The organism is Methylosinus sp. DMC45 (assembly GCF_056313885.1).
The window spans coordinates 112,652-167,189 of the sequence record NZ_JBQUZK010000038.1; the positions used below are offsets into that span (position 1 = coordinate 112,652).

Annotated in this window: 60 protein-coding genes and 1 pseudogene (1 of these 61 only partly in view); 20 read left to right on the plus strand and 41 right to left on the minus strand. The window is 66.2% G+C overall.

Annotated elements, in window-relative coordinates; genetic code table 11:
* The 25 genes from ACT53T_RS11225 to ACT53T_RS11345 form a co-directional block, all read right to left on the minus strand.
* Positions 1–812: the 5' portion of a sensor histidine kinase gene (locus ACT53T_RS11225; protein WP_476161254.1), read on the minus strand. It extends 571 nt beyond the left edge of the window; the window shows 812 of its 1,383 coding nt (coding positions 1–812); the start codon lies at positions 810–812; its stop codon lies beyond the left edge, outside the window.
* A 7-nt stretch (positions 813–819) separates the two neighbouring features.
* On the minus strand, positions 820–1,494 hold the full coding sequence (locus ACT53T_RS11230; RefSeq protein ID WP_400766278.1) for a response regulator transcription factor: 675 nt from the start codon (positions 1,492–1,494) through the stop codon (positions 820–822).
* A gap of 33 nt (positions 1,495–1,527) precedes the next feature.
* Positions 1,528–1,854, minus strand: coding sequence for a PepSY domain-containing protein (locus tag ACT53T_RS11235; protein WP_018264312.1), 327 nt, complete (start codon positions 1,852–1,854; stop codon positions 1,528–1,530).
* Positions 1,855–1,968: 114 nt separating this feature from the next.
* The gene (locus ACT53T_RS11240; protein WP_018264311.1) at positions 1,969–2,166 is read right to left on the minus strand and encodes a hypothetical protein; all 198 of its coding nucleotides are present in this window, start codon (positions 2,164–2,166) and stop codon (positions 1,969–1,971) included.
* A 59-nt stretch (positions 2,167–2,225) separates the two neighbouring features.
* Entirely contained in the window at positions 2,226–2,684 is a 459-nt protein-coding gene (locus ACT53T_RS11245) for a M15 family metallopeptidase (protein ID WP_400766276.1), read from the minus strand.
* A gap of 42 nt (positions 2,685–2,726) precedes the next feature.
* Positions 2,727–3,251, minus strand: coding sequence for a DUF4376 domain-containing protein (locus ACT53T_RS11250; protein WP_476161255.1), 525 nt, complete (start codon positions 3,249–3,251; stop codon positions 2,727–2,729).
* A gap of 16 nt (positions 3,252–3,267) precedes the next feature.
* Positions 3,268–4,677, minus strand: coding sequence for a DUF2793 domain-containing protein (locus ACT53T_RS11255; protein ID WP_476161256.1), 1,410 nt, complete (start codon positions 4,675–4,677; stop codon positions 3,268–3,270).
* Between the two features lie 6 nt (positions 4,678–4,683).
* Entirely contained in the window at positions 4,684–8,550 is a 3,867-nt protein-coding gene (locus tag ACT53T_RS11260; protein ID WP_476161257.1) for a baseplate multidomain protein megatron, read from the minus strand.
* A 15-nt stretch (positions 8,551–8,565) separates the two neighbouring features.
* A complete protein-coding gene (locus tag ACT53T_RS11265; RefSeq protein WP_476161258.1) occupies positions 8,566–9,003 on the minus strand; it encodes an NlpC/P60 family protein in 438 nt (145 codons plus the stop codon).
* Entirely contained in the window at positions 9,000–9,890 is an 891-nt protein-coding gene (locus ACT53T_RS11270; protein WP_476161259.1) for a DUF2163 domain-containing protein, read from the minus strand. Before ACT53T_RS11270 ends, ACT53T_RS11265 begins: the two co-directional genes overlap by 4 nt.
* A gap of 15 nt (positions 9,891–9,905) precedes the next feature.
* The gene (locus ACT53T_RS11275; RefSeq protein ID WP_476161260.1) at positions 9,906–10,544 is read right to left on the minus strand and encodes a phage distal tail protein, Rcc01695 family; all 639 of its coding nucleotides are present in this window, start codon (positions 10,542–10,544) and stop codon (positions 9,906–9,908) included.
* A gap of 10 nt (positions 10,545–10,554) precedes the next feature.
* The gene (locus ACT53T_RS11280; protein ID WP_400766262.1) at positions 10,555–11,139 is read right to left on the minus strand and encodes a phage tail tape measure protein; all 585 of its coding nucleotides are present in this window, start codon (positions 11,137–11,139) and stop codon (positions 10,555–10,557) included.
* The gene (locus ACT53T_RS11285; protein ID WP_476161261.1) at positions 11,136–11,339 is read right to left on the minus strand and encodes a rcc01693 family protein; all 204 of its coding nucleotides are present in this window, start codon (positions 11,337–11,339) and stop codon (positions 11,136–11,138) included. Before ACT53T_RS11285 ends, ACT53T_RS11280 begins: the two co-directional genes overlap by 4 nt.
* Positions 11,336–11,680, minus strand: a complete 345-nt coding sequence (locus ACT53T_RS11290; RefSeq protein WP_476161262.1) for a gene transfer agent family protein — start codon at positions 11,678–11,680, stop codon at positions 11,336–11,338. The genes ACT53T_RS11285 and ACT53T_RS11290 overlap by 4 nt, the downstream gene beginning before the upstream one ends.
* 10 nt (positions 11,681–11,690) lie before the next feature.
* Positions 11,691–12,101, minus strand: a complete 411-nt coding sequence (locus tag ACT53T_RS11295; protein ID WP_400766257.1) for a phage major tail protein, TP901-1 family — start codon at positions 12,099–12,101, stop codon at positions 11,691–11,693.
* Between the two features lie 25 nt (positions 12,102–12,126).
* Entirely contained in the window at positions 12,127–12,537 is a 411-nt protein-coding gene (locus tag ACT53T_RS11300) for a DUF3168 domain-containing protein (protein ID WP_476161263.1), read from the minus strand.
* A 10-nt stretch (positions 12,538–12,547) separates the two neighbouring features.
* The gene (locus ACT53T_RS11305) at positions 12,548–12,874 is read right to left on the minus strand and encodes a phage head closure protein (protein ID WP_476161264.1); all 327 of its coding nucleotides are present in this window, start codon (positions 12,872–12,874) and stop codon (positions 12,548–12,550) included.
* Positions 12,871–13,452, minus strand: a complete 582-nt coding sequence (locus ACT53T_RS11310) for a head-tail connector protein (protein ID WP_476161265.1) — start codon at positions 13,450–13,452, stop codon at positions 12,871–12,873. Before ACT53T_RS11310 ends, ACT53T_RS11305 begins: the two co-directional genes overlap by 4 nt.
* Before the next feature lie 84 nt (positions 13,453–13,536).
* The gene (locus ACT53T_RS11315; protein ID WP_476161266.1) at positions 13,537–14,766 is read right to left on the minus strand and encodes a phage major capsid protein; all 1,230 of its coding nucleotides are present in this window, start codon (positions 14,764–14,766) and stop codon (positions 13,537–13,539) included.
* A gap of 124 nt (positions 14,767–14,890) precedes the next feature.
* Positions 14,891–15,493, minus strand: a complete 603-nt coding sequence (locus ACT53T_RS11320) for an HK97 family phage prohead protease (RefSeq protein WP_476161267.1) — start codon at positions 15,491–15,493, stop codon at positions 14,891–14,893.
* Positions 15,493–15,663, minus strand: coding sequence for a hypothetical protein (locus ACT53T_RS11325; protein WP_476161268.1), 171 nt, complete (start codon positions 15,661–15,663; stop codon positions 15,493–15,495). Before ACT53T_RS11325 ends, ACT53T_RS11320 begins: the two co-directional genes overlap by 1 nt.
* Positions 15,664–15,849 carry a hypothetical protein gene (locus tag ACT53T_RS11330; RefSeq protein WP_018264293.1) on the minus strand — a complete coding sequence of 62 codons (186 nt, stop codon included), beginning with the start codon at positions 15,847–15,849 and terminating at the stop codon, positions 15,664–15,666.
* 61 nt (positions 15,850–15,910) lie between these two features.
* A complete protein-coding gene (locus tag ACT53T_RS11335; RefSeq protein WP_476161269.1) occupies positions 15,911–17,077 on the minus strand; it encodes a phage portal protein in 1,167 nt (388 codons plus the stop codon).
* Between the two features lie 68 nt (positions 17,078–17,145).
* Positions 17,146–18,444 (minus strand): DNA-packaging protein, encoded by a 1,299-nt coding sequence (locus ACT53T_RS11340; RefSeq protein ID WP_476161270.1) that lies wholly within the window; start codon positions 18,442–18,444, stop codon positions 17,146–17,148.
* Entirely contained in the window at positions 18,428–18,973 is a 546-nt protein-coding gene (locus ACT53T_RS11345) for a hypothetical protein (RefSeq protein ID WP_476161271.1), read from the minus strand. The genes ACT53T_RS11340 and ACT53T_RS11345 overlap by 17 nt, the downstream gene beginning before the upstream one ends.
* Positions 18,974–19,231: 258 nt before the next feature.
* On the opposite strand from ACT53T_RS11345, the gene ACT53T_RS11350 reads away from it, so the two are divergent.
* Positions 19,232–19,762, plus strand: coding sequence for an REP-associated tyrosine transposase (locus ACT53T_RS11350; protein WP_476161272.1), 531 nt, complete (start codon positions 19,232–19,234; stop codon positions 19,760–19,762).
* Between the two features lie 231 nt (positions 19,763–19,993).
* Here ACT53T_RS11350 and ACT53T_RS11355 read toward each other — a convergent pair whose 3' ends face one another.
* Positions 19,994–20,491 (minus strand): YcgN family cysteine cluster protein, encoded by a 498-nt coding sequence (locus ACT53T_RS11355; RefSeq protein ID WP_476161273.1) that lies wholly within the window; start codon positions 20,489–20,491, stop codon positions 19,994–19,996.
* A 154-nt stretch (positions 20,492–20,645) separates the two neighbouring features.
* Between ACT53T_RS11355 and ACT53T_RS11360 the strand changes: the two genes are divergently transcribed.
* Genes ACT53T_RS11360 through ACT53T_RS11370 form a run of 3 tightly spaced genes read left to right on the plus strand, consistent with a single transcriptional unit; the run spans position 20,646 to position 24,011 of the window.
* On the plus strand, positions 20,646–22,838 hold the full coding sequence (locus tag ACT53T_RS11360; RefSeq protein ID WP_476161274.1) for a transglycosylase domain-containing protein: 2,193 nt from the start codon (positions 20,646–20,648) through the stop codon (positions 22,836–22,838).
* 10 nt (positions 22,839–22,848) lie between these two features.
* Positions 22,849–23,421 carry a DUF1214 domain-containing protein gene (locus ACT53T_RS11365; RefSeq protein ID WP_476161275.1) on the plus strand — a complete coding sequence of 191 codons (573 nt, stop codon included), beginning with the start codon at positions 22,849–22,851 and terminating at the stop codon, positions 23,419–23,421.
* A complete protein-coding gene (locus ACT53T_RS11370; protein WP_476161276.1) occupies positions 23,418–24,011 on the plus strand; it encodes a DUF1254 domain-containing protein in 594 nt (197 codons plus the stop codon). The genes ACT53T_RS11365 and ACT53T_RS11370 overlap by 4 nt, the downstream gene beginning before the upstream one ends.
* A gap of 63 nt (positions 24,012–24,074) precedes the next feature.
* On the opposite strand, the gene ACT53T_RS11375 is transcribed toward ACT53T_RS11370, so the two are convergent.
* Positions 24,075–26,324, minus strand: a complete 2,250-nt coding sequence (locus ACT53T_RS11375) for a TonB-dependent siderophore receptor (RefSeq protein WP_476161277.1) — start codon at positions 26,322–26,324, stop codon at positions 24,075–24,077.
* Between the two features lie 397 nt (positions 26,325–26,721).
* On the opposite strand from ACT53T_RS11375, the gene ACT53T_RS11380 reads away from it, so the two are divergent.
* Entirely contained in the window at positions 26,722–27,015 is a 294-nt protein-coding gene (locus ACT53T_RS11380; protein ID WP_476161278.1) for a hypothetical protein, read from the plus strand.
* 52 nt (positions 27,016–27,067) lie between these two features.
* Here the strand turns inward: ACT53T_RS11380 and ACT53T_RS11385 are convergent.
* Positions 27,068–28,149: pseudogene (locus ACT53T_RS11385) on the minus strand (alkene reductase).
* Positions 28,150–28,270: 121 nt separating this feature from the next.
* Between ACT53T_RS11385 and ACT53T_RS11390 the strand changes: the two are divergent.
* The 3 genes from ACT53T_RS11390 to ACT53T_RS11400 are packed head-to-tail and all read left to right on the plus strand — an operon-like array spanning position 28,271 to position 30,248.
* Positions 28,271–29,212, plus strand: coding sequence for a polyprenyl synthetase family protein (locus ACT53T_RS11390; RefSeq protein ID WP_476161279.1), 942 nt, complete (start codon positions 28,271–28,273; stop codon positions 29,210–29,212).
* An 8-nt stretch (positions 29,213–29,220) separates the two neighbouring features.
* Positions 29,221–29,928 carry a DUF1345 domain-containing protein gene (locus tag ACT53T_RS11395; RefSeq protein WP_476161280.1) on the plus strand — a complete coding sequence of 236 codons (708 nt, stop codon included), beginning with the start codon at positions 29,221–29,223 and terminating at the stop codon, positions 29,926–29,928.
* Complete coding sequence (locus tag ACT53T_RS11400) at positions 29,925–30,248, plus strand: plastocyanin/azurin family copper-binding protein (protein WP_476161281.1); 324 nt, start codon at positions 29,925–29,927, stop codon at positions 30,246–30,248. The genes ACT53T_RS11395 and ACT53T_RS11400 overlap by 4 nt, the downstream gene beginning before the upstream one ends.
* Before the next feature lie 18 nt (positions 30,249–30,266).
* On the opposite strand, the gene ACT53T_RS11405 is transcribed toward ACT53T_RS11400, so the two are convergent.
* The 7 genes from ACT53T_RS11405 to ACT53T_RS11435 are packed head-to-tail and all read right to left on the minus strand — an operon-like array spanning position 30,267 to position 36,556.
* Positions 30,267–31,484 carry a BatD family protein gene (locus ACT53T_RS11405; RefSeq protein WP_476161282.1) on the minus strand — a complete coding sequence of 406 codons (1,218 nt, stop codon included), beginning with the start codon at positions 31,482–31,484 and terminating at the stop codon, positions 30,267–30,269.
* Complete coding sequence (locus tag ACT53T_RS11410) at positions 31,484–32,359, minus strand: tetratricopeptide repeat protein (protein ID WP_476161283.1); 876 nt, start codon at positions 32,357–32,359, stop codon at positions 31,484–31,486. The genes ACT53T_RS11405 and ACT53T_RS11410 overlap by 1 nt, the downstream gene beginning before the upstream one ends.
* Entirely contained in the window at positions 32,356–33,264 is a 909-nt protein-coding gene (locus ACT53T_RS11415; protein WP_476161284.1) for a VWA domain-containing protein, read from the minus strand. Before ACT53T_RS11415 ends, ACT53T_RS11410 begins: the two co-directional genes overlap by 4 nt.
* Positions 33,261–34,220 (minus strand): VWA domain-containing protein, encoded by a 960-nt coding sequence (locus tag ACT53T_RS11420; protein WP_476161285.1) that lies wholly within the window; start codon positions 34,218–34,220, stop codon positions 33,261–33,263. Before ACT53T_RS11420 ends, ACT53T_RS11415 begins: the two co-directional genes overlap by 4 nt.
* The gene (locus ACT53T_RS11425) at positions 34,217–34,666 is read right to left on the minus strand and encodes a DUF4381 family protein (protein ID WP_476161286.1); all 450 of its coding nucleotides are present in this window, start codon (positions 34,664–34,666) and stop codon (positions 34,217–34,219) included. Before ACT53T_RS11425 ends, ACT53T_RS11420 begins: the two co-directional genes overlap by 4 nt.
* The gene (locus tag ACT53T_RS11430; protein WP_476161287.1) at positions 34,650–35,567 is read right to left on the minus strand and encodes a DUF58 domain-containing protein; all 918 of its coding nucleotides are present in this window, start codon (positions 35,565–35,567) and stop codon (positions 34,650–34,652) included. Before ACT53T_RS11430 ends, ACT53T_RS11425 begins: the two co-directional genes overlap by 17 nt.
* The gene (locus ACT53T_RS11435; protein WP_476161348.1) at positions 35,564–36,556 is read right to left on the minus strand and encodes an AAA family ATPase; all 993 of its coding nucleotides are present in this window, start codon (positions 36,554–36,556) and stop codon (positions 35,564–35,566) included. The genes ACT53T_RS11430 and ACT53T_RS11435 overlap by 4 nt, the downstream gene beginning before the upstream one ends.
* 367 nt (positions 36,557–36,923) lie before the next feature.
* Between ACT53T_RS11435 and ACT53T_RS11440 the strand changes: the two genes are divergently transcribed.
* The 3 genes from ACT53T_RS11440 to ACT53T_RS11450 are packed head-to-tail and all read left to right on the plus strand — an operon-like array spanning position 36,924 to position 42,771.
* Complete coding sequence (locus tag ACT53T_RS11440; protein WP_476161288.1) at positions 36,924–40,337, plus strand: response regulator; 3,414 nt, start codon at positions 36,924–36,926, stop codon at positions 40,335–40,337.
* The gene (locus ACT53T_RS11445; protein WP_476161289.1) at positions 40,334–41,164 is read left to right on the plus strand and encodes a CheR family methyltransferase; all 831 of its coding nucleotides are present in this window, start codon (positions 40,334–40,336) and stop codon (positions 41,162–41,164) included. The genes ACT53T_RS11440 and ACT53T_RS11445 overlap by 4 nt, the downstream gene beginning before the upstream one ends.
* Positions 41,161–42,771: a hybrid sensor histidine kinase/response regulator gene (locus ACT53T_RS11450; RefSeq protein WP_476161290.1), complete on the plus strand. Its 1,611-nt coding sequence runs from the start codon at positions 41,161–41,163 to the stop codon at positions 42,769–42,771. Before ACT53T_RS11445 ends, ACT53T_RS11450 begins: the two co-directional genes overlap by 4 nt.
* Positions 42,772–42,787: 16 nt before the next feature.
* Here the strand turns inward: ACT53T_RS11450 and ACT53T_RS11455 are convergent, their stop codons facing one another.
* Positions 42,788–43,768, minus strand: coding sequence for an LLM class flavin-dependent oxidoreductase (locus ACT53T_RS11455; protein WP_476161291.1), 981 nt, complete (start codon positions 43,766–43,768; stop codon positions 42,788–42,790).
* Between the two features lie 153 nt (positions 43,769–43,921).
* Here ACT53T_RS11455 and ACT53T_RS11460 point away from each other — a divergent pair, with 153 nt between their 5' ends.
* On the plus strand, positions 43,922–44,518 hold the full coding sequence (locus tag ACT53T_RS11460) for a nucleotidyltransferase family protein (RefSeq protein WP_476161292.1): 597 nt from the start codon (positions 43,922–43,924) through the stop codon (positions 44,516–44,518).
* 95 nt (positions 44,519–44,613) lie between these two features.
* On the plus strand, positions 44,614–45,525 hold the full coding sequence (locus ACT53T_RS11465) for a hypothetical protein (protein ID WP_476161293.1): 912 nt from the start codon (positions 44,614–44,616) through the stop codon (positions 45,523–45,525).
* On the opposite strand, the gene ACT53T_RS11470 is transcribed toward ACT53T_RS11465, so the two are convergent.
* Positions 45,475–46,566 (minus strand): glycosyltransferase family 4 protein, encoded by a 1,092-nt coding sequence (locus ACT53T_RS11470; RefSeq protein ID WP_476161294.1) that lies wholly within the window; start codon positions 46,564–46,566, stop codon positions 45,475–45,477. The two genes, ACT53T_RS11465 and ACT53T_RS11470, sit on opposite strands and share 51 nt — an antisense overlap.
* Entirely contained in the window at positions 46,566–47,411 is an 846-nt protein-coding gene (locus tag ACT53T_RS11475) for a UDP-2,3-diacylglucosamine diphosphatase (RefSeq protein ID WP_400766206.1), read from the minus strand. Before ACT53T_RS11475 ends, ACT53T_RS11470 begins: the two co-directional genes overlap by 1 nt.
* A 165-nt stretch (positions 47,412–47,576) precedes the next feature.
* On the opposite strand from ACT53T_RS11475, the gene ACT53T_RS11480 reads away from it, so the two are divergent.
* Positions 47,577–48,194 (plus strand): helix-turn-helix domain-containing protein, encoded by a 618-nt coding sequence (locus ACT53T_RS11480; RefSeq protein ID WP_020493697.1) that lies wholly within the window; start codon positions 47,577–47,579, stop codon positions 48,192–48,194.
* A gap of 4 nt (positions 48,195–48,198) precedes the next feature.
* Entirely contained in the window at positions 48,199–49,449 is a 1,251-nt protein-coding gene (locus ACT53T_RS11485) for an MFS transporter (RefSeq protein ID WP_476161295.1), read from the plus strand.
* A gap of 72 nt (positions 49,450–49,521) precedes the next feature.
* Here ACT53T_RS11485 and bfr read toward each other — a convergent pair whose 3' ends face one another.
* Together bfr and ACT53T_RS11495 are read right to left on the minus strand one after the other, a co-directional pair.
* Positions 49,522–49,998: a bacterioferritin gene (gene bfr / locus ACT53T_RS11490; RefSeq protein ID WP_476161296.1), complete on the minus strand. Its 477-nt coding sequence runs from the start codon at positions 49,996–49,998 to the stop codon at positions 49,522–49,524.
* Positions 49,999–50,032: 34 nt separating this feature from the next.
* Positions 50,033–50,269, minus strand: a complete 237-nt coding sequence (locus ACT53T_RS11495) for a (2Fe-2S)-binding protein (protein WP_018264260.1) — start codon at positions 50,267–50,269, stop codon at positions 50,033–50,035.
* Positions 50,270–50,558: 289 nt separating this feature from the next.
* Here ACT53T_RS11495 and ACT53T_RS11500 point away from each other — a divergent pair, with 289 nt between their 5' ends.
* Both ACT53T_RS11500 and ACT53T_RS11505 read left to right on the plus strand, forming a co-directional pair.
* Positions 50,559–51,443, plus strand: coding sequence for an alpha/beta fold hydrolase (locus tag ACT53T_RS11500; protein WP_476161297.1), 885 nt, complete (start codon positions 50,559–50,561; stop codon positions 51,441–51,443).
* Positions 51,440–52,297, plus strand: a complete 858-nt coding sequence (locus ACT53T_RS11505; protein ID WP_476161298.1) for a patatin-like phospholipase family protein — start codon at positions 51,440–51,442, stop codon at positions 52,295–52,297. The genes ACT53T_RS11500 and ACT53T_RS11505 overlap by 4 nt, the downstream gene beginning before the upstream one ends.
* On the opposite strand, the gene ACT53T_RS11510 is transcribed toward ACT53T_RS11505, so the two are convergent.
* Complete coding sequence (locus ACT53T_RS11510) at positions 52,282–52,722, minus strand: nucleoside deaminase (RefSeq protein WP_476161299.1); 441 nt, start codon at positions 52,720–52,722, stop codon at positions 52,282–52,284. The genes ACT53T_RS11505 and ACT53T_RS11510 overlap by 16 nt on opposite strands.
* Positions 52,723–52,900: 178 nt before the next feature.
* Here ACT53T_RS11510 and ACT53T_RS11515 point away from each other — a divergent pair, with 178 nt between their 5' ends.
* From ACT53T_RS11515 to ACT53T_RS11525, 3 genes are all read left to right on the plus strand, one after another.
* Positions 52,901–53,287 (plus strand): type II toxin-antitoxin system RelE/ParE family toxin, encoded by a 387-nt coding sequence (locus tag ACT53T_RS11515; RefSeq protein WP_400766194.1) that lies wholly within the window; start codon positions 52,901–52,903, stop codon positions 53,285–53,287.
* On the plus strand, positions 53,265–53,606 hold the full coding sequence (locus tag ACT53T_RS11520; protein ID WP_400766193.1) for a helix-turn-helix domain-containing protein: 342 nt from the start codon (positions 53,265–53,267) through the stop codon (positions 53,604–53,606). The genes ACT53T_RS11515 and ACT53T_RS11520 overlap by 23 nt, the downstream gene beginning before the upstream one ends.
* Positions 53,607–53,740: 134 nt before the next feature.
* Positions 53,741–54,520 carry a hypothetical protein gene (locus ACT53T_RS11525; RefSeq protein WP_476161300.1) on the plus strand — a complete coding sequence of 260 codons (780 nt, stop codon included), beginning with the start codon at positions 53,741–53,743 and terminating at the stop codon, positions 54,518–54,520.
* The last annotated feature ends 18 nt before the right edge of the window (positions 54,521–54,538 follow it).

Consider the following 54,538-nt stretch of genomic DNA (forward strand, 5'->3'; position numbering starts at 1 on the left):
TCATTGACGATGACGCTGAGCGGCGTCTTCAGAGCATGGGCGAGATTGCCGACCTGCGTGCGCGAGCGCTCCACAATGTCGCGATTGGCGGAGATCATCAGATTGAGCTCCTCGGCGAGCGGCGCCACCTCGGTCGGATAGGCGCTCTCTATGCGTCCGCGCTCGCCGCGGCGAATGAGCGACAATTCCCGCTGCAGCAGCTTCAGCGGCCGCAGGCCCACGCTCACCTGGACCGCGGTGGCGAGCGCCAGCGCAATGGCGAGCAGCGAGAAGGCGACGATGAGCGACCAGCGAAAGCGCGCGATCTGATTCTCGGTCTCCTCCGTCGTCGCCGCCACTTGCACGAGATAGACGCCCGTGTCGCCGACGTCGATGACGCGCTCGACGATGCGCAGCCAGCGCCCGTCCGGCCCCAGAGCGACGCCGCGCCTGACGCCGCCGGTCTCCGCCGGCACATGCAGATCGGAGAGCTTCGGCAATTTCGCGGCGAAGAGCGAGCGCGAGGCTTTTATCTCATGCGCCTCATCGTCGAGGCGGGTGATCTGCCAATACCAGCCGGAGCGCGCCAGCTCGAATTGCGGATCGCCGAGCTGCCCCGGCCCGCTGCGTCCATCCTCGCCCGACTCCGAAACATCGGCGACAATGGCGCGCAGATAGACGCCGAGCCGCTGCTCGAACACATCTTCCGCCGTGCGTCGATAATATTCAGTGAGGGCGAGGCCGGCGATCATCAGCACGACGGAGCTGAGCGCCGCGGCGGCGAAGAACAGCCGCGCCGCGATCGATCGCCCCGGAAAGCCCAATCGCCGCATCGCGTCTTCAGCGCTTCGCCGGCTCGGGCGGCGCCGCCATATAGCCGAGCCCGCGCACCGTCTGGATGAGATCGACGCCGAGCTTCTTGCGCAGCCGACCGACGAACACCTCGATCGTGTTGGAGTCGCGATCGAAGTCCTGATCGTAGAGATGCTCGACAATCTCGCCGCGCGACACGACGCGCCCGGAATGATGCATCAAATAAGCGAGCAGCCGATATTCATGCGAGGTGAGCTTCACAGCCGCGCCATCGACGACGACGCGTCCGGCCTTGGTGTCGAGCCGAACGGGGCCGCAGACGATCTCGCTGGTGGCGTGGCCGGCCGCCCGGCGCAGCAACGCGCGCAGCCGCGCGAGCAGCTCCTCCATATGGAAAGGCTTGGCCACATAATCATCGGCGCCGGCGTCGAAGCCCTGCACCTTGTCGCTCCAGCGGTCACGCGCGGTGAGAATCAAGACCGGCATGATCCGCCCGGCGGCGCGCCACTCCTCGAGCACAGTGACGCCGTCCTTTTTCGGCAGGCCGATATCGAGGACGACAGCGTCATAGGGCTCGGTGTCGCCGAGAAAATGTCCCTCCTCGCCATCATAGGCGCGATCGACCGCATAGCCCGCCTGCTCCAGCGCGGCGACGAGCTGCCGGTTCAAATCCTTGTCATCCTCCACGACCAGCAGCCGCAAGCCCCGCCTCCGTCACCCAGACGAATCGTCTTTTCAATGCTCTTTATGGCCAGCATGGGGCTGGCCGGTCGCCGCGTCGAGATAAATCCGCACCACTCGTCCATCGCGGCGCAGCAGGCTGATCTCATAGACCAGCTCCTCATGCTCACGGCAGAGCTTGGCGTTGATCGGCTCCGCATGGGCGGCGACGCTCGCGGCCTGCATCAGCGCGAAAGGATCGCCGAGCCGCCGATCCGAGATGAGCTGGCGAGTCTCGGCGATCGGCAGGCATTGCAGCGCCGGCCGATCCGCGGCCATCGCAGATGCGGCCTGCGGCGCGGCGACGATGAGAGCCAGCAATTTCGACACGATTCGACGCATTCTCGCTTTTCCCCGCGAACTCTATGCGATGCGCCGGCTGAACGCCAAGTGAACGCCAAGTGAACGCCCCAACGAGGGGCGGCGCCGAATTCGGCTCCGGCGCTGCCCACGGCCTCAGTCCGCAGCCTTTTCCGGCGCGACGATCGCGATCAGCCCGCCGAGCGCGGCGCCCGCCGCCAGCACGCCATCGCCCAGCGCGCCCGGCGCGACCGAATGCACGATCGCAGCCACCACGCCGGTCCCGGCCCAGGTCGACGGCTCCTCGACCCGCGCCAGCAACCACGCATAAGCGGAAGAAAGCGAAAGACCCATAGTCGTCATCCTTTCGTTTCGCCGGGAAACCGCCCGGCGCGGAAATCGATGCGCCGCCGTCACGGATAGAGCGCCCATGGCAGCTGATAGTGCGGGCCATCCCTCAGCGCGCGCCAATCGCCGCCCCATTCGATCGTCACATGCTCCGCCTGCGCCGCCGCCTTCATCGCGCGCGCAATCGGATAGATCTGCGGCCACGACCATTGCGGCCGCCCATCGACGAGCGGAACGAGATCGACCGCATGTCCGACGAGCCCATGCCGCGGGTCCAGCGTCGGCACATGCCGGCAGCGGAAGGGATTCTTCAGCGCCGACGCGCCGCGGGCGATGAGCGAGCGCTCGCGCGCGATTGTCCGCACGCCTTCGAACACCACGAATTTCTGCTCGCAGCGCGCGGCGGCCGCCCGCACCACGCGCACGAGATCGGGATGCACGCCGACGAGCTTCGCCTCGCAGCCTTCGCCCAGCACAAAGCCCGCGCGCGGCGCGGAGCGCGCCGGCGCTTTCATATCGATCATGTCGAAGTCCTTTCGCTCGTGAAAAAGGCGCGGCGCGCCGCCTCAGCCCGGCCAGGCCGAGTCTATGTCGATCGACGCGAGCGCTGCGCTGTCCTGCGCCGCGAGGATGACGGCGGCGAGCTGCGCCTCGCGATCGAAGCAGCTCTGCACATGCGCCCGCACGCCCTGCGCGACGGCGATCAAGGCCGCATGATCCAACATGACGAATCCGCCATCCGCCAGCTTCCAGTTCACCGCGTAATTATTATCGAGCACGCTGGCCACGACCGCGGCGGTGAGCTTCGCTTGCGTCGTCTCATCGGTGGAAAGGCGCATGCCATTCACCGAGGTTCCCGCCCTCTCCGCGCGCCACCGACGCGCGGCGAGAGCAGCGAGCCGCTTGCTCCTGATTTCCGCGAGAGTGGGAATCGGCAAAGGCGTCGGCGCATTCCCGGCGCCGAGCCACTCACGATAAGCGAGGCTGTCGGCGGTCTGCGCATCGATCGGGACGCTCGCGCCATCGGCGTCGCGCCGCACCAGATCGGGCAGCGGCTCCCCACTGAGATCGCAAATGATCGAATAGGCCATGTCGCGAATCTCCCTCTCAAATTTCCGCCGAAGCGGTGAATGCGCGATTATAGGCTTCGACCGATCCTGCCGCGGTCGACGCCATGAAATATCGGACGGCCCCCTTGCCCATCGTATTGAGGCCGTCCATCAGAACATTGGTCTGCACGCCGCCGGACAGCGCCGACAAGGTCGGCGTTCCGAACATCGTCGCGGGCAGCGTCATGACCGAGCCTCCGAACTGCGTGCCCGCATTTGCGGTGAAGAGATGCGAGACCAGCAAGGCCTGAAAATAGCGCTGGCACATCGACAGCTCCACGCCCGGCGGTCGTCGCTCGAAGCTCGTCGCATAGACGCCGGGCTCGAATTGCGGCCGCAGGACAGAGCCGCCGGAGAATTCGACATTGGTCTGCGCATTCGTCGTGAGCCCAAAGACGAGAAGCGGCGCGCTTCGAGAAGCCGTCGCATACGAGCCGGAGCCGGAGTAGCCCGCGCCCTGCCATACGCGCGCCTGCGCGCTTCCGTCATGCGCGAGCGCATAGGATCCTCCCTCCATCAGCTGCGCCTCGATCGGCAGGATCAAGGAGCCGGCGGAAATGGAGAGCGTCGTATCGACGCCGCTCGTCGTGAATGTATAGCTCGCGCCAGAAGCGCCGGCCTTCACGCCGTCATGGCCGTATTGACCGGCCGCGAGCGACACTGTTCCCGAAACAGCGCGCTGATTGATCGCGAAAGCCACATTGCGCAGGCGATTGCGAAACGCGACAGAAGCGCCGTCGCCCATGCCGTTCGGAAAAGCGACCCGCCCCGTCGAACGATCGACGATAAGCGCCTCGCGCCAAATCGTCCCGTCGGCGGACACTTTCACATGGAAATCATCGTCGCCGAGAAGTCCCGTCTCGGCTCGCCCGGACCAATTGGACTGATAGAGCTGTGACGCCGTGTTGGCGGCAGTCTCCTTCTCGAGCTTGACGCGAAAATCGCCGGCCCCGCCCTCCGCGATCGTGCGCGCGGCGAACAGCGCCGCGCTCGCCTTCACCGAGAGGGGATTGGCGGCGTCCGCCGTCGTCCCCACGCCGAGCAGCGACAGAGCCGCGAGCTCTCGCAGCACGCGCCCCGCATCGATCCACGCGGAGCCATCGCAGAGCAGCATGCTCTGCTCGGCCTCAACAAAGGCGAGCCAGCCCGCTTTCGGCGCGAGAAACGCCCAAGCGCCGCCGAGACGGACCGCGACCTTCTGCTCCTTCCCGGCGAAAGCTCCCGCCGCCGCGGCGACGACGAGATATCGATCGCCATCGACGGGAGAAGAAGGCGGCGAGGCGCGTCGATCGATTACGGAAAGCTGCGTGACTGCGTCGAGCAGCTGCAACGCCTCATTATGGGTGACATGCTTCTGCGCCTGCGCCGCATCGATGCAGGGCAGAGCCAAATGAATCGTATCGGTCATCGAAGCTCACTCTATGGGCAGCGTCGCGACGAGCGGAAAGCCGCGACCCGCGCGGGCGCTGATTTGAAATATCCGCACGGCCAAGCTCGTTTGCGGCGCGCCGAAATCGGCGAGCTCGTCGCTCGCCGGATAGAGCGCCGAAGCGCTCGCCACGCTCAACGTGCGCGCGCCGCCGCCGGGAAGCGCGATGACGACGTCATAGGCTTCGCTCTCCTCGCCGAGCGGAATATCGACCGGCTCCCAGGAATCGGCGTCGATCCGCCCGCGCCGGATGAAAGAAATGACGACGCCATCGGCCATGCGTCGCGCATGCGCATGAGTCGGCGAATAGGGAAGCAACGACTTGCGCGTCGCGGCAACCTCCAGCTCGACATGGGTCGGATCGTCATAGTCGCGATCCGCCGGACCTATTCGATAGACGCTCGCGGAATCGATCTCCGCGGCGTTTCTCGCGAACGCGATGATCGCATCGTCGAGCAGCACGACCGTCGCTCCCGCCGCCACTGTGCGAGCGGCCAGCGCATCCTCGCCGCCGATCCCGCGCAGCAGCCGCGACAGACGATAAGTGTTCGTCGCGACCAGCTCCGCACGCGTGAAGGCGAATATCTCCCAGGCGCCGTCATCCCCGCGTATCGCCATCGACGAGCGCAGCGCGAAAGCGCTTCCATCGTCCACCGAAGCGAGCGCGCCCGACGCGAGCTTCACCGTCACGCTCGCGCGGCGATCGAAACGCCCGAGCGGTCCGGGCGGGAACGCATCCAAAGTTTCGCCGATGATCGCACGCTTCTCGATCAGCCCGACAGATTCGAAGGATGCGCCGAGCTTCCGCCGAATCGCCAATGCGCCCGGCCAGGGGTCGGCGAAAGCGGCGACATGCGACAAGGCCGTCTCTCCATCCTTCGCGATCGCGAGATCGAGAACGACCACGCGCGGCGGCCCGATAACGCCCGGAGACGCCAAAGCGCGCCGGGCGAGGGAGCGCGCGCAAACATCATAGACGCTCGCATCGACCGCGCGCGCCTCGATCTCGCGCGCCGCGCCATCGGTGATCTGCGTGATCTGCCATTTGCGTCCCGCCACGCGCGCCAATGAGACCACATCGCCCGCTTCCAGAGTCGCGAGCCCCGGCCGCACAGAAAATCGCGCCGTCTCGCGCCCCGCCCAAATATCCTGCAGCCATACATCGGCCAAACGCTGCGCATTGGAGCGCGCCATCATCACCGCCGTCTCCGCTTCGCTCCGCCTCGAGGAATAGCCCTCGAGCCGACGCGACAGCACACGGCCCGTGCGATAATCGAACTCCGAATCGCCGAAGGACAAAGCGATCTCATGCGGAAGCTCGCTCTCCTGCGCACGCCGCAGCTCGATCAGCGACCCATCCTTGCGCGGAACGAGATCATCGTCGTCGATCTGGCGCACGCTTTTCGTCCCACGCGAGACGAAACGCAGAGCGCCGCCGGACGCCACCGCGTCGAAGCCGAACAAAGACGCGAGCGGATCGATGGCCTCGCGCGGCGACATTGCGCTGTCGAGCACATAGCCATCGACGAAGCCCTCGATCGCGGGCCGCTGGCCGACGAGATCATTCGCCCCGATCGCCGATGCGAGCGTCGCAACGAGGCGATCGAGCGGCGTCCCCTCGAGCCGTCCATTGAGCCAATGCCCCGTCTCCCAATTCGCCGCATCCGCCCAGACATCCGAACAGCCGGGAAACGCGGGAAACAGCCGCGCATCCCAACACCAGACATGAATGCGCGCCACATCGACCATTCGCCCGCCATAGGAAGCCGACAATGGATTGCGCAAATCGCCGCCCGCCGCCGTCGGATCGAAATAGCCGAGCATGGCCTCGAGACAGCGCGCCTGCATCAGATCATCGCGTCCGCCGCGCGAAAAATAGGGAAGTCCCCCTTCCGACGAATGCGCGTCGGCGAACACATTGGGCGCATTGGCGCCGCGATCGACCGCCGCACATCCCGTCTCGACGATCCAGATCGGCTTGCTCTGCGGCGTCCAATCCGTCGATGCGCCGAGCTCGACGCCGCCGACGCGCTCATGATGGGCACTCGACCACCAGCCGAGGAGATCCTTGACACGATACACCCACGGCTTGCCGAGGGAATCCATGATCGGCGTGCGCGTCTGCGTGAGCCGATCCGCCTCGCTCCCGTAGAACCAATCGAATCCTTCGCCTGAGCCGACGCGCGACGTCAGATAATCGAGATCATAAACATTCGCCGCGCTCTGCGCATCGAGATGCTCCGAGCCGTCGCGCCAATCGGAAAGCGGCCAATAGACATCGATTCCGACGAAATCGATCGACGACGCGCCCCATAGAGGATCGAGCGGAAAGCGAAGCTCGCCCGCCGCCGGCACATGCGCGCCATATTCCGTCCAATCGGCGGAATAGCCGACCTTGGTTCCGCTGCGCAGAACGCTCTTCACATCCTCGGCGAGCGCGGCCAGCGCCGCGACAGCCGGATAGACGCCCGGCGCCGAGCGAATGCGCGTGAGCGCCGCCAGCTCCGAGCCGATGAGGAAAGCGTCGACGCCGCCCGCCTCCTCGCACAAGCCGGCGTAGTGAAGAATAAAGGCGCGATACTGCGCGAAGAAAGCCCCGATTTGCGTCGCCGCCGCGCTCGTTCCATCCACCGTATCCGCACGCCCTGGCGCAGGATCGCAGGTGATGCGGCCACGCCAAGGAAAGGCGGGCCGCCCGATCTCACCGCTGCGCGGATCGGGCAGGACATTGTCCGGCGGCACATCCATCATCACAAAAGGGTAGAACAGGACGGAAAGACCGCGGGCGCGCAGATCGGCGATAGCAGCGCGCACCGATGCATCGCTCGGCGTGCCGCCGAAAGCGGAGCGGCCGTCGATCTGCGAGACCAGCCGCGCTGTCGCGCGCATCAGCCCCGCGACAGACCAATCCGCCGGCCAGAAAGGCCCATACACATAGTCGAACTCGCCGATCGTCTTGAATCTCGCATCCACGCGCGGCGCGATGGTGCAATGACCCGCGCGCAGATCGTCGCCGAACCAGGCCACGACCAGCGCCACGCTCTCGAGATTGGGACAGAGCGCCTGCAATGCGTCGATCGACGCCGTCCAATCGCTCGCCGCCGTCAGCTGGTGACGATTCTCCGCGCTGGTCTGGCCCGGCGAGAAGAAGTTCAGCTGTAGCGACGGCTGATAGCCGGCCTCCGTCGCGCCCGGAATAATGTCGACAGCGCGAATCTTCGCGCCGAGCCCCGCCACCGGCCGCGTCACCTCGAAGGTGAATTGCGGAATGCGATTGCCGAAGGGCGCGAGCGCCAATTGCTCGAACACGATATAGGCGAGCCCGCGATAGGCCGGCGCATTCTCCGCCCCCTCCTTGGCGACGATCAACGCATCGGGGAGCTGCTCGTCATCGCCCTTATAGATGCGGATCGGAAGGCTCGTCATGTCGAGCTCATTGCCGTCCGCGAATATGCGTCGCACGAAGGCGATCGGGCCTTCACAGAGACCGATCGCGAAATTCGCATAATAGGAATACGATACGCTCACCGTCTGCGCCGCGCCGCCGCCGCCCTTGCCGCGATTGCTGGAGCCGCCATCCAGCGACACATTCGTCTGCTCGAGAAAGCGCGTCGCCCAGATCATCTGGCCGCCGATGCGCGCGCGCCCATAGACGCGCGGAATCGCCGCTCCTTCCGTGGAGGCGACGCCGTCCATGGCCTTCAGCCGCGGCCCGACCTCGTAGCGCGTCCCCGCGCGGGGCTGCAGCGCCGCATCGACGAGCGCGCCGCCAACCGCGCCGGCGATATTGCCGATGACCGAGCCGATCGGCGTGATCGCCGCGCCCGCCGTCTGCAAAAGAAGAGTGGCCATCTCGCCTCCAAAGCCTCAATCAATCACGCCGGGGAAGGCGAACGCCCCCGCCAATTTCTTGCGCCATAGGCCGATCGGCGCCTCTGCGACGCAGGCGCCGCCATGCGCATGCACCATATGCGTCGCGCTGGCGGCGATCCCGAGATGCTTGGCCGGCGAATGATCGCGAAAGCGAAACAAAAGCACATCGCCGGCGCGAAACGAGTCCATCGCGACGACATCGAAATGGCGATGCGCGGCGAGCGCCAAAGTCTCCTCGCCCTGCGCCTCCGCCCAATCCGGCGAATAGGGCGGCGCCGTTTCCGGCTCCGGCCCCACGACAGCGCGCCACACGCCGCGCACGAGACCGAGACAATCGCAGCCGACATGAATGAGCGACGCCTGATGCCGATAAGGCGTGCCGATCCACAGCCGCGCCTCACGGAGGATCGCCGCACGCGTGACGTCGCTCATCGAAAGAAGCTCCCGCCGTCCATCGTCGGCGCGAGCGAGCTCGGATAGGAGATGACGAGATCATTGCCCGGCATATGCGGAAAGCCTCTGAAATTGACGATATTGGAAAATTTCGATCGGCAGCTCGCCGCGCTCTTGTCGCAGCCGGCGACGAGCGTGAAGCCATCGCCGGCAACCATCCCGTCCGCGAGCTGCGACCATAATGCGAGACGCGCATTCTCGCCGAAGCGACGGTGCGATTTGATCGCGCCGCCGGCGCCTGCTTCGGCGCCGCTCGTGACGGTCAATGAGCCGCCGGTGAAAAATTCATCGTCGAAAGCCTCCGCGAGCGCCGCGACGATCGCGCCTCGCGTCGCCGCCAGCACGACGCCCGTCGTATGATAGGAGGAGGCGGAGAGATCGACCTTGCACCGCGCATCGCCGAGATCTGCGGAGCAGCCTTTCTGATAGCTGTCGCCGCGCGTCTCATCGAAGAAATCCGCCAGCGAGCGCAGCTCCGCCCGAAACGCGAATTCGCTGCGCGTCACCTCGCCGATCGTCGTCGCATCGATGAGCAGACGATTCTCGACATTGCTCCAATCGACGAGCCATATTTCGACGCCGGCGCCGTCATAGCGCCCGGTGGCGAGATCGCTCTCGACGAGCCCGTCCGATTGCAACGCCCCGATCACCTCGCCGCCGCCCGCCGCCAGACCGACGCTTCCCTCTATCTGCGTCGCGACCAGCCCGGTCGCGGCGCGATAGGTCACGCCGCCGAAGACGAGATCGCGATCATGATCGGTGAACCCCATCACTTGGCCATCCTTGCGGGCGAGGCGCCAGCAGTTGCACAAGGTCGACGCCGAAGCGTCGAGCGATTCTCGCATCGCCGATGAAGCCTTACGCATTGATGCGCCTCTCTCTCAAAGAACGAGCTCGATGATCGGAATTTTCGGGATGGCGCCGGCCTCGAAGGAAGAGACGTCGATCTCGAGATAATCCGTGTCGAAGCGCGCCGGCACATCGAAGAGAAAACCTGCAGTGACCGCGGCGCCGGCCCCTGGAACGGCCGAGAGCGAGAAGCGGACGATTCCACTCGTCGCATCGACGTCGAAATCGACGCCTCTCGTCTTTTCGACGCCGGCGACCGCGACGCGCACGCTTTCCGCCACAGGCTTGGCTATCGGCCGCGCATAGGGCGCGAAGCTCCCGCCATAGGTCTTGCGCAGCTGAAATTGCGCCTGCGCGCCATCGCCGGCGCCGAGACTCTGGTCGAGGGGCGAAATCGGCCCCGTATGCGCAGAGGAAAAGTCCCCGCGATCACGCCAGCGAAAGCCGAACAGCCGCCCGCGCCGCTCCTCGAAAAATTCGACGACTGCGGCGAGCTGCGCGAGCGATTTGACGCCATAGCCCGCCTCATAGCGTCGACGCGACTCCGCCCATCGCGCATTGCGCGCCTCGCGATTGGAGCCGAGCGTGACGATATCGGTGCGTCGCTCCGGCCCGCCGCGCCCATTCAACGACACGTCGAGCGGAAAGCGCGTCTCGTGAAAATCGCCCATCGCGCTTTCCTCAAATATTGCGCCGGCCGCGCGCCACCGCACGGGCCAAGGCCGCAGTGATCTGGCCTTCGGAACGTCGGAAGCTGTCGACATCCTGCGCCGCGATATTGACCGTCACCGTCACCGGATCTCCGGCGCCCTGCATCGCGACGCCCAGTCGACCATCCGGCCCGCGCGCGAGCGGCATGATCGCCTCGGCGCCGCGCTCGCCCATGAGGCCCACAGCGCCATTCGCGGCGAAGAATGTGGGGCTGGCGACGACGCCGCCATCCGCGAACGGCGCCACAGAACCGCCGCCGCCCAATGCGCCGGAGATCAGCGCGCTCAATCCGCTCGTCGCGCCCTGCGTCAGCGCCTGCGCGCCGGCGTTGACGCCGAGCTTGGCCAAGGAGCGCGCGATCGAGGCGAGAGTGGAATCGAAGCTCTTGCCATTCACGGCCGCGCTCGCCAGCCCGCTCGACAAGGTCTTCGTCGCCGAAGCGGCGACCGAATTTATGTCCTCGAGCAGCGTCCTGGTCGTCTTCAGATCGAGCGCCTGAAAGGGCTGATCGAACGATGATTGCGCGCCGCTGTCGGTCGTCGTCGCATCGCTCATGTTTCGTCTCCGTCAGGAAATGCGCGCATCAGCTCCGCCAGAGCGTCGCGTGACGGCGCTATCGCCGCGCGGCCATAGAGGCCTTCCGCGGCGCAAGCCAATTCGCGCGGCGTCATCGACCAGAAGTCGCGCGGCGGAAGACGTAGCGCGCCGAGGCCGAACGCCATTGCTCGGCCCCATGGAAAGGGCTGCGGCGTCACCCGCTCGCGCTCCCCGGCGGCGGAGGGTTTGCGCTTTCGCCGAATGTCGCGGACAGCAGATCGGCCGCGATCCTCACATAATCGCCGAGGCCTCCCGCGACGGTCATGCGCGCGACCTCCTCGTCGCACATCTCATTTCCGCCGCCGCGCAATCCACATCCGATGATGCGGATGAGATCGCGCGCCGAGAGCCGGCGTCCTTCGAAGCGCTCCGCGAGCGCGACGAGATCGCCCACGCCATGCGCGCTCTCGAGCTCGGCGAGCGCGCCGAGCGTGAGGCAGAGCCGATAGCGCTCGCCATCGAGAATCGCCTCGATTTCTCCCCGCTTATGATTGGCCATGACGATCGCCTCACGCCGCAGTGAACGAAACCGCGCTCGCCGATTCGAGCGCTATGTCGAAAGTCATCTCGGCGTTGTGCTCGCCGCGATAGTCGAGGCTGGAGATCTGAAACATGCCGGCTATGATCCCGAAGGAAGGGACCATGATCCGCCATTCTCGCAGCACGCCGTCGAAGAACAGCTGACGAATGAGCGCATCCGACGCCTGATCCTTGAAGATTCCCGTTCCCGCCAGGCTCGCGCGCTTCACGCCGGCGCCGTCCAGAAGCTCGCGCCATCGTCCCGCAGATTCGGCGTCGGTCACGTCGACCGTCTCGGCGTTGAGGGACAGGCGGCGCGTGCGCAAGCCGGCGACGGAGACGAAGGCTCCACTCCCGTCGTCGAGCTTCAGCAACAAATCTTTTCCCTTTTGTGCGGACATTTGAAGCCTTTCGAATTCGATGTCGTCATTGCGCTTCCGTGGTCGCGCGAAAGCGGAGATCGACACGCACGAAGCGGCCATTGTGCTCGCGCCGAGTCTCTGCGCTCTGATGGCGCAGATCGATGAGGAGATGTCCCTCGAGAGCGAGCGGCGCTTCGTCGAGAAGATCGACGATCCTCTGGCCGAGCGTGAGCGCTTCCGCGGCTCCGCGCTCGATCGAGACGATCGAGATCACGAAGATCTGTTCCGCGCCGCGACTGTCGGACGTGGACCAATCGCGCAGCTTCGCATCGGAGAGCAGCACGTAAGGCGCGGCCGCGCCGCGCGGAGCCTCGTCATATATTTTCGCCGCGCCGAGCGCGGCCACGAGGGCGGAATCCGCCGACAGACGCGCGCGGATCGCCTTGCGCAGCGAGACGACTGGCGAGATTGTCATTTGCGACGCCTCATGCGATCTCCTCACAATGGCAGAGCAGAAAGCGGCGCCTGCCGTCCGGGTCGTAGGCGGAAGCGATGCGAAGCTTGCGCGAGCCATCGACGAGACGCATCTCGCTCGTCACATCGCCGCGCCATCGCGCATGCGCGATCCATTGGATCGCCATCTCCTGCCGTTCCTCGACGAAGCGCGCCTCGGCGGACAGCGGGGTGAGCTTCACCCAAATGGCGCCGAGCGCGACATAGCTTCGCGTCATCGCGCCGCTGTCGTCCGCCGTGTCCAGGGGCGTCTCGAGGCTCATGCGCAAGCGCATCTCGCCGATCTTCGGCGCGTTCATGTCAGACGCTCGCGTCGAAACGGCTTCGCCAAAGCCATTGCGATGGTCGGCAAAGGCGCGGAGGCGTCGCCCGCGTCGCCACGATTCTCGTGCCAATGACCGACGAGCGCGAGAATGGCGCGACGCAGAGGCTCCGGCGTATCGGCGGCGCTGTCGCCATAGCCTGCGACGAGATCGATCTCGATTCCGTCGAAGGGCCGGCCCGGCCGCGGCGGCGGCGAGAGAAAGACGACGCGCCCGGCGTCGCGCGCCGGCGCCGCGCGAAAGGAGGCGCTGTCGAGCGTCCTGGCGACATCGCCGGACTCATAGACGCGAATGGCGGAAAGGCTACGAAAGGGCGCGAAAGGTATGGCGAGCGCGCCGCGTCGCAATGTCTGCGCGGGCCAGGCGTCGAGCCGCATGCGCCAGCTCTGCGTGACGAAGAAGCGGCGCGTGTAGGCTTCGAGCGTGAGGCGCGCCGAGACGATCAAAGCCGCCAGCAACGGATCCTCAACCGTGGAATCGATCCTCAGCCAGGCCTTCGCCTCGTCGAGCGAGACCGGCTCCAGCGCCGGCGCCGTCAGGAGATTGGGAATCATTCGGCTGTCCATTCGTGAATGACGAGCGATTTTCGCGAATGCGAGCGGCGCAGTCGCGCGCCGCTCGAATTTCTGCCTGCTCGATCATGCGACGCCGAATTTCAGCAGCTTGATCGCCTCGAAATCCTGCACGCCGCCGCCGACGCGTTTGGTGGTGTAGAAGAGCACGTAAGGCTTGGCGGAATAAGGATCGCGCAGCACGCGCACGCCGAGCCGATCGACCACGAGATAGCCGCGCGTGAAATCGCCGAAGGCGACGGAGAGGCTGTCGGCGCCCATGTTGGGCATGTCTTCGGCTTCGACCACGGGGAAGTTCAGCAGCGACGCCGGCTGATCGAGGCTCGCGGGCGGGGCCCATAGATATTCGCCGGTCGTCGATTTGAATTTGCGAATGGCCGATTGCGTCTGCCGGTTGAGCACGAATTTGCCGTTCTGGCGATAGCCGGCGCGCAGCGCATAGACGAGATTGAAGAGAGCGTCGGAAGGATTGCTCGCCGCAAATCCGCCGGAGACGCCGGTCGCGACATAGCCGATATTGCCCCAGCTCCAGCTCGCGTCCGCGACCGTGGCGTAAGCGAGGAAGCCCTTCGGCTTGTCGCTTCCATTGCCGTTCACGAAGGCGGCGCCTTCCTGCTCGGCGAAGACGGTCTGCACCTCTTCAGCGATCCATTTCTCCACATCGATCGCGGAATCGTCGAGCAGCGTCTGCGTCGCCGCCGGCATGGCGTAGAGCTCCATCGCCGGAAAATTGAGGTCGACGATCTGCTGGCTGCCGGTTTGCGTTCGCGGATCGGTTTCCGCCGCCCATCCCGACGCCGGCCCCTGCGTGGAATAGGCTTTGCGCAGCGAATGCGTCGAGATTTCACGCACGCTCGCGATGGCGCGAATAGGCGACAAATGCGCGAGCCGATGCAATATCTCCTGCTCCGCAGGAGTCGGCACGAGATATCCGCCGTCCGGGCCGGAGCCGGCGGACAGCGCCTTGGATTCGAGCGCCTTGAGGCCGGAGGCTTCGCCGCTGCGCATATAGAGAGAAAACGCCGATTTGTGCTCGCGCGCAGGCGCATCGCCGTTCGTCGTCGACGCGAGTCGGGGCCGTGCGAGATCGAGCGCGACGCGATCGACGCGACGCTTGGTCTCGTCGATGGCGCGGTCGATGCGCTGCAGCTTCTCCTCGGTGAGCGTGTCGACGCCCAATCGCGTCTCTATCTGCGCGAGGCGCTCCTCATTCGCATCCTTGAACGCCGTGAAGGCGCGATGAAGATCGGCGAGCGCCTCCTCGCCGGAGAGCGTCTTGGTTTCGAGAGACGACATTGGCGACAACCTCTTTCTTTCGACGTGAAGGCGCGCGAAAGCGCCGCGGTGAATTCGCGGACGTTCGGACGCCAGGGGGATTGGAGATGCGATCTTCACGCGCGGCACGAACCGCGAGCGCGCATTACTCTGCGGCGAGCCGCTGCAGCGTCGCCTCGAAGCGTCTCGTGGCGAACTGCATGCGCATCGTCGCCAGCTTTTGCGCGAGCTGCGCGGCCGCATGACCCGGCGCCGTCGCCAAAGCGGGACTGACGGCGATGCGCGCCTGCGGCAGCGCAGGAAAGGTGACGATCGATATTTCGATGAGATCGATCTCGAGCAATCGCCGCGCGCCGCTCTCGGCGTCGCTGGCGGCGCGAAGCGTGCGAAAGCCGATCGACAGGCCGTCGAGCGCGCCCGCGCGGATCAGCGACAAGGCCTCGCGCGCCCGCACGACCGAAAGATCGAGCCGACCGCGCACTTTCAATCCGCGCGCGTCTTCGGCGATCTCCGTCCATACGCCGATCGGCTCCTCGCCGCGATGCTGCCACAGCATTTTGACGCTCGCGGCGCCGCGTCGCCGCAAGCTCGCGGCGAAGGCGCCGCGCTCGACGATATCGCCGCAAGCGTCGCGCACGCCGAAGAGGCTCGCATAGCCGTCGAAGGCGCCGTCGGCGCCGATCGCCGCGGGAAGCGGCGCGCGCTTCGTCTCCAGCGGCGGCTTCGCAATGTGGATATCTCGCGCCATCAGGCCGTCTCCCGCGTCGCGCCGATCGCAGCGGGGCCGCCGCCGCGCTGCGGCTCACGCAGGCGCTGCAAGGCGCGCACAAAAGTCTTGAACACGACTTCGGGCTCGAGGCGCAGCGGCTTGCGCGCGCGGCGCTTCACGAAGCGGAGAGGCGACACGGACTGGCTCATTCATTCGCTCCCATAACGGCGGTTGAAGCGCGCGAGCTCGCGGACGAAGGCGTCGAGCCGCCGCGTCGCGGCGCCCAGCTCGCGCAAGGCGCGCAGCGCAAAGGCGGTCGCGGCGCTCGCCCAGAGAAACAGCGCGAGATGGGCGAGATCGCCGCGCTCGATAATGGAGGTGACGATCTCGGACATTGGACGCCTTTCAGAGGCGATTGCGCGCAGGGATTCGTTCGATGCTTTGCCGATCCGGCGACTATTTCGCGGGCTTACCCATCGGGCCATAGCCCGCGGCCTCGCGCTGCTCGTCGACGGTGAGAAAGGCGGCGCCGCCGATACGGCTCCACTCCAACGCGCGCTCTTGCGCCAGCGCGTCGATGCGGTCGGCGTCATAGTCCAAGCGGAAGGGCCCGAAGCCCGGCTGCGCCCAGGCGTGAAACGCCTTCTGCAAGCGCCGCACGAGCGGAATGATCGTCTGGCGCCAGAAGGCGCGATTGGCCTCCTCGTAATTGCGAAACGTATTGTCGCCCGGCAGGCCGATCAGCAATGGCGGCACGCCGAAAGCGAGCGCGATCTCCCGCGCGGCGGAGGCTTTCGTCTCGGAAAAATCCATGTCTTTCGGCGAGAGCGACAGCGCCTTCCAATCCAGCCCGCCCTCCAGCAACAGCGGCCGGCCGGCGTTGAAGGCGCCGGAGAAATTCTCCTCCAATTCCTGCTTCAAGCGCTCGAACTGCTCATCGGTGAGATGTCCGCCCTCCGGCCCGGCATAGACGAGCGCGCCGGAAGGCCGCGCGCTATTGTCGAGCAGCGCCTTGTTCCAGAAGCTCGCGGCGTTATGCGTGTCGACCGCCGTCTGCGCGGCGGCGAGCGGCGCGAAGCCATAGATATCGTCGAGCGGATTGAACAGGCGAATATGCAGGATCGGCTCTATGCCGCGCCCCTGAATGTCATAGCGCACGCTGTCTCCCGCCACGGAATAGACATAGGCCGAGGGCCAGCCATTGCGTCCCGCGACGACGCTCATCCGATCGGGACGCAGGCAATAGGCCTCGCGCAAGAGCCCATCGACGAAAGCGCCTTCCACATAGGCGTCGCCATAGAGCAGCAGATTGGAGATCAGCGCCTCGAGAAAGGAGACGCTCGTGTCGGAAGGATTGGGGCGCTCGATCAGGCGCAGCAACGGATGCTCGGGAGTCTCCGCGCGACCTTCATAAGCGAGCCAGGGCACGGAGGCGGCGCCTTCCGCCACCATGCGCACGGCGCGATAGCAGACGGCGTTGCGCTCATAGCCGGCGCGGGTGAGCGCGACATTATTGCGCGCGGTCCATTGCGGCGCGGCCATGGACTGCAGCGAGAGCATGGCGCGCGAGGATTTGCGCTCCGGCGCGCGCGCGCCGAGGAGACGGGAGAAAAAAGAGGGCATGAGATGTCCGTTGGAAAGGCAAGAAGCGAATAGCGAATAGCGAATAGAGGCCGGAGGCTCTCTGCTCGCTACAATCGTCGCATGCGCGGCTCGCTCGCGCGCGGCGCCAGCGCCAGCGAATGGATCGCCCAGACCAGCGCATCGAGGCGATCCGGGCTTCTCCCCGACGACAAGCCGTCGATGGCGAAATCGCACATCTCGTCTTCGAGCGCCGGAAAAGCGCCGACATGGCGCACGCGTCCTTGCTCGTAGAGCTGCGCCGCCGGGGCCGCGCGCAAATATTTGCCGCGCGTCGCGCGCACGTCTCGCACGGCGACGCTGGGGTCGGCCTCGTGAATGACGGCGCGCACCATCTCGCCGCCCTGATTGACCTCGGCGATCAGCGCATCCGCCTCGAGCCGGTGATAGAGCGCGACGGCGGCGCGCGCCCATTGCGCCGGACGCGCCGCGGCGAGCGTCGCATCCTGCAGCACGAAGACGATTCCATTCGCCACTCCTGCGGCGATCACGCCGCAACGATCGGCGCGCCTGCCGGAGGAGGCTGGCGGATCGATGGCGACCACGATGCGCTCGAGCGCCGGCGCCTCCGCCACGCGCGCGGTCTCCAGCATATCGCGGGTCCAGAGGGCGTCGGCGCGCTCCTCGACGATCTCGCCGTCGAGCTCCTGGCGCCCCAATCGTGTGCCGGCATATTGCGCGACGACGCTCTCGAGAAAAGATGGCGCGAGATGCGCCGCATTCTGTCGCGTGGTCGCGTGCGTCGTCGCGACTCCGGGCTCGCTCATCAGACGCTTCAGCTGAGGAATCGCGCGCGGCGTGGTGGTGACGATCTGGCGCGGCCAATCCCCCAAGCGCAGCCCGAATTGCAGCATGTCCCAGCTCTCCTGCGCATAACGCCATTTCGCCAGCTCATCGCACCAGGCGGCGGAAAATTGCGGGCCGCGCAGGCTCTCTGGATCCTCCGCCGAGAAGGCCTGCGCGACGACGCCATTGTCGAAAGTGAGGCGCTTGCGCGACGGCTCCCACAAAGGCCGCTCGTGGCGCGGATGCACGGCGAGAATTCCAGAGACGCCTTCGATCATCACATCGCGCACATGCGCCGCGCTCTCGCCGACGAGCGCGATCGGCGACAAGGGGCGCGTCGCGAATTGCGGTCGGCCGCGCGCTATGGCGCGCACCCATTCGGCGCCGGCGCGCGTCTTGCCGGCGCCGCGGCCGCCCAAAATCAGCCATACGCGCCAAGGCGCGCCATTCGGCGCGAGCATGGGCGGCCATTGATCCTCGCGCGCGCAAAACTCCCAATCCGCGAGCAATGTCTCGAGCTCGCGCGGGGAAAATCCGTCGATCAGCTCATTCAAGCGGCCCATCGCCGCACATGCGCTCGAGCCGGCGAGCAAGCTCCTCGCGGAGCTCGGCCAATTGGCGGGGAGGCTCGTCGTCGAAAACGTCTCGGACACGCAAGCCCTCCTCTCGCGTCGAACCGACGTCGCGATTCATGCGCTTCAATTCCGCGAGGCTGCGCACCAGGCTCGCGAGCACGCGGGCGCTCGTCTCCATCGTCTTCGGCGCCGCCTTTGCCCCGCATGTCGCGAGGGCCGCTTCGGCGCGAAGAAACTCGCGCTCCACCGCCTCTTCGAGCCGGGCGATGAGGCTGCGCGAGTCCTTCTGCGTCGGCGGCGCGCCCTGCCGCTCCGACGTAGCGGGCGTTTCGGCGCTCTTGCGCTTGATCGGCGACGGCCGCATGGGCCATCCCTCGTTTTCGCGAAAGCGGTGGAAGGCGCGCTCGCTCATGCCGAGCATCGCCCGCACCTCGGCGAGCGGCGTCACACCTGCGTCATAGAGCAGCTTCGCCTGCGATAGGATGTCGCGCGAGCGCGCGTCGGACTTTGGCGCCATGCATCGGCCTCCATTGGACGAAAGCGCCGGACCGCGAGCCTTCAGGCTCGCTTTCGACGATCTACGAAATGTTCCGACGGACGCTCTTTGACGCTCGCCAAGCCGGCGCGCGCCGTGGCTGGAAAGAGCGAGCCTGAAGGCTCGCGGTCCAATTCTCGCTAGCGTTTGCGCCGACCGATATCTATCGCTATCGCGCGCGGCCGATGCGCCGGACCGCGAGCCTTCGGGCTCGCAACTCCACACGAGAGCTATATGCAAATGAGCCGTTCATCTCCGAAAGGCTGGCATTCACGCGGCTATCTGCCTCACTTCGATTCGCCGGAACGGATTCAGCATGTCGTCTTCAGGACAGCGGGCCGTTTGCCGAAGTCTGCGCTGGGCGCCGACATAGACGCACATCTCGATCGTTGCGAAGATGAGCGGCCTCTAGCCAACCCCATAGTGGCGCAGATCGTGGAAGATACGATCCGCCATTTCGACCGTGCGCGGTTTCGTCTCTTCGCCTGGGTGATCATGCCAAATCACGCGCATGTCGTCGTCGAGCCTTTGGCGAATTTTTCACTCGGGGCGACGGTCCGAAGCTGGAAGGCGTTCAGCGCCGCGAAAATCAACGAGAGAACCGGCGCTCGCGGCTCTTTTTGGGCGCGCGACTATTTCGATCGCTACATGCGCGACGAAAGCGATCTCCAGCAAACGATCGCCTATGTCGAAAGCAATCCCGTGCGGGCCGGCCTCGCGGTCGAGCCCCGAGATTGGCGTTGGTCGTCGGCGCGATTGCGAGACGACTGAGACGGCTCGCGGTCGATTGCGACGCTAGCGCAACATGGACCGCGAGCCTTCAGGCTCGCTTTAGGGAGGGCTCGACGCTCGCCGATGCACGCGCGATGCCCCAGAAAGAGCGAGCCTGAAGGCTCGCGGTCCCGTCCGCCGCAGTCCCTCGCCCCAAGCGCAATTCTGGAGCATGGGACTTGTCTATAGGACCAGCGTCCCGCTGTCAAGGAATAAAATCACAACCCCGCCTCACGCCGCCCGCCCCTTCTTGCGCCGCGGCCAGCGCTTGGGCCATAGCACGATGAAATTGGGGAGATCGTCGGTCTCCACCTCCTGCTCATGGGCCGCCACGCGGCCGCGCACGGAGACGCCGGCCGTGTGGACGCTGGACGGGTCGCCGGTCAGAAGCGGGTGCCAATCGGGGAGCGGCTTGTCTTCCGCGCGCAGGCGATAGGCGCAGGTCGGCGGCAGCCAGGGGATGCCGGCGAGCGCCTTCACGGTCAGCCGAACGCAGTCGGGCACCTTGGTCTGGCGGCCGGCATAGTCGCGGCAGCGCCCGGTCTCCCCGTCCAAAAGGTCGCAGCCGACGCTCGTATGATAGATTTCCCCACTATCTTCGTCCTCGAGCTTGACCAGGCAGCAGCGCCCGCAGCTGTCGCAGAGCTTTTCCCATTGCGCCCGCGTCAATTCGCTCAAGGGCCTCATCCAGAACGGTTCGCCCGCTTCTTTTTCGCCATTCCTCGCCATGCTCTGTCTTCGGCCCTCGTCCTTCGCGCCGCGCGCGCTTTATTCATCCTGCCGGCGATCCTGCGGGCCGGCCATCGTCAAGGCGGCTCGAGGAGTGCTATCATCCGCCTCCTGGTTCGCATAATCACCCGGATGGGCCAAGGGAGCGGCGCAATTGCTCGAACCTATTCGATCCTCGCGCTTATACAAGCGGGCCGCAAGGCTTCTGCTGGCGCTCGACGCCTATATCGACTCGAGCCTCTTCGACTCGAGCCGCGGCGCGCGCGAGGCCTATGAGAATTTCTCGGCCTTCATGAACCGCTTCCAGGTGCGCGGCCTGCGCCGGGTCGCGGTGGAGATCGGCTGCGAATCGCTGACGCTGGCGCTCGCCGGCGGCATGGCCGCGCTCGCGCTGTCGGTCTCCGCCATGCGCATGACCAGCGACGATTGGCTGAAGAAGCAGGATCTCTCGATCACTTTTCTCGATCGCTATGGCGCCGTCGCCGGACAGCGCGGCATCAAGCATGACGACGCCGTGCCGCTCGACCAATATCCAGATTATGTCATCAAGGCGGTGCTGGCGACCGAGGATCGGCGCTTCTACGAGCATTTCGGCATAGACATCATCGGCACCGGACGCGCGCTGACGGTGAATGCGCGCTCCTCCGGCGTGGTGCAGGGCGGCTCCTCCATCACGCAGCAGCTCGCCAAAAACGTGTTCCTCTCCAATGAGCGCACCCTCACGCGCAAGATCAACGAGGCCTTTCTCGCGCTCTGGCTGGAGGAGCGTCTCACCAAGCAGGAGATTTTGAAGCTCTATCTCGACCGCGTCTATATGGGCGGCGGCGCCTTCGGCATTCAGGCGGCGGCGGAATTCTATTTCGGCAAATCGGTGCGCGACGTCTCGCTGTCCGAGGCCGCCATGCTCGCCGGCCTGTTCAAGGCGCCGACCAAATACGCCCCGCATGTCAATCTCCCCGCCGCGCGCGCGCGCGCCAATGACGTGCTCGACAATCTCGTCGACGCCGGCTTCATGACGCAGAGTCAGATCGTCGCCGCGCAGCGCAATCCGGCGACGCCGGTCGAGCGCAAGCGCGACCAGAGCCCGGATTGGTATCTCGACTTCGCCTTCAAGGAGGCGCAGCGCCTCGCCGAGGCCGGCAAGTTCGGCGACGATCGCGTGCTCGTCATTCGCACCGCGCTCGATCCCAATGTGCAGAAACGCGCCGACGAGGTGGTGGAGGAGAATCTGCGCGAGAGCGGGCGCTCCTATCACGCCAAGCAGAGCGCGTCGGCCTTCATGGATCTCGACGGCGCCGTGCGCGCGCTGGTCGGCGGGCGCGATTATGGCGCGAGCCAGTTCAATCGCGCGACGGAGGCGGCGCGTCAGCCGGGCTCCTCCTTCAAGCCCTATGTCTATCTCACCGCGCTGATGAGCAATAAGTTCAAGCCGACGACGGTGGTGACGGATCGCCCGACCTGCATCGGCAATTATTGCGTCCACAATTACAGCGGCGGCTACGCCGGCTCGCTGCCGCTCTCGCTCGCGCTCGCCAAATCGCTCAACACAATCGCCATTCAATTGTCGATCGCCATCGGCAATGGCGATTCACATGCGGGGCGCGCCAAGATCATCGAGACATGCCGCAAGCTCGGCATCACCACGCCGCTCGAGGACACGCCCTCTCTGCCGGTCGGACAGAGCGACGTCATCCTCATCGAGCACGCCGCCGGCTACGCCGCTTTCGCCAATGGCGGCAAGAAGACGACGCCCTACGCAGCCACGGAGGTGCGCAACAGCCGCGGCGACATTCTCTACCAGCATGATCGCGATGCGCCGCCGCAGGAGCAGGTTCTGCCTTTCGAGAAGGTCGCCGAGCTCGACACGATGATGAAGCGCGTGATCGACGAAGGCACCGGCGGCCGCGCCAATCTCGGCCCGGGAATCGACGTGATCGGCAAGACCGGCACCACCAATGGTTATAAGGACGCTTGGTTCTGCGGCTACACCGGCAATATGGGCGGCTGCGTATGGTATGGAAACGACGACAATGAGGGCATGTCCAACATGACCGGCGGCACCTTGCCGGCGAAGACATGGCACGACATCATGGCCTATGCGCATCAAGGAATCGCCATCAAGCCGATCCGCGGACTCGCCACGCCCGCCACGCTCGCAGCGGCGGCCGCCGCTCAGCCCAAGACGCTGGAGCTCGGCGCGCCGGCGCGTCCCGCGGCGCTCTCGCGCGGCGCCGTGGAGGCGCTCGGACAAATCGAGTCGAAGATGAAGCTCGACGGTCCCAAGCGCCCCGCCGCCGGTTCGCCGCCGCAGACGCGTTCCACCGACAAGCGCGCCGATCGGCGCTGACGGATTTCGCATGACCAATTATCTGAGGGCTTTCGTCGTGATGATCGCGGGCCTGCTGCTGGGCTTTGCGATGACCGCCGTCTCGCTCGGGCTCGGCCGCGGCTTCGGCGCGCTGCATGTCGGGCCATGGACCGCCTGGCCGCGCCATGGCGGCGCGGAAATCGACCCTTATGCGCGCGCCGTGCTCGCGCGCTCGGGCGAGGCGCCGCTCGGGCGCGATCAGGGCCTCGCCTTTTTCGCGCATACGGATTCGAGCGGCGCGCCGCTCGATGGACGCTGCGACTATCGCGTCTTTGACACCACTCCCGCGGCGCGCTTCTGGACGCTCGGCGCGACCAGCGTCGCCGGCCGCCTCATCGACAATCCCGCCGATCGCCACGCTTTCACGTCCAGCGAGATCGCGCGGCGCGAGGGCGGCGCCTTCGAGATCGACATTGGCGCGCAGGCGCGGCCCGGCAATTGGCTGCCGGTGTCGAAAGAGCCTTTCGTGCTGACGCTGCGCCTCTATGACACGCCGCTCGACCTCGAATCCGCGCCCGACCCTCAGACATTTCCGAAGATCGTGAAGCTGCATTGCGCATGAAGATTTCTCGCGACTATCTCGACTGGCTGCCCTGGGCGCTCGCGACCCTCTGCGTCGCGGGCTCCGTTCACATCGTCTCCGTGCTGCTGATGCCGGAGGTCGCGCCGCGCAACGCCTATGCGCGCCTCGCCGCGGCGGCGCAGAGCGCCGAGACGACCGCGAATGGCGTCGCTCTGCTGCCGCGCGCCGCGCCCGGCGCCGAGGTCACGCCTTTCGAAGATTCGGCTTTCGTCGAAGGCGTCTGCCTCTTCGATCTCTCCAAAGGCCTGCTGCGCGTGCGCGCCGACGCCGATCCCGAGGATCTGCTGGCGCTCTCCTTTCATGCGCGAACGGGCCGCATCTTTCATTCCGCCACGGATCGCTCGGCGATCAAGGGCAAGATCGACGTTCTGGTCGGCGATGCGCGCCAAATAGAAGCCGTCGAAGGCGAGGATGAGGAAGCGCCGCCGAGCCAAGTCCATGTGACGGCGCCGTCGATGCGCGGCTTCGTGCTGCTGCGCTCGCTGGCCAAGCGCGCCAGTGATCGCGAGCGCGCCGAGCAGCGCCTGCGCGCGGTCTCCTGCGAGACCGTCGCCGAGCCGGAGAGCTGAGGCGCCTCACGCAAACGAAGCGATCCAACGGCTCGCCATGGATCGCTTCGTCTTAGGCGCCGATCAGAATGTCACTTCGAGCCGCAAGGTCGCATTGAGCGGCTCGGAGGGAAACAGCCATGCGGAGCTGGGGCTCGCCTCCCGGTAATGCGCGTCGAAGAGATTGCGCACATTCACGCTGAGCTTGGCGTTCTCGTATTTGTAATAGGCGAGCGCGTCGAAGGTCGCATAGGCGCCGAGCGTCGCGACGAGATTGGGCGTCGTCTGCGAGATGAGATTGGTGGTGCGCGAGCCTACGAATCTCATGCCGCCGCCGAAGCCGAGCCCAGCGAAGTCGCCGGACTGCACCTCGTAGACGCTCCACAGACGCAGCGTATCCTGCGGCACGAAAGGCGTGCGCGAGCCGACGACATAGGTCGAATCGGCGACGACGCGCACATCTGTATGGCCATAGGCGAGCAGGAAATTCCAGCCCGGCGCGATCTTATAGCTCGCGTCGATCTCGACGCCGCGGCTACGCTGCTTGCCGGTCTGCACCTTGTAGCCATTGGTCGCGCGAGTCGGATCGGGGTCGGCCGTCGTCACATTGTCGAGCTCGATCTGATATATCGAGGCCGTGCCGCTGAGCTTGTCATTGAGATCGGCCTTCACGCCGATCTCGATTTGATCGCCCTTCAGCGGATCGAAAGTCTGTATCGTCCCGTCATTCGTCGTGTTCGGATATTGCGGCTTGAATGTGGTCGAGTAGCCCGAATAGGCGGTGAAGCCCGGCAGAAAGTCATAGAGCAGGCCGACGCGCCACCCGATTCCAGAACCACGCGACTTGGAGCTGGACATTTTCAGCGGATTCATGCCCGATTCCGAGAAAGAGCGATATTGCGTCAGATTTGCGCCGGCGGAGACGCGCAGCTGGTCGGTGATGGAGACGACGTCGTTGAGATATTCGTTGAACTGATGCGTGTCGGAATCGCCGAACATATACTGATAAACATTCAGCGCCGGCACGCCCCAATTGGGATAGCTCGGATCGTTGAAATAAAAGCTCGAGAAGCCGTTGGTCGGCTTGCGCATGTCCATCTTGTACCATTGGTCGGCAAAGCGTCCGCCGAGCACGAGGTCATGCGAGAGTCCGAAGGTCGAGAAACGGCCATGCAGCATCTGGTCCGTATCCACGGCATAGACAGGCCCCATGCGAATCTCGGAATAGGATTGCGTGAATTTCTCCGCCCCGCTGGAAAGCAGGCTCGGCGTCGCGGTGATCGACACCGTATCGCGCGATGTCAGCGTGTATTGCGCCGATGATTTGATCGACCAGTCTTCGTCGAACTTATGCTCGTAGACGGCGCGCAAAGCGTCGCTGCGATAACGATAGGTGGAACGCGGATCATAGAGATTCGTGTCGCGCGAGGTCGGCGCGAGCGGCGCGAGAATCGCCGAGACTCCGCTGCCCATTGTGACAAAGCCCGGCTGGCCGCTGTAAGGATGCGTGTTCTGCCAGCGATATTCGGCTTCGAGGGTTATGGCGTCCTGCGATGTCAGCTGTCCCTGGAGCATGCCGGAGATGTGACGCTTCTCGAAGAATGTGTCGTCGGCGAAAAGCCTGTGGCCGCCCTCGTGCATGTTGAGCCGCACGAGCCAATCCTTGTTGTCGGCGAGCGGCGTCGAGAGGTCGGCGGAAACCGCATGCGTTCCATAGGTGTCGAACTCCGAGGAGATCGTCGCATGCGGATCGGAAAGCGGCTTCTTCGTCACGAGATTGAGCGCGCCGCCGACATCGCCGGAATAGGCGCCGTAGAGCAGAGCGGACGGCCCCTTGAGAACCTCGACGCGCTCGAGATTGCCGATCCAGGCGTTGCCGAATGGCGTCGGGTCCCAAAGACCGTCGCGCAAGGTCGTGCTCACTTGAAAGCCGCGGATATAGAGGCTGGTGAGCTGATCGAGCGGATAATAGCTCGGATAAGGGCTGCTGACGCCGGAGACATTCTGCAACGCTTCCGTGATGGTGCGCGGGGCCTGCTCCTCGATGATCTTGTGCGGGATGGTCGTCACATGCTGCGGAACGAAAGAGTTCGGCAGCTCGGCCTTGCTGCCCGTCGAGCTGCGCGTGATGAGATAATCCTTACGGCCTTCCGGCCGGCCTTCGCCGATCATCGACTGCGCGGCCGATGGCGCGGAGACATCGATCGGCGGCAGCTCCACTGGTTGAGCGTGAGCCCGCGCCGGAAGCAGCAGAGCGCAGCCGCCGAGCAGCAGCGCACGCTCACTGGAGCGCAGAGTCGGACGAGCGAATCGAAAGCGTGGAGTAGACGGCATAGGAGAGCCCCGCGTGTTGAAGTTCGGTCCCGGATCGGACCGGCCGTCGTCGCGCCTCACCGCCTCGAGGCCCGCCATGCGGCGGGATCGCTATATAACTGTACTATATTTATACGAATAGGCCGGGCTCGGCCAAATGCGCCAGCTTGTCGTAAATATGAGCCGAATGCCAATCCATCGGTCAATCGAGACACCGGAGAGAAATGAACTGATCGAGAAACGAGCGCTGATTCCATAATATAGCGCAGGAATCACTTGATATAGCGCAGGATTCGCTTCGCAATCTCGATGCGCGCCGGCAGCGCGCTATGTCGGGGTCGGACATGTCGCCGCATTGCATTCGCGCCTGCCGGCGACCACTTCCTATGGAGATGCCGGCGATAGCGAGGGCGATGCGATGAAAAAAATCATTCCCACACTGGCGGCCGCTCTTCTGGCGGCGACGATCGCGCCGGCGCTCGCCGAAACCACTGTCGAGACCAAGCCGACAGCGCCGCAGGAGGAGCATGGCGACCATGGCGGCGGATGCTGCAAGATGATGCAAGAGATGCGTCAAATGCATCAGATGCATGATCAGATGATGATGGATCACATGAAATCCATGCATCAGGGCCATGGCGCGGGCCATGATGGCGGACATGAGAGCGGCCATGACGGCCATGCGCCGGACGCGGCGCCCAAGGCGGAATAGCGCGTCGGCGGGCTCGTTTCCCGCGAGAAGAAACGAGCCCTGCCCTTTCGGCTCACGCCGTCAGCGTCGGATAATCCGTATAGCCTTTCGCGCCCGCTCCATAGACGGTCTCGAAATCGACATCGGCGAGCGGCGCGCGGCGACGCAGGCGCTCGACGAGATCGGGATTGGAGATGAAGGGCCGGCCGAAGGCGATGAGATCGGCGCGCCCGCTCGCGAGCGTTTCCTGCGCGAGCTCCAGAGTATAGGCGTTATTGGCGATATAGGCGCCGGGGAAGCTCTCGCGCAGAGCGAGATAATCGAAAGGCGCGACATCGCGCGGGCCTTGCGTCGCGCCTTCTATGACATGGAGAAAGCCGAGCTTCCTCTCCGCCAGCCGCTCCACGAAATAGCCGAAGACGCTCTGCGGATCGCTGTCCGACATGTCGTATACCGGGCTCACCGGCGATATGCGCACGCCGACGCGGGACGCGTCCCATTCCGCCAGCACGGCGTCCACGACCTCGAGGCCGAAGCGCGCGCGATTTTGCGGCGCGCCGCCATAGGCGTCCTCGCGCTTGTTGGAGCCATCGCGCAAGAACTCGTCGATCAGATAGCCATTGGCGCAATGCACCTCGACGCCGTCGAAGCCGGCCTCTTTCGCATTGCGCGCGGCCTTGCGATAATCGGCGATCAGCCCCGGATCTCGCCGAGCTCCAGGGCCCTCGGCGCGGAGCAATCGGCGGCGCCGCTCTCGATCGCCACCTGCTTCGTCGTGGCGATGGCGGAAGGCGCGACCGGCGCCCCGCCGCCGGGCTGCAGCGAGACATGCGAGACGCGCCCGACATGCCAGAGCTGCAGGACGATACGCCCGCCCGCCGCATGCACGGCCTCCGTCACCTGGCGCCAGCCCGCGACCTGCTCGGGCGAATAAATCCCCGGCGTGTAGGCGTAGCCCTGCCCCTGCTGGGAAATCTGCGAGGCCTCGGCGATGATGAGCCCGGCCGAGGCGCGCTGGCGATAATACTCGGCCATCAGCGCATTGGCGGCGTTGGTCTCATGGGTGGCGCGACGGCGCGTCAGCGGCGCCATGACGATGCGATTGGCGAGCGTGAGATCGCCCAGCCGAAAGGGTTCGAACAAAGAAACGGTCATGGTCTCGGATTTTCCTCTCGGGCCGCGCCCCTGCGCGCCCCCTTCCCCTCGCCACTTGGGGATTGATCGCAAATTTGTTAGGTCCGAGCCAGATGGAATGATTTTCTCGGGAAAGGGTCCCATGACCGGCGACGCAGCCAAGACCACCGACGACGTTTTCCGCCGCCGCCTCGACGAGGCCGCCAGCGCGACCGAGGCGACGCTGGGCGCCCTGCTCGGCGCGGAACCGCTTTCGGGCGAGATCGCCCGGCCGGCGCGGCTGCTGGAGGCGATGCGCTATGTGGCGCTGGGCGGCGGCAAGCGGCTGCGGCCGTTTCTGGCGCTCGAATCCGCCCGCCTCTTCGGCGTCGAGGGCGAGAGCGCGCGGCGCGCCGCCGCGGCGATCGAGATGATCCATTGCTATTCGCTGGCCCATGACGATCTCCCGGCCATGGACGACGACGATCTGCGCCGCGGCCGCCCCACCGCCCACAAGGCCTTCGACGAGGCCACCGCCATTCTCGCCGGCGACGGGCTGCTGACCTATGCGTTCGACGTTCTGGCCGATCCGGCGACCCATGCCGACGCGCAAATCCGCGCCCGTCTCGTGCTGGCGCTGGCCCGCGCCTCCGGGCTCGGCGGCATGGTCGGCGGGCAGGCGCTGGACCTCGAGGCCGAAAAGGCGACCAGCCCGCTCTCGCAGGAGGAGACGCTCCGCCTCCAGGCCATGAAGACCGGCGCGCTCTTGCGCGTCTCGGTCGATTTCGGCGCCATTCTCGGCGGCGCCTCGGCTCCCGTGGCGGCCGCGCTCGGCCGCTATGGCGACGCGCTCGGCGCCGCTTTCCAGATCGCCGACGATATTTTGGACGCAGAGGGCGACGAGGCCGCGCTCGGCAAGCGCGCCGGCAAGGACGCCGAGCGCAACAAGGCCACATTGATCGGCCTGCTCGGCTTGGACAAGGCGCGCGAGCGGCGCGACGCGCTGGTCGAGGCGGCCATAGCCGCGCTCGCCGAGACGGGCCTCGGCGCGGCGACGGACGTGCTCGCGCAGGCGGCGCGCTTCGTCGCATTGCGCAGCAATTGAGCGCGCCGATGAGCCACCCCGCCGAGACTCACGCGCGCCACCGGCGCCCGCTGCTGTGGCGCATCGCCAGGGCGCGGGCGCGGCTGCTGTTCTGCCTGCTCGCGGGCGTGGCCGCGGGCCTGCTGCTGCCCGCGAGCTGGCGCGAGGTGACGCGCGCGCTCGTCGGCTGGGACGTCTTCGTGACGCTCTATCTCGCGCTCTCGGCGGAGATGATGGCGCGCTCGACGCCGAGCTCCATGCGCCGCCGCGCGCAATTGCAGGACGAAGGCCGGCTCGTCATTCTCGTGATGACCATCGCCACCGCCTGCGCCTCCATCGGCGCGATCGTCGCCGAGCTCGGGCCGGTCAAAAATCTCGAGGGATTTTCCAAGCACGCGCATATTTCCCTCGCCGTGCTGACCGTCGTGCTCTCCTGGCTGTTCGTGCATCTCACCTTCGCGCTGCATTACGCGCATGAATATTATCTCGAGCGCGGCGCCGCGCCGGACCGCCCCGCCGAGCAGCGCGGCGGGCTGATCTTTCCGGGCGCGCAGCAGCCCGGCTACATGGATTTTCTCTACTTCGCCTATGTGATCGGCGTCGCCTCGCAGACGGCGGACGTCTCCACCGCCTCCACGACGATGCGCGCGGTCGCGCTCGCGCAAGGCGTGCTGGCCTTCTTCTTCAACACCGCGATACTGGCGCTCACCGTCAATATCGCCGCGGGCTTCGTATGAGACGACGCGCTTTCGCGGCCTTACTTCTCGCAATGTCGCTCTCGCTCGGCCCCGGCCTCGCGGCCGAAGTGCGCATAGAGAATTTCGCCTTCGCGCCGGTCCATCTCACCGTGCGCGCAGGCGAGACCGTCGTTTTCGTCAATCACGATCAGGCGCCGCATTCCATCATCGGCGCGATGGGCAAGGACGAAATCTTCCACTCTCCCGAGCATGTCGACGAGGACGAGAGCTTCGACGTCACGCTGACGCGTCCGGGCGAGGTGGCCTTTCGCTGCGGGCTGCATTCTCACATGAGCGGGACGATCACCGTCGTCCCGTGAGGCGGCGGCTCTCGCCGGCTATTCGCCGCCGCTCGGCGCCCAGGCGGCGGCGATGGCGCGCGCCAGCGGCGCGAGCGGCGGAGCGGCCTGCGGCTCGCGCCCATAGAGCGAAGCGTCCAGCGCGGCCAACGGCGCGCCTATGTCCTCGCGCGCGACGATCCTCGCCCAGGCTTTGCGGTCAGCCTCCGCCAATCGGCGCGCGGCATGGCGAAAGGCGACGGCGTCCGCGGCGCGAGCGGCGCGCTTCAGAGCGGCGAGCGCCGCCGGCCGCCGCGCGCCGATCCGCCCCCGCATGGCGACGATGAGACAGACGAGAGCGGCGGTGGCTGCGAAGCTCGCCAGCGCGGCGATGATCGGCTGCGGCGCCGCGAGGCCCGGACTCTCGCGCAGCCGCGCGGCCGCATGCTCGCGCGGCGCGTCGCCGAAAGCGATGCGCCGCTCGGGCGCGACGGCCTCGCGCATCCGCCGCGTCGCGACATCGAACCAAGCGATGCGGATCGCCGGCGCATAGGCCGAGACCGCCGACACGGGCCGCACATTCCAGCGATAGACCGCGTGAGCGACCGGCCCCTGATCGGTCACGATCGTCCGCCGCTCCACCGGCGCGGCGAAAGTGATGATTCCGGGCGCGCGGAAATTGGGCAGCGGCGGCAGGCGATCGGCGGTGACGCCCTCGGCCTCCACAGTGACGGTGCGCCGCGCCGTCTCGCCGAAGGGAATCTTGTCCGGCTCTATGTCCCAGGCGTCCGTGATGCGCAGGCTCCGCGCCGGCAGAAAGCTCTCGCCCGGCGGAACCAGCCCGTCGCGGGCGCGCGCCTCTATCTGGAGAGGCGCCGAGACGAATTCGGCCTCCACCCTGCCGCTCTCATCTATGCGATAGGCGATGCGGCGCTTGAAGGGCGGAATGGTGAGCCGCCCGGCCCGCAGCGGATAGATCATCAGCACGCGCTCGACCACCGGCGTCCAAAAGCCGTCGATCATCTCCTCGCTGGAGGAGTCGACGCCGAACTGCTGCCAGTCGAAATCGAGCAGCGAAGGCTGGATGATATGATCCAGCAGCACGCGGCCGCGTATGGCGGAACGGATCACCAGCCGCAGCGGCTCGCCGACATAGGGCGTCTCGGATGGCGCTTCGACGCGGAGCTCGACGCGGCCGAAGGGCGGCTCCTCCTGCGCCAGCGCCTGTGCGAGAGGTTGCAGCAAGAAGAACAGAAGAAGCGCGAGACGGCGCGACATCAATCATCCTCCTCCAGCGCGCCGCCGCCGGCGCGCAAGCGGCGCGCTTTTTCGGCGGCGATGCGCAGCTTCAGGAAACGGCCGGGATCGTCGTCGAGGCTCTGCAGCCAATCGGCGCTGGCGTGAATGGCGCGCGCCTCGAGACGCCGGCGCACACGGCGGTCGCGCTCATGCAGCAGAGCGGCGACGTCTATCCTCTGCCCGCCGGTGCGGCCCGCGCCTTCCGAGGCTCCGACCGCGCCGGTCGCGCCGGCGCCGCTCTCTTTCGTCTCCTCCTGGCCCTTGCCCTGCTTGGAGGCTTTGGCGCCGCCGCGATCGCCGGGCCGCGAGCTCGTCTCGCGCTCGCCCGCCGCGCCCTCCCCGCCGCCGCCTTTGTCATCGTCGAGGCTGCCGAGCGCGCGCTGCTGGCCGGTCGCCGGCGAATTGGCCTTGGCGTCGCCGCCGGCGCTCTCGCGCTCGAGCAGACCGAGCAGAAGAGATTTGTTAAAGGCGGCGTCCTCATCGTCGGGATCGGCGCGCAGCGCGCGATCATAGGCGGCGACCGCCTCCCGATAATGGCCGGCGAGCGCGAGCGCATTGCCGAGATCATAGAGGCTGTCGCTATCGCGCGCGAAGGCGGCGGCCGCCTCCTCCCATCGGCCGGCCGCATAGAAGGCGGCGCCTTTCCAGACGGGATCGGCGAAGACTTGCGCGGCAATGGACGGCAGGCCGAGCGCCAGCAATGCGCGGCCGCCGAGCTGCGGTCCGAGAGTCCATAATGCGCTCACGAGCGACAGGATGAGGAGAATAAGGGCGAGCCTGAAGGCTCGCGGTCCGAGGCGCGCGCTGGACCGCGAGCCTTCAGGCTCGCCTCTCATGCGATGGCGCGGAATCATGCGCCCCTCCGCAGCGCGAGCAGCAGCGGCGCCGCCGCGAGCAATAGGATAAAGCGCCCATAGTCGCGCCATTCCAGCGCGCGCAGCTCGCCTTCTGCAATATGCGCGACGCCGCGCGCTTCGATCGCGCGCGCGATCTCGGCGGGATCGGCCGCGTCGCCGGCGCGCCCACTCCCGGCGGCTGCGAGCGCGGCCATTGCGGCGCGGCGCGCGGGCTCGAGCGCATCGGCGCCGCCGCGCGCCGAGACGAAGAGACTATGCACATGACGTCCTTCGCGCGCGAGCGCGGCGGCGAGACGCTCCGCGCGTGGATCGAGCCCCTCGCCATCGGAGATAATGGCGATATCCGCCGCTGCGATCTCCGCCTCGCGCAGCAGGCGCCGGGCGAAAGCGAGCGCGCGATCCGGCTTGGTTCCGCCATCGGGCACGGTTCGCTCGTCTATGGCGAAGAGCAGAGATTCGAGCGATTTCGCATCATCCGTCAGCGGGCTCGCGAGATAGGCGTCGCCGGCGTAGAGCGCGAGGCCGATCTGCCGCGCGCCCGAGCGCTCGAGCAGAAATTGCGCCGCCGCGACCGCCTGCCCCAAACGCTCGGCGCGCGACACGTCGAGCAGGATCAAAGTGGCGTCGAGATTGCGGAACTGCTCGGCGCCGCGCATTTTCACCGCCGGCCCGCAGAGCGCGAGCGCGATGAGCGCGACGCTGAAAAAAAGCGGCGCGTCGCTGCGGGAGGCGCCGGCGCTCGCGCTTCGGCGCAGCATGATTGCGAGCAGCGCCGGATCGACGATGCGGCGCCAATCGCCGAGCGCGTCGCGGCGCCGCGTCATGGCGACGAGCAAGGCCAGCGCCGGCGGAGCCAGCAGCCACAGCGGACGCAGCAGAGCGAAATCGCCGATCTCGATCATCGTCTCTCTCTCGTCGCGAGCGCGAGCGCCATCGCCGCCAAGAAAGCGACCCCGCCCGGATAGATCCACAGCTCGCGATAGACGATCGTCGGCGGCGCCGGCGTCGGACCGGCGATGAGCCCCTCTATGGCGCGCGTCGCAGCGTCGAGCTCGGCGCCCGTGCGCGCGCGAAACGCCGCGCCGCCGCCGATCTCCGCAATGCGTTGCAGAGCGACGAAATCCACCGCATCGGTATCGTCGGGATTGGCGAGCGTGTCACTCACGCCGAGGCCGATGGTGAAAATTTTCACGCCCATGTCACGCGCCAGCTCGGCGACGGCGCCGGGCTCGCTGACGCCGGCGTTATTGGCGCCGTCGGAGAGCAGAATCACGAGACGCGAGGGCGCGGCGGAATCGGACAGACGCTTCAGCGCGAGGCCGAGCCCTTCGCCGATCGCGGTGGAGCGGCCGACGAGGCCGATCTCCATTTCCTCGAGCGTCGCGCTCACCGCGCGCAGATCGAAGCTCGGCGGAGCCGCGGCGAAAGCCGTCTCGGCGAAGACGACGAGACCGATGCGATCGCCGGCGCGACGGCGGATCAGCTCCGCGCCGAAATGTTTCAGCACGGCGAGTCGGCTGGCGGCTGCGCCGTCCAGCTCGAAATCCGTCTTCGTCATGCTGCCGGAGAGATCGAGCGCCAGCATGATGTCGCGCCCGGTCGCCGGCAGCGCCGCGACGGCGCCGGCGACGCGCGGCCCGGCGAGCGCCAGCACAAGTCCGATCCAGGCGAGCGTCGAGACGATGACGCGCCAGGAAAAACGCGGGCCGCCGGATGCCGCGCCGGCGCCGAGCCGATGACGAATGGTCTCCGGCAAGGGCAATCCGCCGCCCGCCGCGCGCCCGCGCAGCGCGCGCAGCAGCAGAGGCGCCGGCAAGAGCGCGAGCGCGAGAGGCGTCGCCAATTCGAAGCCGTTCATCGGTCGAGCCTCGACAGCAATTTTTGCAAAGCGCGATCGAGCGTCTCGCTCGGATCATCGACGCGCGGACGATAGAGCGCATCGCCGAAAGCGCGGCCTTCGCCTTCGCTGAACAGAGTCGTCGCGAAGATCGCGTCGAGCCGCCTCAGCCAGGAGTCGCCATGCGAATGCGCGACGCCGCCCTCGAGCGCGCCGACGAGATCACGCAACATTCTCGCCTGCGCGGCGAGCCGTTCCGCCGCCGGCAATGCGCGCGCCGACGCCAGCGCGGAAAGAGCGGCGCGTCGCAGAGGACGGCGGCGCGCGCGCCAGAACAGAATAGCGAGCGTCAGCAGAGCGCCGGCGCCGCAACCGATGAGCGCCATGAGCAGAATATCGGCCGCTCCGTCCGGCGGCGGCGCGCGCAGCGGCCGCAATTGCTGGAGCAGATCAGAAGGATCGGCCATCGAACCGCTCCATGTCCAAACGCTCGAGAAGAGGCGCGATCGTCTCCGCGTCGAGCCCGGCGTCGATCTCGAGCGCGCGCGCGCCGAGCCGGCGCAGGCGCGCCAGACGCTCATCGGGCGCCGTCCGCGCGCCATGCGCGATGCGCAGCACGCCGTCTTCCATGCGCGTGCGAAACGGATAGAGGCCCGGCGAAGGCGCCAGCTCGAGTCGATCGGCGACGAGCAGCACGCAGAGATCGCGCCGACGCGCGATGCGCGTCGCAATCGCGTCGAAAGCTTCGCCCGGAGAATCCAGCGCGCTGGCGAGCGTGAGCGCCGATGTTCCGCCGACGCTCTCCATTTCCTCCAGCGCCGTGGCGAGCGACGGCTCGGCGGCTTCCGCTCCTTCCGCGAGCGCTATGCGATGCGCCTCGGCGAGCGCGACGAGCAGAGGCGGAAAGCTGCGCGCCCCCACGGCGAAGCCGAAGCAGCGCGCGCCCATCGAGCCGATCGCCGCGAGGCCGACGCGGCCCTGCGAGTCGATGACGCGCCAAGCGGAGGCGACCGCGGCCTCCGCGGCGGCGACCGAGCGAAAGGCGCGGCGCGTGCCGAACAGCATGGGCGCGCGAAAATCGACGACAAAGAGCACAGAGCGCTCGCGCTCGTCGTGAAAGGTGCGCACATGCGGCGCGCCGGTGCGGGCGGTGACATTGCGATCGAGGCTGCGCATATCGTCGCCGTCCGACCATGGGCGAACGTCATAGGTCTCGGCGCCGCGTCCGCGTCGGCGCCGCGCCACGCCGCCGAGCGGCGCAGCGGCCGCGGCTCGGCGCGCGCCGCTTCGCGCCGACAGCAGCCGCAGACGCATCAAGGATTCGACATCGAGATCGACGCCGGGGACGAGCGCTTCCGACGCGCTCATGCAGCGGGAACCGCATCGAGATAGGCGCGAATGACGCCGCGCGGAGTCTCGCCCTCGGCGAGCGCGCGCCAGCCGAGAATGGTGCGATGGGAGAGAACGTCCACCGCGAGCGCGCTCACATCCTGCGGCGCGACATAATCGCGCCCGTCGAGAAAGGCGCGCGCCTTGGCGGCGGCGGCGAGCGCCAGCGTGCCGCGCGGCGAGGACGGATGTGCGATCTTCGCCGCCAGCTCCGGCGCGACGCTCGCATCGCGCGGCGCGGTGACGAGTCTCACGATATAATCCTTGATCGCGGCGGAGAGAAAGACCGATCGCGCCGCATGGCGCGCAGCGGCGATCTCCTCCGGCTGCAGCGCCGCGGGCGGCGCGACCGCGGCGCCCTGATCCTCGCGCTCGACGAGATCGAGAATGCGCCGCTCCGTCGCGGCGTCCGGCAGCGCCAGCTCGACATGCAGCATGAAGCGATCGAGCTGCGCCTCCGGCAGCGGAAACGTGCCTTCGTGCTCGATCGGATTCTGCGTCGCCACGGTCATGAATGGATCGGGCAGCGCATGAGTCGCGCCGGCGATGGTCGCCTGACGCTCGGCCATGGCCTCGAGCAGCGCCGATTGCACCTTGGGCGGCGCGCGATTGATCTCGTCGACGAGCAGCAGCGAATGAAAGATCGGCCCCGCCGAAAATTCGAAGACGCTCTTGTCCTGACGCCAGATCGACGTGCCGGTGATGTCCGCGGGCATGAGATCGGGCGTGCATTGAATGCGCGCGAAGGTGAGATTGGAGGCGCGGGCGAGCAGCTTGACGGCGCGCGTCTTGGCGAGGCCGGGCGCGCCCTCGAGCAGCACATGGCCGTCGGCCACGAGGCCGATCAGCAGCCGCTCGACCAGCGTATCGGCGCCGATGAGACGCTCTTGCAAAAACATCCTGATCTCGCCGAGCCGCGCGCCGAGATCGACGGCGCGGTCCGGGGAGAGAAAGCGAAGCGGTTCCATCGGGTTCATGCGAAGGGTCCCAAGCCGGCGATTGCGCGGCGGCTCCGAAGTTTCGCCTCTGCGCCGCGCGCTGTCGAGGGACAATCGTCTAAAAAAATCGGGCATTTTTCCCGTTTTTCCATGGAATTCCATCCATGCGACGGAGAGCCGGCCCCACTTTTGGGACGAAGGCGGGCGAATTCGGCCTATTGACGGCGCCACGCCACATTTATACCAATCGATCCGGCGCGGACGTCTCGGGCGCACGCTCGGCCTGGTGTTTTAAAGCATTAACCCTTTATCAACCTATGCGGACACAGCCGATGCGCGACGATCTCGAAAGACTCTGGCGCGCCTCGGCCGGCGCATTCGCACGGGAGGGACGCTGATGTCCCCCGGCGAGACCAGCGCAGCCTTTCTCGTGAATCACGATTCGCTGCGCGCCTCGCATGGGCTCGACGAGTCCACCTTCGCGGATGTCTGCTTCGTCGGCGAGACGCTCTCGGCGCGCGTGCCGGAGCTGATCGAGGATTTCTACGCCTGGCTCCGCGGCTTCTCCGATTTCGCGCGCTTCTTCGCCGATCCGCGCATGCTGCAGCGCGTGAAGGCGCAGCAGAACGAATATTGGACCGATTTTCTCGCCGCCAATGTCGACGACGCCTATGTGGAGCGCCGACGCATCATCGGGCGCACGCACGCGCGCATCGAGCTCGGCCTGCTCATCTATCTTCTGGCCATGGAATTCGTTTCCGCCTGGCTACGCCGCGCGATCGAGAACGACGAGCGTCTGCGCGCGCGGACGACCGCCGCTCTCTCCGTGCGCAAGCTGATCGCCTTCGACTCGGCCGTCGTCGTCGACACCTATGGCGCGCTCACCGCGCAAAATCTCGAGGATCATCGCGAGCGGCTGCATCACGTCGCCAGCGTCATGCGCGCGGTGACGGAGGGCGATCTCGAGCGCCATATCGATCTCGCCGGGCCCAGCGACATTCTCGGCCTGTCGCTCAATGATCTCGTCGACAGCCTGCGCGGCGTCGCCCGCGAGATGGAGGCGATCGCCGGCGGCGATTATTCCGCGCAGCCTTCGCCGCGCAGCGACAAGGATCAGCTCGGCAAATCCTTGCAGGCGATGACGCGCGCGCTGCGCGAGGCCGCCGAGCGCAACGACCGCCAAATGTGGCTCGCCGAGCAGGAGACCGCGCTCGCGCAGGCGATGAGCGGCAATCCGACGATGCGCGAGCTGGCGCAGCGCGTGCTCGCTCTGCTGTGCCGCGCCTTGAGCGCGCAGGTCGGCGCGCAATATGTGGCCGAGGACGGCGGCGCGACGCTGCGGCTCTCCGGCGCCTATGCCGGCGTCTCCGGCATGCGCGAGCAATGGCGGCTCGGCGAGGGGCTGGTGGGACAGGTCGCGCTCGACAAGCGCCGCATCATCGTGACCGACATTCCCGAGGACGGGCTCGCCATTCATTGGGGGCTCGGGCGGACGCCGCCGCGCCATCTGCTGATCTTTCCGCTGCTGCACGAAGGCGAGACGCGCGGCGTCATCGAGCTCGGCGCGTTGCAGCCCTTTTGCGAGCGGCGTCTCGCGATCCTCGACTTCGTCTCGAGCGGCGTGGGACAGGCGATCAGCTCCGCCGAGGCGCGCGGCCGCATAGAGCAATTGCTCGAGGAATCGCGCGCGCAAGGCGAGGAGCTCACCGCGCAGCAGGAGGAGCTGCGCCAAGTCAACGACACATTGGAAGAGCACACGCGGGCGCTGGAGCTGCAGAAGGAGAATCTGCTGGCGACAGAAACCGCCTTGCGGCAGAAGGCTGTGGAGCTGGAGCGCACGAGCCGCTACAAATCGGAATTTCTCGCCAATATGTCGCATGAGCTGCGCACGCCGCTCAACAGCTCGCTCATTCTCGCCAAGCTGCTCGTCGACAATCGCGACGGCAATCTCGCGCCCGAGCAGATCAAATATGCGCAGAGCATCTATTCGGCCGGCAATGATCTGCTGGCGCTCATCAACGATATTCTCGATCTCTCCAAGATAGAGGCCGGCAAGATCGAGCTCGACATGGCGCCGATGGCGATCTCATTGCTGCTCGCCGATCTCGAGCGCCGCTTCGAGCCGCTGGCGGCCGAGCGGCGGCTGCAATTCTCCATCGCCGTCGAGCCCGGCGCGCCCGATATGATCGAGACCGATCGCCAGCGCTTGCAGCAGATTCTCTCCAATCTTCTCGCCAACGCCGTGAAGTTCACCGAGCGAGGCGGCATGCGCCTCATCGTGCGGCGCGAGAGCGCGCAGCACATCGCCTTCATCGTCGAGGACACGGGCATCGGCATAGCGAAGGATCAGCAGGAGACGATTTTCCAGGTGTTTCGCCAGGCCAATGGCGGCATCAACCGCAAGTTCGGCGGCACCGGCCTCGGCCTCTCCATCTCGCGCGAGTTCGCCGAGCTGCTCGGCGGCGCGCTCAGCGTGAGCAGCACGCCGGGCCAGGGCAGCGCATTCGCCCTGCTGCTGCCGCTGCGCGCCGATGGCGTGGCGGCGACCGCCCTGCGACGCGAGGAGCCGCCCCCGGCGGCGCCTGCTGCTCCGACGCCCGCGCCGATTTTGGACGATCGGCACGAGATCGCGGAATCGCGTCGCGTGACGCTGATCGTGGAGGATGACCCCGCCTTTGCGGAGATATTGCGCGATCTCGCGCGCGAGCTCGGCTTCAAATGCATTGTCGCGGGCTCGGCCGGCGACGCGCTGACGCTGGCGCGCCGCTTCCGTCCGCAAGCCGTGCTGCTCGACATCGGCCTGCCGGACCAGTCCGGCCTCACCGTGCTCGAGCTGCTGAAGCGCGATCCGGCGATCCGCCATGCGCCGATTCATGTGGTCTCGGTGCATGATTATCAGAAAGTGGCGCGCGAGATGGGCGCCGCCGGATACATATTGAAGCCGGCCAAGCGCGAGCAGCTCGTCTCCGCCTTCCGCCTGCTGGAGGAGCAGCTCGATCGCGACAAGAAGTCGATCCTGATCGTCGAGGACGAGGGCGTGCAGCGCATGGCGCTCATCGAGCTCTTGTCCTCCGTCGACGTCGAGATCGTCGCGGTCGCGACGGCGGAGGAGGCCTCGCGCGAGATCGACGCGCGTCCGTTCGATTGCGTGGTGCTCGACCTCATGCTGCCCGGCGTCAGCGGCTTCGAGCTTTTGGAGCGCATGAGCCGCGACGAGACGCGCGTCGCGCCGCCGGTGATCGTCTACACCGCGCGCTCGCTCAGCATGGACGAGGAGCAGAAGCTTCGGCGCCTGTCGAAATCCATCATCATCAAAGGCGCGCGCTCGCCGGAGCGGCTGATAGAGGAGACGACGCTCTTCCTGCATCAGGCGGAATCGAAGCTGTCGCCCGAGCAGCAGCATATGCTCGAGATCGCGCGCAGCCGCGACAGCGTTCTCGACGGCCGCCGCCTGCTGCTGGTCGAGGACGATGTGCGCAATATATTTTCGCTGACGGCCGTGCTCGAGCGTGAAGGCATGACGGTGCAGATCGCTCGCAATGGCCGGGAGGCGCTGGAGCGCGTCGATCGCGATCCGACGATCGATCTCGTGCTGATGGATCTGATGATGCCGGAGATGGACGGGCTCGCCGCCATGCGCGCGATCCGCGAGCGCGAGGACAAGGCCGCTCTGCCGATCATCGCGCTGACCGCCAAGGCCATGCCCGACGATCGCGCGCAATGCCTCGCGGCCGGCGCCAATGATTACATCTCCAAGCCGATCGACGTCGAGAAGCTCCTTTCATTGATCCGCGTATGGATGCCGAAATGATCCTTCTCGACTCCGATGAGAAAGCCGCGGTCGAGCTGGACCTCCTGCTGGAGGCCATATACCGGCTCTATCAGCATGATTTTCGCGGCTATGCGCGCTCCTCCCTGCGCCGCAGCGTCGCCCGCGCGCAGATTGCGCTGCGATGCGCGACGATCACCGATCTTCTGGACCGCATCGTCCATGACGAAGACGCATTCACAGAAGCGCTGCGCCATCTCACCATACAGGTGAGCGATCTCTTCCGCGATCCCGCCTATTTCCGCGGGCTGCGCGAGACGGTCGCGCCGCATCTCGCGACCTATCCTTCGCTGCGCTTCTGGGTGGCGGGCTGTGGAACCGGCGAGGAGGCCTATTCCCTCGCCATTCTGCTGCATGAGGAAGGGCTGCTCGAGCGCTCGCTCGTCTATGCGACCGACATAGACAGGGAGAGCATGGCCGTTGCGCAAGCGGGCGGCTATGAGCTCTTTCGCATGGGCGGCTTCGCTGAAAATTACCACGGCTCCGGCGGGCGCGCGGCGCTCTCCGACTATTTCGTCGCGCGCGGCGCCTATGCGACCGTCGCGCCCTTTTTGAAGCGGCGCATTCTGTTCTGCGACCACAGCCTCGCGACCGACGCGGCCTTCGCCGAAATGCACCTCATCTCGTGCAGGAATGTGCTCATTTATTTCGACCGAGCGCTGCAGGATCGCGCGATCGGCCTGTTTCGCGAGTCGCTCTGCGCGCGCGGCTTCATCGGGCTCGGGCCGAACGAATCCCTCGCCTTCTCGCGTCATGCGTCTTCTCTCGAGATCCTTTCGGCTGACGAGCATATCTATCGGGTGAAATGATGAGAGCGATCGAAAACTCCTCGAACCCGTCCGGGCGTCGGCGGTCGTCGACGGCCGATTTCGACTCGGGCCGCACGTCCAAGCTCCCGGTCGTTCTCATCGTCGATGATTTCGCGGAGAATCTGATCGCGATGGAGGCGCTGCTGCGCTGCGACTCGTTCGATATCGTCACCGCGCAATCGGGCCGCGCCGCGCTCGATATTCTGCTCGATCGCAGCATCGCGCTCGCCATCATCGATGTGAACATGCCGGAAATGGACGGATTCGAGCTGGCGACGCTGATGCGCGGCGTGGAGAAGACGCGCTATGTGCCGATCGTCTTCGTCACCGCCCATTCGCCCGACGTCTCGCGCATGTTCAAAGGATATGAGGTCGGCGCCGTCGACTATCTGTTCAAGCCGATCGACGAGCAGGTGCTGCGCAGCAAGGTCGATGTCTTCGTGACTCTGGAGCGGCAGCGCCAGCAGCTGCTGCAGGTGGAGCGCACGCGCGAGATGTTCGTCGGCATTCTCGGGCATGATCTGCGCAATCCGCTGCAGAGCATCCTCACCTCCGCCGAGCGCTCGCTGAGCAATGCGCAGGACGATGATCTGCGCAAGGCGCTGCAGCTCATTCGCCAGAGCGGCGACCGCATGGCGCGAATGATCGACCAGATTCTCGATCTCACGCGCATCAGAATGGGCGGCGGCCTCGCCATCCGCCCCGCCGCGGCGAATTTCCGCCGCGTCGTCGAGCAGATCGCCGATGAGTTCAGCGGACGCGGGCGCGCGCTGCGTCTCGCTTTCGACGGCGACATGGACGGCGCCTGGGACATCGACCGCATTCTGCAGCTGCTGTCCAATCTCGTCGGCAACGCCGTCGAGCACAGCCCGCCGGGCGTGGCCGTGACGCTGCGGATCGATGGCGGCGCGACGGAATTCATCGTGATCCACGTCTGCAATGGCGGGCGCGGCGTGCCGAGGGCGCTGCGCGACGCGCTGTTCGAGCCCTTCGCCAGCAGCGACCGCATGCGGGGGCTCGGCCTCGGCCTGTTCATCTGCCGGCAGATCGTGCTGGCGCATGGCGGCGCCATCGAATTCGAATCGGATGATTCGCGCGGCACATGCTTTCACATTCGGCTGCCGCGCCGCTGCGCGGCCGAGACGCCGCGCGGCGTCGATGCGCGATGGCCGGAGGCGCCGCGCTGCGAGGACTCGCACTTCGGCGCCGGCGCGCGGCCTTCGCGCAAAGGCGTCATTCTGGTCGTGGACGATGATCCCGATGTGCGCGACTCGCTGGAGCTGCTGCTGACGACAGAGGGTCATGACGTGCTGGCCGCCGCCGACGGCGACGCCGCGACCAAGATCGTCGTCGGCGACCGCGCCCGGCCCGACATGGTGATCATCGATTATCATCTGCCCAATGGCGTGGTGGGGCCGCTCGTCGTGCGACGGCTGCGCGAGCTGCTCAATCGCGACCTTCCCGCGCTCGTGCTCAGCGGCGCCGCCGCTGACGAGGACGGCGTCCGCATTCCGCTGCAGAACAGCGAGCAGCTCGGCAAGCCGGCCGACATAGAGCGGCTGCTGGAAACGATACAGAGAATTCTCGCCGACAGCGCCGCGCCCTGAGCCGAGCGCGCGCCGCTCAGGCGATCGCGGCCGCGATGCGCGGGCGAATCTTCGCCGCGAAATCATCGAGGCTCGCCAGCGCGAGCGCTTCATTCGCCGTCGCCGGCTTCAGCAGCAACGAGCCCAGGCCGAGCCGCCGATGAATATCGACGATCTTCTCGGCGAGCTCCTCATGGCTTCCGATGAGCGAGCGCTCGACGATCTCCTGCGGATCGAAAGAGGCCGGCGCGTTTTGCGCCAGAAAAATGCCGCGCATGCGATCGGCGAAACGGGCGATGAAGGGCAGCGCCTCGGCCATCGCCTTCTCGCGCGTCTCGGCGGCGTAATAGAAGCGCGCCAGCGCGAGACGCGGATCGGCGCCCGGCCCCGTCGCGCGATAGGCCGCGACCGTCTGCTCGATCTTGGCGATCGGCGCGGGCGAGGCCGCCATAATGCCGAAGCCCTTATGCGCCGCATATTCGATCGCCGCCGGCGTCGATGTGGCGATCCATGTGGGGATAGGCTTTTGCAGCGGCTTGGGGCAGAGCGCGAGATCGTCGACCTGAAAATGCGCGCCCGAGAAAGTGACGCGATCCTCATAGAAGAGACGCTCGATCAGCTCGAGCGCCTCCAGCGTGATGTCGCGCGATTCTTCCTTCGCTGCATGAAAATGCTTGTTCTGCGCGGGAAACGGCCCGCCCCTGGCGACGCCGAAATCGAAACGGCCATTGGAGAGAACGTCGATGGTCGCGACATCCTCCGCCACCTGGATCGGATTGCGAAAAGCGAGCAGAACCGCCGCCGAGCCCAGCCGCACGCGCGAGGTGACGCCGGCGAGATAGGACAGCAGCGTCAATATGGACGGGCTGACGGCGTCATCGTCGAAATGATGCTCGGCGACCCAGGCCTCCTCGAAGCCGACCTCCTCCGCGCGGCGCACGAGACGCGTCTGCGCGTCGAAGCATGCCTTATAGTCGCGAACCGGGTTTTCATAGGCGCAGAACACGCCGATGCGCATGGCCGAAGCTCCTCCCCCCGCGCGCTATATAGGGTCGCTATATAGCTTAGGCCGCGGTCGCGCCGGCGGCAAGTCTCGGCCAGGGCCATGGACGCGCCGAGCAGCGCAGCGAGCTGCGCCTGCGGAACTGACCCGGATTCGGAGCCCTGGAAGATGACGTCTCGCCTCGAACCAGCGGCGCCAGAGGCGCAGGAGCGTCTCGCTGTGGCGATCCAGCGCAATCCGCACAACGCCGTCATCCTCGAGCGCCTGCCGAGCCTTTGTCTCGCGGACGCCTGGCTCGTCGCCGGCTGCCTGTTCCAGACGGTCTGGAATCTCGACGGCGGCCGGCCGGCGACGCAGGACATATTCGATTACGACATTTTCTATTTCGACGACGATCTCTCCTATGAGGCGGAGGATCGCGCCATTCGCCGCGCCCGCGCGCTCTTTTCCGATCTTCCGATCCGCGTCGATCTGAAGAATCAGGCGCGCGTGCATCTTTGGTATGGCGAGCGCTTCGGTCCGGGGTATCCGCAGCTGCGCAGCAGCGCGGATGGCGTCGATCGCTTTCTGATCGAATGCACGCGCGTCGCCGCGCGCCGTGTGGACGGCGCGCTCGAGCTCTATGCGCCGGCGCGTCTCGACGATCTCTTCGCCGGCGTGCTGCGTCCCAATCCGCTCAATCTGCGGCCGGAGCTGTTCGCGGCGAAAGCCGCGAGCCTTCGCGCGCGCTGGCCTTTTCTCACGCTTGCCGAAACGCCTGCGTGATGCGTGCGAAAGCGTTTTCGCGCTTGCATAAAACGCCGTCGCAGACTTTCCTTGAACATGCGCTGATTCGGCGCTTTGTCCCGCAAGGACCGCCTATGAACCTACCGGCCCCGCCCACCGGACTCTATCCTGAAGACTATGAGAGAATCGAAGCCGCGGTGATGGAGACCGTGCGCGGCCGCTGGTTCCTGCTCGAATATGCGCGCCGTCAGCGCGTCGAGGAGACCGAGCGGCTGGTGCTGGCGGTGGATCGTCTGGAGCGCGTCGCCGCGCGCGCGGAGGAGCGGGAGGCCGCGGCCGATTGGCGCCTGCCGCACCGCCTCGTCGAGCGCGCGCAGGAATTCGCGCGCACGCTGCGCGCCAGCGGCGTCGAGGAGAAGCTCTGCGCGCAGGCGGATGCGCTGGTCGAGCAATTCTCCAAATTGCTCGACGCGCCGGCCGCGGAGCCGGAAGAGGCGCCGCGCGCGATCCTCGAGGCCGCGGCGATCGAGATCGTCGACGAGCCGCATGAAATGGAAGACGAGCGCGTCGAGCCGATTCTCGAGATCGCGCCGGCGGATGAGCCGATAGAGATCGCCGAGGTCGAGACCCTCGCGGAGGCGATCGAGCCGGAGCCGATCGACGCCGAGCCGGTCTCGGTCGAATCCTTCGAGGCGGAAGCTGTCGTCGCCGAGCCGATCGAGATCGAGGCCGTCGCTTTCGAGCCGGAGCCGGTCGCGCAGATGGCGGCGCCGCCGCAGGCGGAAGAGATCGCCGAGCCGGCGTCCAATGAGATCGTGTTCGAGGAATTCGTCGCGCGCGCGATTCTGCCGGAGGAGAGCGCGCCGCCCGCGCCCCGCATCGATGCGCCCAAATTCGACTTGCGCGCATCCGTCTCGCCCAAGATCAGCCTGCCGAAGCGCGCTTCGGCGCCGGCCGAGCCGGAGGGGCCGGTCGATCCGCGCCTCGCGGCGCTGTCACGGCTCGATCATCTCTCCCTGCACGAAAAGCTTCGGCTGTTTGGCTGAGCAGGCCTTGCCGGCGGCCGCCTGAGCCGCCGCCTCGACGCCATTCTGATGCGCGAGCGCGACATTGCCGAGGAACTGCTGCGCGCTCGCCTCCCAGGTGAAGGTCAGCGCATGGGCGCGCGGCGCGTCGGCGGGAATCTCCGTCGCCGCGAGACAGGCCGCCTGCAAATCCTCGCTCAGCACGCCGGCGCCGCTCGCGCCGACCACATCCAGCGGCCCCGCCACCGGAAAAGCCGCCACCGGCAGGCCGCAGGCCATGGCCTCCAGCAGCACCATTCCGAAAGTGTCGGTGCGGCTCGGAAAGACGAACACATCCGAGCTGGCGTAGAGCGTGGCCAGCTCGGCGCTGGTCTTCACGCCGAGAAAGCGCGCCTGCGGATAGGCCGCCTCGAGCGCCGCGCGCGCCGGCCCGTCGCCGGCGACGAGCTTGGTGCCCGGCAGATCGAGCGCGAGAAACGCCTCGATATTCTTCTCCACCGCGAGCCGGCCGGCGTAGAGATAGAGCGGCCGCGGATAGCCGAGATCGACCGCTTTATCGGGGTGAAAGAGCTGGTGATCGACGCCGCGCGACCAGCGCATCAGCCGCCGGAAGCCTCGCGCGGAAAGCTCCTGCGCCAGCGTCTGCGTCGAGACCATCGTCCCGGCGCCGCTATTGTGGAACCGGCGCAGCAGCGCATAGGTCACGCCGACCGGAAAGCGCGTGCGGGCGTGAATATATTCGGGAAAGCGCGTGTGATAGCTGGTGGTGAAGCGCCGTCCCTGGCGCAGGCAGCAGGCGCGCGTCGCCATGCCCACCGGCCCTTCCGTGGCGATATGGACGTGGTCGTAGCCTTGCGCCAGACGCTTCGCCACCGCTCCCGCCGAGGCGAAGGCGAGCTGAATTTCAGGATAGGTCGGCATGGGGATGGAGGAGAAATCCTGCGGCGTCAGGAAATCGATCGACGCGCCGAGCGCGCTCGCCGCGCTCGCCATCGCCTCCAAGGAACGCACGACTCCGTTGACTTGCGGACGCCAGGCGTCCGTCGCGATCAATATCCGCATCAGGCGGCGGCCCTCGCCTGCGGCAGGGCCGGCGGCTGCTGCGCGGCGGCTTCGGCCGCGGCCTCCTGCTCCTTGGCGGTCTTGCGCCAATAGAGAATCTCGAAGCGGCCGTCGGCATGCTCGGCGATCGCCGTGCAGCTCTCGACGAAATCGCCGGTGTTCACATAGAGCATCCCCTCTATGTGGCGGATCGTCGCGTGATGAATATGGCCGCAGACGACGCCGTCGACGCCGCGCCGCGCCGCTTCCGCCGCCAGCGTCTGCTCGAAATCGCCGATGAAGTTCACGGCGTTCTTCACCTTCAGCTTGGCCCAGGCGGAGAAGGACCAATAATCGACGCCGAACAGGCGGCGCACGCGATTGGCCCAGGTGTTGGCGAAGAGCGCGGCCTCATAGGCCCAGTCGCCGAGAAAGGCGAGCCAGCGCGCGTGCCGCACCACAATGTCGAACTGATCGCCATGGATGACAAGCATTTTCTTGCCGTCGGCGGTCTCGTGAATGTCGGTGTCCGCGACCTCGACGCCGCCGAACTCCATGCCCGTATAGTCGCGGGCGAATTCGTCGTGATTGCCGGGCACATAGACGACGCGCGCGCCCTTGCGCGCCTTGCGCAGCAGCTTCTGCACGACGTCATTGTGCGCCTGCGGCCAATACCAGCCGCCCTTCAGGCGCCAGCCGTCGACGATATCGCCGACGAGATAGATGGTGTCGGCGTCGTGATGCTTCAGAAAATCGAGCAGAAGCTCGGCTTGAAGCCCTCGCGTGCCGAGATGGAGATCCGAGAGGAACAGCGTCCTGAAGCGCTTGGCGCTCTGCGAATCGGCCAATGAATCGTTTGCGGTCATATCGACGCGCTCGCCTCTTTTTGTGCCGCAGCGTCTCCTTCCCACCAGATTCTTGTTGCGTAACGATGACACCGCGCTCGGCGCGCGGCGCCGTGGCAAATTTCCCGTTCGATATTTCGAACGAATTCGATTATCAACGCGATCATGTCGAAAGGAGCGGGCGTCATGGGCGTGGAAGGCCGGGAAAAGCAGAAGATACTGGAAGCCGGAGCCTTGGCCTTGTCCGGGCAGCTCGGCGCGACTGTCCAGCGTCTGCGCAAGGCCTATAATCTGTCGCTGTCGGAACTCTCCCAGCAGTCCGGCGTCGCCAAATCGATCATCAGCCAGATCGAGCGCAACGAGACCAATCCGACGCTCGCCACCATCTGGCGCCTCGCCCAGGCTCTCGATGTCTCCATCGAGCGTGTGCTGCAGACCACGGAGGACGAGCCCTTCCTCGAGAAGACCAGCCGAGCGGACACGCCGATACTGGTTTCCGACGACGGCAAGTGCCGGCTCGAGATCATCGGTTGGATCAAGACCGTAGAATGGCTGCAATGTTATGAATTCTCCGCCGATCCGGGGGGAACTCTGGAATCCGAGGCGCATCAGCGCGGCTCTGTCGAGAGCCTGTCCATGCGCGAGGGCGAGCTCGAGGTGGAGGTCGGCGGCGCCAAGGAGATCGTGCGCGCGGGCGAGACGCTGCGCTATCGCTGCGACCGCCCGCATGTGATCCGCAATCTGGGGCGGAGCGCCGCCCATGGAACCATGGTCTGCATTCTCAAAGCGGCCGCGATGGAGTGACCATTTGACGAAACTGCCGAGCGCCGAGACGGCGGCCGGGCGCCATGCGGAGCTGAGGCTGTCGCTGCTGCAGGCCTCCATCTACGCTATTGTCGGGGTCCAGCTGCCCTTCTTCTCCATCTGGCTGTCGGCGCGCGGGCTCGACGCATTCGAGATCGCCGCCGTTCTCGCCGTGCAGCCGGTCATCCGCATCGGCTCCATGCTGCTCGCCTCGCGCCGGGCGGATCGGCGCGGCGATCATGGCGCGCTGCTCGTCGGCTGCATGGCCGCCGTGGCCGCGGCCTATGCGGTCATGGGCCTCTCCTCCGGCTTCTTCGCCCTGCTCGTCGCCGGCGCCATGGTCGCGCTGGCGCAAGGGCCGCTGGCGCCGCTCGCCGATGGCGTCACCTTCGGCGAGGCGCGGCGCCGGCGCGAGGCCGGCCTGCCTCAGCTGCATTATTCTTGGGTGCGCGGCTGGGGTTCCATGTCGATCCTGGTCTTTCTCGCCGCCAGCGGGCCGGTCGCCGGCGCGCTGGCGGTGGAGGATATCGTCTGGCTGCTCACCGCGGTCGGAGCCTTCGCCTGCCTCGCCTGCATGGGCTCGCTGATCGGCTTCGGCTCGTCTGGAGCGAGAGAGGAGCGCCAATCGGTCGGACGCATCGCGCGGCCGGAGCTGGTGGCGCTGGTCATCGTCGCGGCGGCGCTGGTGCAGAGCTCGCATTCGATGGTGAACACATTCGGCGCGCTGCATTGGAAAGAGCAGGGCCATAGCGACACTTTCGTCTCTTTCGCCTGGGTCGCTGCGCTCGCCACCGAGGTCGTCGCTTATCTGATGGCGGCGCGCTGGTTCGGCGGCGAGTCGAAAGCGAGCGCCTTTCTGCTCGTCGGCGCAATCGGCGCCGTGCTGCGCTGGCTGCTGATGTCGGCCGATCCAGGCCCCTATGGGATTTTCTTCGCCCAGGCGCTGCATGGCGCCTCCTGCGCGGCGGTGCAGATCGGCCCCGCCTATCTGCTCGCCGAGCTCGGCGGCAAGGAGCGCCTCGCGCAATCGCAAGCCTGGCTGGCGGCGGCCATCGCCGGCGGCAACAGCCTGCTCACCTTCCTGTCGGGGCCGCTCTATGCGCAGGCGGGGGAGCGCGCCTATCTGGCGATGGCGGCGGTGGCCTTTCTCGGCCTGCTGCTCTCTTTCGCGGTGGCGCATCTTTGCGCCGGCCGTCACGCGCGGACGGAAGCGACGCGGAACGCCCACGCCGAGCCCGAGCATTCACGCGCCTGAGCGGCGGGCTCGTAGGGGCGAGACGCCCGCGCCGGTCTTTCCCCGGCTCGGGCGTCGTCGCACGATTTCTCCTCAGGAGAGATCGCCCATGTGCTTTTGCGAGTAGAGCTGCACGCCGAGCTGCTTGATCAGCTCGAGCTGCGTCTCGAGGAAGTCGATATGGCGCTCCTCGCTCTCGACGATCTCTTCGAACAGCAGCTTGCTGACGCGGTCGTTGATCGACAGCGCATAGGCCGCGGCCTCGAGATAGAGCGCGCGGGCGTCGATTTCCGTGGCGAGATCGAGACGAATGATCTCTTCCACCGACTGGCCGATGCGCAGAGGATCGAGGCTCTGCAGGTTCGGAAAGCCCTCGAGGAAGAGGATGCGATGCACGAATTTGTCGGCGTGCTCCATCTCCTCGATGGATTCGTGCCGCCACTTCTTGCCGAGCTCCTTGAAGCCCCAATTATCGAGGATACGATAATGCAGCCAATATTGATTGATCGCCGTCAGCTCGGCGCGGACGCCGCGGTTCAGATATTCGATGAGCTTCGCGTCACCGCGCATGGTTCCCCCTTCCGCCCGGCCAGAGCGGACCGGGTCATGCAGCCAATTCGTCGGCCCGACAATTATCGCACTCGCCGGCTCCGCTGCAATGATCGGACGGGATCGCCGCATGCTGATCGACGATCGCGCTGATGTTGCGCGCGCATCGGCCGCAGCGCGGCTCGCACCCCATATGCCGGAAGATCGCGCCGACGCTGGGGCGATCCGATCTTCCTCCGAGGACCTCGCGGACTTGTCCGTCCGAGAGCACATTGCAAGAGCAGACGATCATCTCCGCACCTAGTTTGGAAGGGTTGTAAACTAGCTGTGATTTCAGTAGCTTAACGTACCGTTCCGGTTCTGGCTAGAGGCCTTTGTCGGTTTTCCGACAGCGGCCTCGGGGATCACGGAGACTTCGCAAATCGCGCGCCACGGCCGCTCGGCCGCGCCAGATTATTTGTTGTGGATAAGAGAGGCGGCAAGACCTGGAGCATGCTCGCGCCCGCCTCTTTTGAAAATCTTTCGCGCGAAGAAAGACCTTGGACGAATCTTCGCGCCTTGAACGGAAGGGCTGAGCACCGATGTCGGATCTCGCTGATCTTTATCCCGGCTTCGCCTCGCATTGGATCGATGCGCCCGCCGGCTCCATTTTCGCCCGCTCCGGCGGCTCCGGTCCGCCGCTGCTGCTGCTGCACGGCTTCGGCGAAACGCATGTCGCCTTCGCGAAGATCGCGCCGCGGCTCGCGGAGCGCTTCTTCGTCGTGGCCATGGATCTGCGCGGCTATGGCTGGTCCTCCGCGCCTCCGAGCGAGAAGGGCGAGGCCTATACGAAGCGCGCGCAGGGCGAGGACGTCATCGTCGTGATGGAGCAGCTCGGCCATGTGCGCTTCTCGCTGGTCGGCCATGATCGCGGCGCGCGGGTCGGCTTTCGCCTGGCGCTCGATCATCCGGGGCGGCTGGAGAAGCTCGCTCTGCTCGACATAGCTCCGCTCGAGGAATCGCTCGGCGACGCAAATCTCGCGCGCCTCGGCCGCGCGCGCCTGTTGTCGCAGCCGGCGCCCAAGCCCGAGCAATTGATCGGCCTCGATCCCAAAGGCTTTCTCGCCGACGCGCTGGCGAGCGGAACCAAGAGCGGAACGCTCGACGCTTTCGATACGCGGGCCTTCGCCCATTATCTCGCCGCCTTCGACGAGCCCACGCGCATTCACGCCTTTTGCGAGGATTTTCGCGCCGGCGCGGGGCCGGATCGCGCGCTCGATCTCGCCGATCGCGCGGCGGGGAAGAAGATTGTCGTTCCCACTCTGGCGCTATGGGGCGCGGCGAGCTTTTCCGGCCAGGGCGACGCTCTGCTCGCGCAGTGGCGCGAATGGGCGGACGATCTTCGCGGCGCCGAGATCGACAGCGGCCATTATCTCGCCGAGGAGGCGCCCGAGGCGACATTCGCCGCGCTCGACCTTTTTCTGTGAGCGAATTTCCCTTCCGCGTCGCCGTGGCGCTCGGCGGCGGCGGCGCGCGCGGCCTCGCCCATATTTCCGTGCTGGAGGCGCTTGACGAATTGGGCGTGCGCCCATGCGCCATCGCCGGCACGTCGATCGGCGCGATCATCGGCGCCGCTTACGCCGCTGGCTTTTCCGGCGCGCAATTGCGCGCCCATGCGGAAGCGGCGTTCCGCAATCGCATGCGCCTCGCGCGGCGCCTGCTGCGCTCGCGGGCGCGACGGCGGGCGCGCACCTTCTCCGATCTCGCGCATCCGGCGCTGATCGACGCCGAGCGTTTCCTCGACGCCTTCTGGCCGCAGGGCATGCCGGAGACATTCGAGGCGCTGCGAATTCCTTTCACCGCCGTGACGACGGATTTTCGCCTGCGCCGCGAGGCGGCGATCTCGTCTGGCTCGCTGCGTCCGGCGGTCGGCGGCTCCATGGCGATTCCGGGCCTGGTCCGGCCGGTCGCCTATGGCGACAGCTTTCTGATCGACGGCGGCCTCGTCAATCCGCTGCCTTACAATCATCTCGTCGGCCGCGCCGATATCGTGCTCGCCGTCGATGTCTCGGGAACGGCGAGCGGGCGCGCGCGCAATCGTCCACCCTCGCCGATAGAGACGATCATCGTCGCCAGCCAGATCATGATGAACGCCATCAGCGAGCGCATGATCGAGGAGAGCCCGCCCGACATTCTGATCGCGCCCGCGGTCAATCAATATCTCGCGCTGGATCTCTTCAAGGCCAAGCGCATCTTCGAGGCGGGCGACGCCTGCCGCGCCGAGGTGATCGAAGGATTGCAGAGCGCCGCCGCGCGGCTTTCGCTTCAGCGCCGCGCCTGAAAAAAGGCGCGCAGCAATTCGGCCGCCTCGCTCTCGCGCAAGCCGCCATAGACCTCCGGGACATGATGGCAGGTCTTCAGCGAGAAGAAGCGCGCGCCATGATCGACGCCGCCGCCCTTCAAGTCTTCCGCCGAATAATAGAGCCGGCGAATGCGCGCGAAGGAGATCGCCGCCGCGCACATGGCGCAGGGCTCGAGCGTGACATAGAGATCGCAATCGACGAGCCGCTCGCTCCCGAGCGTCGCGCAGGCGGCGCGAATGGCGAGCATCTCCGCATGAGCCGTGGGGTCTTTATCACGCAGCGTGCGATTGCCCGCGACGGCGATGATCTCGCCATTGCGCGCGATGGAAGCGCCGACAGGCACCTCATTCGCGGCGAAGGCTTCGCACGCGGCGTCGAAGGCGGCGGTGAGGGGGTCGGTCATTCGCCCTGTTCGCTTCGTCTCGCGCCAAAGGGGCGCCATAGGGCGCGTCTACACGGCCGAGCGCGCCGAATATCGAGCACGGCCCGACGCGAATCAAGCGGCTGAACTGCCGCCCGCCCGATCGGTCGCTTGAAATCATAGTTCAAAGAGCTATAGTTTGTAGAACTATGGGGCCGAGGTGCGCGTCTTCAAAATCAGATGGTTCGCGCGGTTCGCCCGCAGCGAGCGGATCGCCGACGAGAGCTTGAGCGAGGCGATCGGCCGCGCCGCGCGCGGCCTCATCGACGCCGATTTGGGCGGCGGCCTCATCAAGCAGCGCGTCGCCAGACGGGGGCGAGGACGTTCCGGCGGCTATCGCATGATCATCGCCTTTCGCGTCGAGGAGCGCGCTGTTTTTCTTTACGGCTTCGCCAAGAACGAGAGGGAAAACATCGAGCCGGACGAATTGGAGGATTTGCGCCTCGTGGCGCGCGGATGGCTCGAAGCGACATCGGAACGCATCGAGGCGGCTCTCCAGGACGGAGCGATTCAGGAGGTGCGACATGACGAAGAAAGCGACGCCTAGCGCGGCTACGAGCCGCTTGCGTGACGCCATTCTCGAAACCGCGGACGACATGCGCCGCCTCGGACTCATGGACGAGGCGAGCCATGCGAAGATCACCTTGCGTCAGTTGGACAGAAACCGCGCGCCCGCGCCGATCTCGGGCGAGGAAATCCGCGACCTCCGCGAGAAGGCGCGGTTGAGCCAAGCGGTCTTCGCCCGCTATCTCAACCTTACGGTGGGCTATGTCTCTCAGCTCGAGCGCGGCGCGAAGCGCCCGAGCGGCCCCGCGCTCGTTCTGCTCGACCTCATCCGCCGCAAGGGCATAGAGGCGATCTTGTAGACCGAGCCAATGATTTTTTGGTGTGCGGACTCTGCAGCATTCCTACTGGCGTCTGTTGCTGTCTTGGGCCTAACCGGCATAGACTCGGAGGACTTATCAAAGCTACTCTCCGTATTAAAGACGAGGACGGTCCCTTGAACGATGAAGGTTCCGGCAAAAGCGATACAGAGCAGGAATGCAACACGGATCCAGACTGGATTGTCTGGACCCCGCAAGACATCAAGCGCTATTTTCAGGAGTGCTGTGTCGGAAAGGCAAAGGAGAGCCCCAGCGACAGAGCGGCAAGACGCACGGCGAGCGCTAACGTTTGGGTCGCGGGTCTCACTTTTGTATTAGCTGGTGTAGGAATCGCCCAGTGGAATATAACGAGCCGCACCTTGGATGAGATGCGCGACGAACAGCGGCCTTGGGTCTATCAAGCCGCTCAAATAAAGGGAAGGATGATTATTGAAGAGGATAATTTTGTAATACCACTCACCTGGACTCTCAGTAATGTTGGCCATCTCCCATCATTTTTCACCACGATAACTGTTAAAGCGAAGGTTGAGACCTTCCCTGCCAACATAAACAAACTTCGCTTCGCTGAATGCGATGAAATACTTTCTCGCCCCTGGGATAAGCAAGGAGGCGGCTCTGTTTTTCCAGGCCAGACTACTGATCCTCAAGGGCATAGCCCAATAATCAGCCGAAAAGAATACGCCGATCTGGCTGCAGATGGCCAAGGCCCGGCGATAATTGCCTTCGGCTGTGTTGACTATAAAATTCCGGGCGACGGACGCCATCATCAGACTAGGTTCGTCTATCTCGTCGGCTCAACTCGTCCCCTTGGGATTGGCCCACTGCCCGTCGATCCAACTTCGATTGACATCGGGATCATGGGTTCCAACAACGGCACGGCCGGGAACGCATATTGAGGGACCGATAAAGATCAG

Bases quoted from the DNA above. Each gene is read 5' to 3' on its own strand.
- ACT53T_RS11235 (WP_018264312.1), bottom strand. From the start codon at position 1,854: ATGCGTCGAATCGTGTCGAAATTGCTGGCTCTCATCGTCGCCGCGCCG.
- ACT53T_RS11240 (WP_018264311.1), bottom strand. From the start codon at position 2,166: ATGGGTCTTTCGCTTTCTTCCGCTTATGCGTGGTTGCTGGCGCGGGTC.
- ACT53T_RS11245 (WP_400766276.1), bottom strand. From the start codon at position 2,684: ATGATCGATATGAAAGCGCCGGCGCGCTCCGCGCCGCGCGCGGGCTTT.
- ACT53T_RS11250 (WP_476161255.1), bottom strand. From the start codon at position 3,251: ATGGCCTATTCGATCATTTGCGATCTCAGTGGGGAGCCGCTGCCCGAT.
- ACT53T_RS11255 (WP_476161256.1), bottom strand. From the start codon at position 4,677: ATGACCGATACGATTCATTTGGCTCTGCCCTGCATCGATGCGGCGCAG.
- ACT53T_RS11260 (WP_476161257.1), bottom strand. From the start codon at position 8,550: ATGGCCACTCTTCTTTTGCAGACGGCGGGCGCGGCGATCACGCCGATC.
- ACT53T_RS11265 (WP_476161258.1), bottom strand. From the start codon at position 9,003: ATGAGCGACGTCACGCGTGCGGCGATCCTCCGTGAGGCGCGGCTGTGG.
- ACT53T_RS11270 (WP_476161259.1), bottom strand. From the start codon at position 9,890: ATGCGTAAGGCTTCATCGGCGATGCGAGAATCGCTCGACGCTTCGGCG.
- ACT53T_RS11275 (WP_476161260.1), bottom strand. From the start codon at position 10,544: ATGGGCGATTTTCACGAGACGCGCTTTCCGCTCGACGTGTCGTTGAAT.
- ACT53T_RS11280 (WP_400766262.1), bottom strand. From the start codon at position 11,139: ATGAGCGATGCGACGACGACCGACAGCGGCGCGCAATCATCGTTCGAT.
- ACT53T_RS11290 (WP_476161262.1), bottom strand. From the start codon at position 11,680: ATGGCCAATCATAAGCGGGGAGAAATCGAGGCGATTCTCGATGGCGAG.
- ACT53T_RS11295 (WP_400766257.1), bottom strand. From the start codon at position 12,101: ATGTCCGCACAAAAGGGAAAAGATTTGTTGCTGAAGCTCGACGACGGG.
- ACT53T_RS11300 (WP_476161263.1), bottom strand. From the start codon at position 12,537: ATGACAATCTCGCCAGTCGTCTCGCTGCGCAAGGCGATCCGCGCGCGT.
- ACT53T_RS11305 (WP_476161264.1), bottom strand. From the start codon at position 12,874: ATGAACGCGCCGAAGATCGGCGAGATGCGCTTGCGCATGAGCCTCGAG.
- ACT53T_RS11310 (WP_476161265.1), bottom strand. From the start codon at position 13,452: ATGATTCCCAATCTCCTGACGGCGCCGGCGCTGGAGCCGGTCTCGCTC.
- ACT53T_RS11315 (WP_476161266.1), bottom strand. From the start codon at position 14,766: ATGTCGTCTCTCGAAACCAAGACGCTCTCCGGCGAGGAGGCGCTCGCC.
- ACT53T_RS11320 (WP_476161267.1), bottom strand. From the start codon at position 15,493: ATGGCGCGAGATATCCACATTGCGAAGCCGCCGCTGGAGACGAAGCGC.
- ACT53T_RS11325 (WP_476161268.1), bottom strand. From the start codon at position 15,663: ATGAGCCAGTCCGTGTCGCCTCTCCGCTTCGTGAAGCGCCGCGCGCGC.
- ACT53T_RS11330 (WP_018264293.1), bottom strand. From the start codon at position 15,849: ATGTCCGAGATCGTCACCTCCATTATCGAGCGCGGCGATCTCGCCCAT.
- ACT53T_RS11335 (WP_476161269.1), bottom strand. From the start codon at position 17,077: ATGCCCTCTTTTTTCTCCCGTCTCCTCGGCGCGCGCGCGCCGGAGCGC.
- ACT53T_RS11340 (WP_476161270.1), bottom strand. From the start codon at position 18,444: ATGGGCCGCTTGAATGAGCTGATCGACGGATTTTCCCCGCGCGAGCTC.
- ACT53T_RS11345 (WP_476161271.1), bottom strand. From the start codon at position 18,973: ATGGCGCCAAAGTCCGACGCGCGCTCGCGCGACATCCTATCGCAGGCG.
- ACT53T_RS11350 (WP_476161272.1), top strand. From the start codon at position 19,232: ATGAGCCGTTCATCTCCGAAAGGCTGGCATTCACGCGGCTATCTGCCT.
- ACT53T_RS11355 (WP_476161273.1), bottom strand. From the start codon at position 20,491: ATGGCGAGGAATGGCGAAAAAGAAGCGGGCGAACCGTTCTGGATGAGG.
- ACT53T_RS11365 (WP_476161275.1), top strand. From the start codon at position 22,849: ATGACCAATTATCTGAGGGCTTTCGTCGTGATGATCGCGGGCCTGCTG.
- ACT53T_RS11370 (WP_476161276.1), top strand. From the start codon at position 23,418: ATGAAGATTTCTCGCGACTATCTCGACTGGCTGCCCTGGGCGCTCGCG.
- ACT53T_RS11375 (WP_476161277.1), bottom strand. From the start codon at position 26,324: ATGCCGTCTACTCCACGCTTTCGATTCGCTCGTCCGACTCTGCGCTCC.
- ACT53T_RS11380 (WP_476161278.1), top strand. From the start codon at position 26,722: ATGAAAAAAATCATTCCCACACTGGCGGCCGCTCTTCTGGCGGCGACG.
- ACT53T_RS11390 (WP_476161279.1), top strand. From the start codon at position 28,271: ATGACCGGCGACGCAGCCAAGACCACCGACGACGTTTTCCGCCGCCGC.
- ACT53T_RS11395 (WP_476161280.1), top strand. From the start codon at position 29,221: ATGAGCCACCCCGCCGAGACTCACGCGCGCCACCGGCGCCCGCTGCTG.
- ACT53T_RS11400 (WP_476161281.1), top strand. From the start codon at position 29,925: ATGAGACGACGCGCTTTCGCGGCCTTACTTCTCGCAATGTCGCTCTCG.
- ACT53T_RS11405 (WP_476161282.1), bottom strand. From the start codon at position 31,484: ATGTCGCGCCGTCTCGCGCTTCTTCTGTTCTTCTTGCTGCAACCTCTC.
- ACT53T_RS11410 (WP_476161283.1), bottom strand. From the start codon at position 32,359: ATGATTCCGCGCCATCGCATGAGAGGCGAGCCTGAAGGCTCGCGGTCC.
- ACT53T_RS11415 (WP_476161284.1), bottom strand. From the start codon at position 33,264: ATGATCGAGATCGGCGATTTCGCTCTGCTGCGTCCGCTGTGGCTGCTG.
- ACT53T_RS11420 (WP_476161285.1), bottom strand. From the start codon at position 34,220: ATGAACGGCTTCGAATTGGCGACGCCTCTCGCGCTCGCGCTCTTGCCG.
- ACT53T_RS11425 (WP_476161286.1), bottom strand. From the start codon at position 34,666: ATGGCCGATCCTTCTGATCTGCTCCAGCAATTGCGGCCGCTGCGCGCG.
- ACT53T_RS11430 (WP_476161287.1), bottom strand. From the start codon at position 35,567: ATGAGCGCGTCGGAAGCGCTCGTCCCCGGCGTCGATCTCGATGTCGAA.
- ACT53T_RS11435 (WP_476161348.1), bottom strand. From the start codon at position 36,556: ATGGAACCGCTTCGCTTTCTCTCCCCGGACCGCGCCGTCGATCTCGGC.
- ACT53T_RS11440 (WP_476161288.1), top strand. From the start codon at position 36,924: ATGTCCCCCGGCGAGACCAGCGCAGCCTTTCTCGTGAATCACGATTCG.
- ACT53T_RS11445 (WP_476161289.1), top strand. From the start codon at position 40,334: ATGATCCTTCTCGACTCCGATGAGAAAGCCGCGGTCGAGCTGGACCTC.
- ACT53T_RS11450 (WP_476161290.1), top strand. From the start codon at position 41,161: ATGATGAGAGCGATCGAAAACTCCTCGAACCCGTCCGGGCGTCGGCGG.
- ACT53T_RS11455 (WP_476161291.1), bottom strand. From the start codon at position 43,768: ATGCGCATCGGCGTGTTCTGCGCCTATGAAAACCCGGTTCGCGACTAT.
- ACT53T_RS11460 (WP_476161292.1), top strand. From the start codon at position 43,922: ATGACGTCTCGCCTCGAACCAGCGGCGCCAGAGGCGCAGGAGCGTCTC.
- ACT53T_RS11465 (WP_476161293.1), top strand. From the start codon at position 44,614: ATGAACCTACCGGCCCCGCCCACCGGACTCTATCCTGAAGACTATGAG.
- ACT53T_RS11470 (WP_476161294.1), bottom strand. From the start codon at position 46,566: ATGCGGATATTGATCGCGACGGACGCCTGGCGTCCGCAAGTCAACGGA.
- ACT53T_RS11475 (WP_400766206.1), bottom strand. From the start codon at position 47,411: ATGACCGCAAACGATTCATTGGCCGATTCGCAGAGCGCCAAGCGCTTC.
- ACT53T_RS11480 (WP_020493697.1), top strand. From the start codon at position 47,577: ATGGGCGTGGAAGGCCGGGAAAAGCAGAAGATACTGGAAGCCGGAGCC.
- bfr (WP_476161296.1), bottom strand. From the start codon at position 49,998: ATGCGCGGTGACGCGAAGCTCATCGAATATCTGAACCGCGGCGTCCGC.
- ACT53T_RS11495 (WP_018264260.1), bottom strand. From the start codon at position 50,269: ATGATCGTCTGCTCTTGCAATGTGCTCTCGGACGGACAAGTCCGCGAG.
- ACT53T_RS11500 (WP_476161297.1), top strand. From the start codon at position 50,559: ATGTCGGATCTCGCTGATCTTTATCCCGGCTTCGCCTCGCATTGGATC.
- ACT53T_RS11510 (WP_476161299.1), bottom strand. From the start codon at position 52,722: ATGACCGACCCCCTCACCGCCGCCTTCGACGCCGCGTGCGAAGCCTTC.
- ACT53T_RS11520 (WP_400766193.1), top strand. From the start codon at position 53,265: ATGACGAAGAAAGCGACGCCTAGCGCGGCTACGAGCCGCTTGCGTGAC.